The organism is Brevibacillus panacihumi, assembly GCF_003710985.1.
GTDB classification, from domain to species: Bacteria; Bacillota; Bacilli; order Brevibacillales; family Brevibacillaceae; genus Brevibacillus; species Brevibacillus panacihumi.
In genome coordinates, this window is the sequence record NZ_RHHT01000005.1 from 55961 (window position 1) to 111163 (window position 55203).

Annotated in this window: 60 protein-coding genes and 1 tRNA gene (1 of these 61 running past the window's edge); 57 read left to right on the plus strand and 4 right to left on the minus strand. The window is 51.6% G+C overall.

All coding sequences use genetic code 11. The annotated features are described in order from the left end of the window. Positions 1-61, plus strand: partial view of a GTP cyclohydrolase I FolE gene (gene folE / locus EDM58_RS04480; protein ID WP_122912289.1) — the end only. Its footprint begins 503 nt before the window's first position; 61 of the gene's 564 nt are visible here — the last part of the coding sequence; its start codon lies beyond the left edge, outside the window; the stop codon is at positions 59-61. A gap of 131 nt (positions 62-192) precedes the next feature. After that, on the plus strand, positions 193-1695 hold the full coding sequence (locus tag EDM58_RS04485) for a hypothetical protein (protein ID WP_122912290.1): 1503 nt from the start codon (positions 193-195) through the stop codon (positions 1693-1695). Between the two features lie 79 nt (positions 1696-1774). On the opposite strand, the gene EDM58_RS04490 is transcribed toward EDM58_RS04485, so the two are convergent. Further along, complete coding sequence (locus tag EDM58_RS04490; RefSeq protein WP_122912291.1) at positions 1775-2278, minus strand: hypothetical protein; 504 nt, start codon at positions 2276-2278, stop codon at positions 1775-1777. Between the two features lie 268 nt (positions 2279-2546). Here EDM58_RS04490 and EDM58_RS04495 point away from each other — a divergent pair. The 36 genes from EDM58_RS04495 to EDM58_RS04665 all read left to right on the plus strand — a co-directional run bounded on the left by EDM58_RS04495 (position 2547) and on the right by EDM58_RS04665 (position 32894). Continuing rightward, positions 2547-2623: transfer RNA gene (locus tag EDM58_RS04495), tRNA-Pro, on the plus strand. Positions 2624-2759: 136 nt separating this feature from the next. Then, positions 2760-3428 carry a lytic transglycosylase domain-containing protein gene (locus EDM58_RS04500; protein ID WP_122912341.1) on the plus strand — a complete coding sequence of 223 codons (669 nt, stop codon included), beginning with the start codon at positions 2760-2762 and terminating at the stop codon, positions 3426-3428. A gap of 28 nt (positions 3429-3456) precedes the next feature. Then, positions 3457-3687, plus strand: a complete 231-nt coding sequence (gene mtrB, locus EDM58_RS04505; RefSeq protein WP_122912292.1) for a trp RNA-binding attenuation protein MtrB — start codon at positions 3457-3459, stop codon at positions 3685-3687. A 70-nt stretch (positions 3688-3757) separates the two neighbouring features. Beyond that, positions 3758-4273, plus strand: a complete 516-nt coding sequence (locus EDM58_RS04510; RefSeq protein ID WP_122912293.1) for a hypothetical protein — start codon at positions 3758-3760, stop codon at positions 4271-4273. A gap of 115 nt (positions 4274-4388) precedes the next feature. Then, positions 4389-5225 carry a heptaprenyl diphosphate synthase component 1 gene (locus EDM58_RS04515; protein WP_122912294.1) on the plus strand — a complete coding sequence of 279 codons (837 nt, stop codon included), beginning with the start codon at positions 4389-4391 and terminating at the stop codon, positions 5223-5225. 18 nt (positions 5226-5243) lie between these two features. Beyond that, on the plus strand, positions 5244-5954 hold the full coding sequence (locus tag EDM58_RS04520; protein ID WP_183187419.1) for a demethylmenaquinone methyltransferase: 711 nt from the start codon (positions 5244-5246) through the stop codon (positions 5952-5954). 77 nt (positions 5955-6031) lie between these two features. Further along, positions 6032-6901: a UbiA-like polyprenyltransferase gene (locus EDM58_RS04525; protein ID WP_122912296.1), complete on the plus strand. Its 870-nt coding sequence runs from the start codon at positions 6032-6034 to the stop codon at positions 6899-6901. Beyond that, the gene (locus tag EDM58_RS04530) at positions 6898-7494 is read left to right on the plus strand and encodes a UbiX family flavin prenyltransferase (protein ID WP_122912297.1); all 597 of its coding nucleotides are present in this window, start codon (positions 6898-6900) and stop codon (positions 7492-7494) included. The genes EDM58_RS04525 and EDM58_RS04530 overlap by 4 nt, the downstream gene beginning before the upstream one ends. 129 nt (positions 7495-7623) lie before the next feature. Next, positions 7624-8589, plus strand: a complete 966-nt coding sequence (locus tag EDM58_RS04535) for a polyprenyl synthetase family protein (RefSeq protein WP_122912298.1) — start codon at positions 7624-7626, stop codon at positions 8587-8589. Between the two features lie 106 nt (positions 8590-8695). After that, complete coding sequence (gene ndk / locus EDM58_RS04540) at positions 8696-9139, plus strand: nucleoside-diphosphate kinase (protein ID WP_122912299.1); 444 nt, start codon at positions 8696-8698, stop codon at positions 9137-9139. 149 nt (positions 9140-9288) lie between these two features. Beyond that, positions 9289-10062, plus strand: a complete 774-nt coding sequence (locus EDM58_RS04545; RefSeq protein WP_122912342.1) for a CheR family methyltransferase — start codon at positions 9289-9291, stop codon at positions 10060-10062. Positions 10063-10137: 75 nt separating this feature from the next. After that, on the plus strand, positions 10138-10305 hold the full coding sequence (locus tag EDM58_RS25615) for a hypothetical protein (protein ID WP_183187420.1): 168 nt from the start codon (positions 10138-10140) through the stop codon (positions 10303-10305). 204 nt (positions 10306-10509) lie between these two features. Continuing rightward, positions 10510-11670 (plus strand): chorismate synthase, encoded by a 1161-nt coding sequence (aroC, locus tag EDM58_RS04550; RefSeq protein WP_122912300.1) that lies wholly within the window; start codon positions 10510-10512, stop codon positions 11668-11670. Next, on the plus strand, positions 11670-12773 hold the full coding sequence (gene aroB / locus EDM58_RS04555; RefSeq protein WP_122912301.1) for a 3-dehydroquinate synthase: 1104 nt from the start codon (positions 11670-11672) through the stop codon (positions 12771-12773). The genes aroC and aroB overlap by 1 nt, the downstream gene beginning before the upstream one ends. Beyond that, entirely contained in the window at positions 12773-13150 is a 378-nt protein-coding gene (aroH, locus tag EDM58_RS04560) for a chorismate mutase (protein ID WP_122912302.1), read from the plus strand. The genes aroB and aroH overlap by 1 nt, the downstream gene beginning before the upstream one ends. Before the next feature lie 383 nt (positions 13151-13533). Next, positions 13534-15048, plus strand: coding sequence for an anthranilate synthase component I (gene trpE, locus EDM58_RS04565; protein WP_122912303.1), 1515 nt, complete (start codon positions 13534-13536; stop codon positions 15046-15048). Beyond that, positions 15042-16067 (plus strand): anthranilate phosphoribosyltransferase, encoded by a 1026-nt coding sequence (trpD, locus tag EDM58_RS04570; RefSeq protein ID WP_122912304.1) that lies wholly within the window; start codon positions 15042-15044, stop codon positions 16065-16067. Before trpE ends, trpD begins: the two co-directional genes overlap by 7 nt. Continuing rightward, positions 16057-16866: an indole-3-glycerol phosphate synthase TrpC gene (gene trpC / locus EDM58_RS04575; protein WP_122912305.1), complete on the plus strand. Its 810-nt coding sequence runs from the start codon at positions 16057-16059 to the stop codon at positions 16864-16866. The genes trpD and trpC overlap by 11 nt, the downstream gene beginning before the upstream one ends. After that, a complete protein-coding gene (locus tag EDM58_RS04580) occupies positions 16863-17498 on the plus strand; it encodes a phosphoribosylanthranilate isomerase (RefSeq protein WP_122912306.1) in 636 nt (211 codons plus the stop codon). Before trpC ends, EDM58_RS04580 begins: the two co-directional genes overlap by 4 nt. Beyond that, a complete protein-coding gene (gene trpB, locus EDM58_RS04585; protein ID WP_122912307.1) occupies positions 17491-18726 on the plus strand; it encodes a tryptophan synthase subunit beta in 1236 nt (411 codons plus the stop codon). The genes EDM58_RS04580 and trpB overlap by 8 nt, the downstream gene beginning before the upstream one ends. Next, positions 18723-19544: a tryptophan synthase subunit alpha gene (gene trpA / locus EDM58_RS04590; protein ID WP_122912308.1), complete on the plus strand. Its 822-nt coding sequence runs from the start codon at positions 18723-18725 to the stop codon at positions 19542-19544. The genes trpB and trpA overlap by 4 nt, the downstream gene beginning before the upstream one ends. 30 nt (positions 19545-19574) lie before the next feature. Beyond that, positions 19575-20663: a histidinol-phosphate transaminase gene (gene hisC, locus EDM58_RS04595; protein WP_122912309.1), complete on the plus strand. Its 1089-nt coding sequence runs from the start codon at positions 19575-19577 to the stop codon at positions 20661-20663. Positions 20664-20735: 72 nt separating this feature from the next. Then, complete coding sequence (locus tag EDM58_RS04600; protein ID WP_122912310.1) at positions 20736-21836, plus strand: prephenate dehydrogenase; 1101 nt, start codon at positions 20736-20738, stop codon at positions 21834-21836. A 75-nt stretch (positions 21837-21911) separates the two neighbouring features. Further along, positions 21912-23192: a 3-phosphoshikimate 1-carboxyvinyltransferase gene (gene aroA / locus EDM58_RS04605; RefSeq protein WP_122912311.1), complete on the plus strand. Its 1281-nt coding sequence runs from the start codon at positions 21912-21914 to the stop codon at positions 23190-23192. A 321-nt stretch (positions 23193-23513) separates the two neighbouring features. Then, entirely contained in the window at positions 23514-24629 is a 1116-nt protein-coding gene (locus EDM58_RS04610; RefSeq protein ID WP_246000541.1) for an amidohydrolase family protein, read from the plus strand. Between the two features lie 149 nt (positions 24630-24778). Then, positions 24779-25369 (plus strand): RNA polymerase sigma factor, encoded by a 591-nt coding sequence (locus EDM58_RS04615; RefSeq protein WP_122912313.1) that lies wholly within the window; start codon positions 24779-24781, stop codon positions 25367-25369. Next, positions 25366-26019 (plus strand): zf-HC2 domain-containing protein, encoded by a 654-nt coding sequence (locus EDM58_RS04620; protein ID WP_122912314.1) that lies wholly within the window; start codon positions 25366-25368, stop codon positions 26017-26019. Before EDM58_RS04615 ends, EDM58_RS04620 begins: the two co-directional genes overlap by 4 nt. 83 nt (positions 26020-26102) lie before the next feature. Beyond that, positions 26103-27047: a tetratricopeptide repeat protein gene (locus tag EDM58_RS04625; protein ID WP_122912343.1), complete on the plus strand. Its 945-nt coding sequence runs from the start codon at positions 26103-26105 to the stop codon at positions 27045-27047. Positions 27048-27153: 106 nt separating this feature from the next. Continuing rightward, positions 27154-28287, plus strand: a complete 1134-nt coding sequence (locus EDM58_RS04630) for a hypothetical protein (protein WP_122912344.1) — start codon at positions 27154-27156, stop codon at positions 28285-28287. Positions 28288-28392: 105 nt separating this feature from the next. Continuing rightward, a complete protein-coding gene (locus EDM58_RS04635; RefSeq protein ID WP_023554405.1) occupies positions 28393-28608 on the plus strand; it encodes an IDEAL domain-containing protein in 216 nt (71 codons plus the stop codon). A 94-nt stretch (positions 28609-28702) separates the two neighbouring features. Next, entirely contained in the window at positions 28703-29125 is a 423-nt protein-coding gene (locus EDM58_RS04640; protein WP_122912315.1) for a DUF2487 family protein, read from the plus strand. 216 nt (positions 29126-29341) lie between these two features. Then, positions 29342-29860, plus strand: a complete 519-nt coding sequence (locus EDM58_RS04645; protein WP_122912316.1) for a QcrA and Rieske domain-containing protein — start codon at positions 29342-29344, stop codon at positions 29858-29860. A gap of 1 nt (position 29861) precedes the next feature. Further along, positions 29862-30533, plus strand: coding sequence for a menaquinol-cytochrome c reductase cytochrome b subunit (gene qcrB / locus EDM58_RS04650; protein WP_023554402.1), 672 nt, complete (start codon positions 29862-29864; stop codon positions 30531-30533). Positions 30534-30564: 31 nt separating this feature from the next. Next, the gene (locus EDM58_RS04655) at positions 30565-31356 is read left to right on the plus strand and encodes a menaquinol-cytochrome c reductase cytochrome b/c subunit (protein ID WP_122912317.1); all 792 of its coding nucleotides are present in this window, start codon (positions 30565-30567) and stop codon (positions 31354-31356) included. A gap of 72 nt (positions 31357-31428) precedes the next feature. After that, positions 31429-32028: a DUF1405 domain-containing protein gene (locus EDM58_RS04660; protein WP_122912318.1), complete on the plus strand. Its 600-nt coding sequence runs from the start codon at positions 31429-31431 to the stop codon at positions 32026-32028. 50 nt (positions 32029-32078) lie between these two features. Further along, on the plus strand, positions 32079-32894 hold the full coding sequence (locus EDM58_RS04665) for a sporulation protein YpjB (protein WP_122912319.1): 816 nt from the start codon (positions 32079-32081) through the stop codon (positions 32892-32894). 60 nt (positions 32895-32954) lie between these two features. Here EDM58_RS04665 and EDM58_RS04670 read toward each other — a convergent pair whose 3' ends face one another. Together EDM58_RS04670 and EDM58_RS04675 are read right to left on the minus strand one after the other, a co-directional pair. Then, positions 32955-33812: a YitT family protein gene (locus tag EDM58_RS04670; RefSeq protein WP_122912320.1), complete on the minus strand. Its 858-nt coding sequence runs from the start codon at positions 33810-33812 to the stop codon at positions 32955-32957. Positions 33813-33914: 102 nt separating this feature from the next. Continuing rightward, entirely contained in the window at positions 33915-35069 is a 1155-nt protein-coding gene (locus EDM58_RS04675; protein ID WP_122912321.1) for an MFS transporter, read from the minus strand. Positions 35070-35293: 224 nt separating this feature from the next. Here EDM58_RS04675 and EDM58_RS04680 point away from each other — a divergent pair, with 224 nt between their 5' ends. The 15 genes from EDM58_RS04680 (at position 35294) to EDM58_RS04750 (ending at position 50914) form a co-directional block, all read left to right on the plus strand. Next, positions 35294-35635: a nucleotide pyrophosphohydrolase gene (locus EDM58_RS04680; protein ID WP_122912322.1), complete on the plus strand. Its 342-nt coding sequence runs from the start codon at positions 35294-35296 to the stop codon at positions 35633-35635. Next, a complete protein-coding gene (dapB, locus tag EDM58_RS04685) occupies positions 35635-36387 on the plus strand; it encodes a 4-hydroxy-tetrahydrodipicolinate reductase (RefSeq protein WP_122912323.1) in 753 nt (250 codons plus the stop codon). Before EDM58_RS04680 ends, dapB begins: the two co-directional genes overlap by 1 nt. 47 nt (positions 36388-36434) lie before the next feature. Continuing rightward, positions 36435-36842 (plus strand): methylglyoxal synthase, encoded by a 408-nt coding sequence (locus EDM58_RS04690; RefSeq protein WP_122912324.1) that lies wholly within the window; start codon positions 36435-36437, stop codon positions 36840-36842. 7 nt (positions 36843-36849) lie between these two features. Then, complete coding sequence (bshB1, locus tag EDM58_RS04695; protein WP_122912325.1) at positions 36850-37545, plus strand: bacillithiol biosynthesis deacetylase BshB1; 696 nt, start codon at positions 36850-36852, stop codon at positions 37543-37545. 19 nt (positions 37546-37564) lie between these two features. Continuing rightward, positions 37565-38698, plus strand: a complete 1134-nt coding sequence (gene bshA / locus EDM58_RS04700) for an N-acetyl-alpha-D-glucosaminyl L-malate synthase BshA (protein WP_122912326.1) — start codon at positions 37565-37567, stop codon at positions 38696-38698. Positions 38699-38836: 138 nt separating this feature from the next. Beyond that, positions 38837-40060 (plus strand): CCA tRNA nucleotidyltransferase, encoded by a 1224-nt coding sequence (locus EDM58_RS04705; RefSeq protein WP_122912327.1) that lies wholly within the window; start codon positions 38837-38839, stop codon positions 40058-40060. Next, the gene (locus tag EDM58_RS04710) at positions 40050-41033 is read left to right on the plus strand and encodes a biotin--[acetyl-CoA-carboxylase] ligase (protein WP_122912328.1); all 984 of its coding nucleotides are present in this window, start codon (positions 40050-40052) and stop codon (positions 41031-41033) included. Before EDM58_RS04705 ends, EDM58_RS04710 begins: the two co-directional genes overlap by 11 nt. 295 nt (positions 41034-41328) lie before the next feature. After that, positions 41329-42192 carry a 3-methyl-2-oxobutanoate hydroxymethyltransferase gene (gene panB / locus EDM58_RS04715; protein WP_122912329.1) on the plus strand — a complete coding sequence of 288 codons (864 nt, stop codon included), beginning with the start codon at positions 41329-41331 and terminating at the stop codon, positions 42190-42192. Continuing rightward, positions 42189-43049: a pantoate--beta-alanine ligase gene (gene panC, locus EDM58_RS04720; protein WP_122912330.1), complete on the plus strand. Its 861-nt coding sequence runs from the start codon at positions 42189-42191 to the stop codon at positions 43047-43049. Before panB ends, panC begins: the two co-directional genes overlap by 4 nt. Before the next feature lie 36 nt (positions 43050-43085). After that, complete coding sequence (panD, locus tag EDM58_RS04725) at positions 43086-43469, plus strand: aspartate 1-decarboxylase (RefSeq protein WP_023554388.1); 384 nt, start codon at positions 43086-43088, stop codon at positions 43467-43469. Between the two features lie 89 nt (positions 43470-43558). Next, positions 43559-45010: a tetratricopeptide repeat protein gene (locus EDM58_RS04730; protein WP_122912331.1), complete on the plus strand. Its 1452-nt coding sequence runs from the start codon at positions 43559-43561 to the stop codon at positions 45008-45010. Between the two features lie 94 nt (positions 45011-45104). Further along, complete coding sequence (dinG, locus tag EDM58_RS04735) at positions 45105-48005, plus strand: ATP-dependent DNA helicase DinG (RefSeq protein WP_122912332.1); 2901 nt, start codon at positions 45105-45107, stop codon at positions 48003-48005. 41 nt (positions 48006-48046) lie between these two features. Continuing rightward, positions 48047-48955, plus strand: coding sequence for a ComEC/Rec2 family competence protein (locus EDM58_RS04740; protein WP_122912333.1), 909 nt, complete (start codon positions 48047-48049; stop codon positions 48953-48955). Between the two features lie 20 nt (positions 48956-48975). Next, positions 48976-49599: a redox-sensing transcriptional repressor Rex gene (locus tag EDM58_RS04745; RefSeq protein ID WP_122912334.1), complete on the plus strand. Its 624-nt coding sequence runs from the start codon at positions 48976-48978 to the stop codon at positions 49597-49599. A gap of 16 nt (positions 49600-49615) precedes the next feature. Then, complete coding sequence (locus tag EDM58_RS04750) at positions 49616-50914, plus strand: amidohydrolase (protein WP_122912335.1); 1299 nt, start codon at positions 49616-49618, stop codon at positions 50912-50914. An 88-nt stretch (positions 50915-51002) separates the two neighbouring features. Here EDM58_RS04750 and EDM58_RS25620 read toward each other — a convergent pair whose 3' ends face one another. After that, positions 51003-51164 (minus strand): hypothetical protein, encoded by a 162-nt coding sequence (locus tag EDM58_RS25620; RefSeq protein ID WP_171819346.1) that lies wholly within the window; start codon positions 51162-51164, stop codon positions 51003-51005. 136 nt (positions 51165-51300) lie between these two features. Between EDM58_RS25620 and EDM58_RS04755 the strand changes: the two genes are divergently transcribed. The 4 genes from EDM58_RS04755 to EDM58_RS04770 all read left to right on the plus strand — a co-directional run bounded on the left by EDM58_RS04755 (position 51301) and on the right by EDM58_RS04770 (position 54712). Continuing rightward, the gene (locus EDM58_RS04755) at positions 51301-51999 is read left to right on the plus strand and encodes a hypothetical protein (RefSeq protein WP_122912336.1); all 699 of its coding nucleotides are present in this window, start codon (positions 51301-51303) and stop codon (positions 51997-51999) included. 29 nt (positions 52000-52028) lie between these two features. Next, positions 52029-52508 carry a cell wall elongation regulator TseB-like domain-containing protein gene (locus EDM58_RS04760; RefSeq protein WP_122912337.1) on the plus strand — a complete coding sequence of 160 codons (480 nt, stop codon included), beginning with the start codon at positions 52029-52031 and terminating at the stop codon, positions 52506-52508. Positions 52509-52671: 163 nt separating this feature from the next. Continuing rightward, positions 52672-53199 (plus strand): hypothetical protein, encoded by a 528-nt coding sequence (locus tag EDM58_RS04765; RefSeq protein WP_122912338.1) that lies wholly within the window; start codon positions 52672-52674, stop codon positions 53197-53199. Next, on the plus strand, positions 53192-54712 hold the full coding sequence (locus EDM58_RS04770; protein WP_122912339.1) for an AAA family ATPase: 1521 nt from the start codon (positions 53192-53194) through the stop codon (positions 54710-54712). Before EDM58_RS04765 ends, EDM58_RS04770 begins: the two co-directional genes overlap by 8 nt. Positions 54713-55203 lie beyond the last annotated feature (491 nt).

Below are 55203 nucleotides of genomic sequence, written 5' to 3' on the forward strand. Positions count from 1 at the left end.
TGGAATCTTTGAAAAAGATGCGGCTGCCAGAGCAGAAGTATTCAGCCTGATGCGTGTATAATAAATGACAAGAATACCAGACACTCCTCATTTCGGGGAGTGTTTTTTATATTCTGGAAAATTTGGATTCTTTTCTTTGTTATGGTAAAATCAGGAATATGTGCTTGGATTAGAAAGAAAGGAGAGATGCACATGAAACGGGTACATCATTCATGGATCAAATGGGTCTGCACCGGGATTCTGCTTGCTGCTCCCCTTGCTCCTGTGTCAGTCGCACAAGCCAGCAGTCCCAAAGCCATGGAGAAGGAAGCTTTGGAACAGATAAAGCAGCTGCCCCCCAAAGCGAAGCGGATTGTAGAAGAGACGGCGGAATTCTTTTTCAGAAGTCAGCACAAGCTTGACGTTCAAATTCAAAAAAAGGGAGAGGACGCTTGGGATGTGCAATTGAGCCAGCATCCTGAGGAGATCGGACAAAAGCATCAACCGGGTTCGGTTGCATTGCGCCTTTCCAAAGGAGGAAAGCTGGAGCGGCTTGACGCTTTCTGGGATGCAAAGGAGAATAAGGGCTCGATTAGCCAGTGGACTGCTGTCAATGAGGCCGAAGGGTTCGTCAATCAGGTTCTCGGCAGCGATCTCAGGGCTGGGCTGCAGCCCTCCAGGATAGGGATCGATTGGTTTGCGATACCGCTCTATCCCGTCGTCAATAACATCACGGTCCAAAAAGAGGCAGCATCTGTCATCGTCGATGCAGCCGGAAATCTCCGCTCTTTCCAAACCAAAGAGATCGAGCTGCGAGAAGCTATGCTCCCGTCCCGCTCTGGCGTCATCGACAGCAAAGATGCCAAACGAGCGTTTGCAGATCTGCTTTCCGTAGAGCTGGTGTACGATGACGAACGGGGCAAGTTCGGCTACCAATCGTCGCCATTCAGCCGAATCGACGCCAAGACAGGCCAGAAGCTAACTGTTCCTTACGAAACGGTTGATGAAGAGTGGGCATTGGATCAAGACAAGAAGCCGGCACCTATGAGCATTGATAAGGCGAAAGCAATTGCCAGCTCATATGCAGGCTTGGATGCTGGCAAGCTGAATGTTCGTACCTCTCGTCAAAAACATCCGGATGAAGATGCCAAAACGATTTTTACCGTAACGGATGGAAATCGAATACTGATTCTTGAAACGGATGAGAATACGGGGACCCTGCTTACCATCCACATGGAGGATGCGGAAAAGACCACCGCTTCCAATGGCAAAAATGCGGATGAAGCAAAGCAAAAAGCACGCCATTTCATAGAATCGTATGCGAGCCTGGAAAAAGGGGATTACGTATTGAGAGAGAAGCGCTACGCGGATGGGGAAGCTGCGAGCGATTACCAGTTCGAATTGTACCCGATGCATGGCGACGTACGGGCAGCGAAGCCGATCTTGACACTGTCTTTCGATCGAGGCCAAAACACGCTTTCCGCCATGACCACTCGTTCGTTCCAACGGTATTCAGCAGCGACTCCTGCCGTGATTAACGTGGATCAGGCGAAGAGGGCCTGGCTGGACGCCATTTCTCTGGAGCTGCAGTATGTCTACCTGAATGCCAGCACGATGAAAGACGAGCAGGCAAAGCTGGCGTACGTTCCCTCTTTCTCTGCCGAGAGCCGTTTCCTGAATGCGGCGACGGGGCAGCTGGAGAAGGCGGCAGATTGAGAGAACGGATAAGAGACCATCCCAGAGTTTAGGGATGGTCTCGTGTTTATCTGCCTCAAGATGGCTCATCATATGGTTATTAAGCTGATTCAAAGAGGATTGGTTCTTCGTATACCCATCCTTTTATGTACTCATAATGGATTGGGAAGGATAAGGTTTCTCCGCTATCTCGAGAGAATGTGAAACTGCCTTGCTGTAAATCTTCGTCCAGCAGGATGATTGGAATATAATCGCCTATTTGTGAGTGTTTTCTCATTATGCTTGCTTGGACTCCGATAAAGGATTCAATAAACCCCCCATTGTAGTAGTTTTCCATGTCCTCTATGAATGCTGTTCTATCGGTATACTCAATATAAACCCATTTTTTTCCGTCCCCATCAGTAAAATAAGTCCGATCTTTTACTGATTGTGAAGACTTTATTGACTCAATATCTGTTTCGATTCCCAAAACTTGAAGGGTCCTTTGGATACTTACTTCGACAATCATGTCTGAGTCATTCTCACGAAGCTGAATCGTGAAGAAAAAGCTTGCGCAAGCAACAAGCAGCGCAAGGCTAGACACAACAAACCATTTCTTTTTCAAAGTTGCTTCCTCCTTTCCTTGTTCCATCTGTAAATTTTTGGATACCACTCACATTCTAGCAAATGGACAGGAACATGGATTACAAAATGGTTACAATATAGGAAAGAGTTCCGTAGTCCCAGGTGCAACTTGAATTTCGTATTCGTACAAATCTTTCAATAGGATGAAAAAAATATGGAAGATATTCGCTTTTCTCTCTTGCAACATTGAGCGCCTGTATTGTATAATCAAATACGTAATTACTTGATCTGAACGATCAGACCAACGTCGGGATGTGGCGCAGCCCGGTAGCGCGCACCCTTGGGGTGGGTGAGGTCCAGGGTTCGAATCCCTGCATTCCGACCATTGTATAACCGATGAAGAAGCCCGAAGATCCGGGCTTCTTTTTTTTTGGCCACTTTTTCCAATTCCCCTCTTGGATTCCCTCGCAATCTTTTCTATAATAGAGGGATGATAGAGGTAGGAAAGGTTGTTTGAGGTCATGAAGATACCCGCATCGGCGCAAGCAATGTACTATCAACTCCAAAATCTTGATACGGCCGCCGCTCAGAATTCCTATACTTCGGAAGATGCGCTTTTTGCTGATCTGTTGCAGGCTCAGGTGGATGCAGGCCAGCGCGTGATCCGCGCAGAAGAGATCGTATCCAAACTCGATGGCGCATCTGACTGGAGCTTCATGCACGAAGCTTCCGCAGCCGGGCCGTATAGCGGAACGCCTGTTGGGGCAGACCAGGTCAGCAATGTTTCGATACAGTCCATCCTGGATAAAATCAAAAAGACAGCTCGTTCCCATGGGGTAGACGAAGATTTGGTTCGCGAAGTGGTTCGTGCGGAGTCCAATTTTAATCCCTATGCGGTCTCGGGTGCAGGAGCGAAAGGATTGATGCAATTAATGGACAGGACCGCCCAGGCGATGCATGTCCGTAATGTGTACGATCCGGAGGAGAACCTCGCAGGGGGAACCAAATACCTCAAAAACCTGCTGGAGCGGTTCGATGGCAATATCGGAGTGGCCTTGGCTGCATACAACGCTGGTCCTACCCGCGTTAGCAGGCTCGGCATCACTACGGACGAAGAGCTGAAGGAGAAATACGCGTTGCTTCCTCAAGAGACGCAGCGCTATGTAGAGAAAATCTTGAGCCGCTTGTAGATCAGCTAGCCGAGAAGGAGGACAGAAGATGAGCCAGACACCCAACTTTCAACAAGATTACGTCATCGTGAAGGCGAAGGAAAATGGTGTACACGTAATCGGACTTACTCGCGGCTCCGATACGCGTTTTCACCATACCGAAAAGCTGGACAAGGGTGAGGTTATGATTTTGCAGTTTACCGAGCATACCTCCGCGATCAAGGTGAGAGGGAGCGCGTTTATTTATTCCAAGCACGGAACCATCGACACGACTGAATAGAGGAAGAATGGGAAAGCAGGCATAGCCTGCTTTTTTTGTTTGTACAATGGTGAGAGAGGAGGGATGTCGGATGCCAAGAAGACTATTTCTGGCGATCGCTGTATCTTCATTGCTTGCCTTGGTACTATCTTTGATTCCGATCGATCGGTGGAAACAGGCTGATATGGCTACTTTCCAGCCTTCTTCCCCGATCCGGCTAACCGAGCAAAATACGCTCGATTTGTTTACAACGGTTACAACACATTATAATATTAAGCGTATCAAATGGGATCATGCCTCGATTTACGTCGATCTCGTCGTAAAACCGGAACAGCATGTGGAGCTTCCGTTCGTATATCAAGATTTTTACAACGTAACGAATCAAATGTTTACATTTACTTGGAATGTGAACCAGGTTTATTTTCGCTTGCTCGAAGATCGGGATTATTTGAGAGGAAACCGCCTGTTGGTTGCGATTCAGTCGGATCGGCAGACGCACTCCCGGCATGCCAGGAATTTGAAAGGGACGGATGAGATAGCGGGTTTCGTAAAAGAAACCTTTTCTGTGCGTATTGACCCTTATTTTTACGAGAGAATTAGTCCCTGAGGAACGAAGTGTGATATGATGGTAAGGACGGCCTTTTGACCGGGCAGCTTGAAAAATGGACGTGTACGAACAAGCGAAAGACATCAGGTTGTGTACAGCTAGTGGAGGAGGACGCATGAGCAGAGAACAAACTCCAACTGTAGAAGAAGTTCGCAACATTATCGAACAAATCTACAAGCGAACCACCCAATCCTATGTAGAGAAATACGTGGATGTTCCCGCGCTTTCGGAGAGCAGACTCTCCTTGTTGTTTCATTTTCTTTTGGAACAGGGCATGAACAAGGAACGCGCCACCATACTCTGCACAGCGACTGGGCTCGTCCAACTGGGATTGGACATGCATGAACTTGTGACCAACACCTATGAAAAGACGGAAGCGGCAGAACGTAATCGACAATTAACGGTGCTGGCCGGAGATTATTACAGCAGCCGTTACTATCAATTGTTGGCCGAGGCAGGAGAGATAAAGGCGGTCGAAGTATTGTCTGGCGCTGTCCAGCGCGTGAACGAAGCCAAAATGAGGCTGTATATCGCAGGCAAAGACGGCAGGCTTTTCTCCGATGAAGAGTACTGGGAATTGCGCAATATGATCGATACGGGCCTTTATGTTGCGATTGTGCAGGAGTACGCTACACGAGAGGATACCCGGCAATTCTGGATTGATCTCTTTCGGGATACGGCTACGGTGGAGAGTGTCATCGGAGAGTGGGAGCATTTGAAGTGGCAGCAGCAACCACCTTTTGGCTTCTCCAGGCTGCTGTTGCAAAAACCAGGGGCTACGATCACGCAGGTTTTGTACAGCATTGAAACAAAAGCATTGGATATGATCGGCATGTGTGAACAGATGGCCCGGAATCTCCATCCCGTGGAAACGCGTAACATGCTGGCAGCCATTACGGCTCGTTATGCACATCGGGTGAACCGATTGAAACGGGTCATTGAGGAGTTGTAAGCTTTGGAGCAGACACACATGAAAGATAAGGCGCAGTTTGTTCACTCCGTCTTTGAAAGCATTGCGGACGATTACGACAAAATGAACAACGTCATCAGTTTCGGCAGCCATGTAGCCTGGCGAAACTATACCATGAAGCAAATGAATATTCAGCCTGGTCAAACAGCTTTGGATGTTGCTTGCGGCACATGCGACTGGACCATTGCGCTGGCACAGGCAGTAGGTCCGACAGGCCGGGTAGTGGGCCTGGACTTTAGCCAGAACATGCTGGATGTCGGAGCTTACAAGGTGTCAAAACACAAGCAGGACCAGGTCGTTTCGCTCGTAAATGCCGATGCGATGAATCTGCCTTACGAGGATAATACCTTTGACTTTGTGACGATTGGCTTTGCCCTTCGCAATGTGCCTGATGTGCAGACAGTGCTGAAGGAAATGACCAGAGTGGTCAAGCCAGGAGGGAAAGTGGTTTCACTCGAAGTTTCCAAACCTCCTTTCAAGCCCTATCGCCAGCTGTTCTACCTTTATTTTTACCACATATTGCCATTCGTCGCCAAATTGACTGTAAACAAGTACGAGCAGTACGCTTGGCTGCCGCAATCATTGACGAATTTTCCGGACAGTCGCGAACTGGCGGGAATGTTCCAAAAGGCAGGGCTCGACCCTGTTCAAATCAAGCTGTTCATGGGAGGCGTAGCAGCCTTGCATATGGGGACAAAACCAACACCTTGACCAAAGGGGATTTTGCCTGTCATGCAGCCAAGGCTCGGTATAGCCAAGTTTTCTAATGGGAATAGGAAGTGTATCGCATGGCTCTTCGCAAGTTGAAAATCATATTGGAAATGATAAAATTTGAACACTCGATCTTTGCATTGCCCTTCGCGTTTATGGGAGCGGTACTGGGCAGCATTGTAGTAGAAGGCACCTGGCCTACCTGGATGGAGATTTTTTGGGTGACGGTAGCCATGGTAGGGGCCCGCAGCGCAGCGATGTCGCTCAACCGGTTGATTGACCGTTTCATCGATGCCAAAAATCCGCGTACGGAGACACGTGCGATTCCAGCCGGATTGATTTCTGTGATAGAAGTTCTTGTCTTTATCGTCGTTTCTTTCCTGGTGTTGTTTATCGCAGCATTCCAGTTAAACGATTTGGCAGTGAAGCTTCTGCCATTGGCGGTATTTGTTCTCGTGCTGTACTCTTATACGAAGCGCTTTACCTGGCTTTGTCACTTTGTTCTCGGGGTCGCCATCGGCTTCGGTCCGTTGGGCGGCTGGGTGGCTACGACTGGTCAGGTTGATATAACAGGACTCTTGCTGTTTGCTTCCGTCATGTTCTGGACGGCTGGCTTTGATATTATCTACGCTTGCCAGGATGCGGATTTCGACCGCAAAGAAGGCTTGTACTCCATGCCTAGCCGCTTCGGGGTTGCCAATGCGCTGCTCGTGGCGAGAATGTGCCATGTCCTTACATTTGTCGGGCTGGTTTCACTTTATGCCATGGCGGATCTGTCGTTCTGGTTCCTGATTGGGGTGCTGATTTCCGGAGCGATTCTGATCTATGAGCACAGCTTGGTCAAGCCTACAGACCTCTCGAAAGTGGATGTTGCATTCTTCAATATGAATGGGATTTTGAGTGTTGTCATGTTTGTTTTTACCATGATTGATTTGGTGATCACATGACTCAACAAAAATGGGCTGTCGGAATTACAGGAGCAAGCGGCGCCATCTACGGCGTTCGTCTGGTTCAGGAGCTGCTGAGGGCAGGACATCTCGTTCATTTGATGATCACGGAAGCAGGCTGGCAGGTTTTTCGCGACGAATTGGACTGGGATACGCAGGATCGGGAGGCCCTGCTGCAGGAAAAGCTGCAGCAGGATTTTCCCGGTGTGCTTCAGTACTGGGGATTGCGTGATTTTCGATGTCCTGCCGCGAGCGGTTCCTACCGCTGTGACGGGATGATCGTGGTTCCCTGCTCGATGGGGACGGTATCTGGATTGGCACAAGGCGCCTCCGGCAATTTGCTGGAACGGGTCGCTGACGTGATGTTGAAGGAAGGGCGCCGACTTGTCATCGTGCCCCGCGAGACGCCGCTCAATGCCATTCACCTGGAGAATATGCTCAAGCTTTCTCGTCTGGGGGTAAAAATACTTCCAGCGATGCCCGGATATTATCAGAAGCCGCAAACGATGGATGATCTGATCAACTTTGTTGTGGGCAAAGCTTTGGATGCGCTGGATGTTCCCCATGCGCTGTTTCGCCGCTGGGGAGAGTAGGTCCGAAGCTTCTATACCAAGGAATACGCGCCACAGGGCATCCCCGTTACAGGGGAGCAGGACTTTCTAGAGAGCGGGACTCTGCAGGCGACACCGATCAATACTACGTCGATGAAATAGGTGGGACGGATGAACCTTGTCGAAATTTACTTCAAGATGAAAAAGGACGTCCAGTACATTGAGGATGAACTGGAAAAGTCCATCGACACCGAAGTGCGGGAGCTATACCAGTCCTCTACGCATTTGCTGAAGGCCGGAGGGAAGCGGATTCGTCCGGTTTTTGTTCTGCTCGGCGGCAAATGGGGAAATTACGATATCAAAAAGCTCAAGCACGTCGCAGTACCGCTAGAGTTGATTCACATGGCGACATTGGTTCACGACGATGTGATTGATGATGCGGACAAAAGACGCGGACGGGAAACAGTCCGCACCAAATGGGACAACAAGGTCGCCATGTATGCAGGGGATTATATACTCGCGCGTGCCTTGGCTATCGCAGCACAACTACCGATCCCTCAATTGCATCGAATTCTTGCACACGCCATGGTGGAGGTTTGCAAGGGCGAGATCGAGCAAGTGAAGGATTTGAACAACTGGAACCAGAATTTCCGCACCTATCTGCGCAGAATCAAGCGCAAAACAGCGCTCCTCATCGCGATCAGTTGCCAGATGGGGGCGATTGCGAGCGGAGCTGCAGATGAGATTGTCCGCAAAATGTACTGGTATGGCTACAATGTCGGGATGGCTTTTCAAATCACCGACGACATCCTTGACTTTACCGGTACGGAAAAACAGCTAGGGAAGCCGGCAGGCAGCGATCTGCTCAACGGAAACATCACTCTTCCAGCGCTCTATTCCGCGCATTACGGACGCTCACGCGAGCAATTCCAGACGTGGATCGCCGAGCAAACGTTTTGGGATCATGTCCATGAAGCGGTCCATATGGTTCGCAATGACGAAGGAATCGGCTTTTCGCAGAAACTGGCGGAGCGCTACATCGCTCGTGCGCGCGCAGTTTTGGCTGATTTGCCGGATAATCAGGCGAAAACTTCTCTTCTGGGAATCGCCGACTTTATCATTGAACGTAAATTTTAAACAAATTTCTTGGTCATGCTGTTGCTTGCGAACCACTGTTTTGATAAAATTTGCGGTGGTGTGATTACACTCACCAATACATAGCGGTAATGGAGGCATACTTACAATGGAAAAAACATTCCTTATGGTAAAACCTGATGGCGTACAACGTAACCTGGTCGGGGAGATCGTTTCCCGCTTCGAGAAAAAAGGATACCAACTGGTAGGAGCAAAATTGATGACAGTAAGCCGCGAGCTGGCTGAAAAACACTACGCTGAGCACAAAGAGCGTCCGTTCTTTGGCGAATTGGTAGATTTCATCACTTCCGGTCCTGTATTCGCGATGGTATGGCAAGGAAACAACGTCATCGCCAACGCTCGCTCCATGATGGGCAAAACAAACCCTGCTGACGCAGCTTCCGGTACAATCCGCGGCGATTTCGCAACTTCTGTCGGCATGAACATCATTCATGGTTCCGATTCCCCTGAAAGCGCAGAGCGTGAAATCGCATTGTGGTTCTCCAAAGATGAAGTGCTGGCGTATGACAAAACGATCCAAGCTTGGATCTAATCCGGAATCTTGGGATTCAGAAAAAGACCCGATGTTGGGGTCTTTTTCTATTTTTGTCACAATTCGCTACAAACTCGATAGGGTTTTGCCGATATTCTAGAGAATAGCATGAATGATATTGGAAAGAGGATGGATGGCGGATGGCTGATATGGAAGATAAGGACTTTCTACAATTTATCCTAAGTGTAAAAAAAATGACTGGTATAGACCTAGCCCTCTACAAGGAAGCGCAAATGAAGCGCCGTTTGACTTCTCTGCGGCTCAAACGCGGCTATTCTACGTTCGCGCAATACTTCGAGGCCATCTCCAAAGACAAAGAGCTATTCTATGAGTTTTTGGATCGAATGACAATCAATGTATCCGAGTTTTTCCGCAATCCGGGCAGGTGGGATGTGCTGGAGAACAAAATCCTGCCAAGATTGACCAAGCAGTCGAGTCGCATCAAATGCTGGAGCGCCGCCTGCTCGACAGGGGAGGAACCCTATACGCTTTCGCTCATCCTGCTGCGCAAAAAAGTAGATGCAACTTTGCTCGCAACAGACATCGATGAGGGGGCGCTGGCTAAAGCGAAGCAGGGAGTGTACACGGACCGTTCGCTGCAGGACTGCCCGCCAGACCTGGTCTCGAAGTACTTTGCCAAGGACACGCACAGTTACCGGATCTTGGACGAAGTGAAAAACAAGGTGACTTTCAAGAAGCACAATCTGTTGGCAGATCCTTTTGAATCACAATTTGATTTGATCATTTGCCGCAATGTCATGATCTATTTTACCGAAGAAGCCAAACATGAGCTCTATCAAAAGTTCAGCCGCGCACTAAAACCGGGCGGCGTCCTGTTCGTCGGCAGCACGGAGCAAATTTTTCAGCCGCATCAATATCAACTTGAAGCAGAAGATACGTTTTTTTATCGGAAAATGGGATGATTCAACCCTACTGGAGGTATAACCCTGCTCTTTTCTTCCAAGACTAGGAATACCTACTAGTATGGGAGGATGCAGATGGATAAGCAGAAAGTCATCGAAGCATATCGTCGGGGCCTGATTACGCTGCAAGAATGTGGGCAAATACTCGGTGCGGAGCAGACGCAACTAGATGATCTGATGCGAACTGAAAACCACCGACGTCCGCTTAGTCAAAATCCCTACATGATCGTGGATCACTTCTGAGTATGTGATAGACCGTTGCGCTTCTCCTTATTGGGAGGAGCGTTTTTCCGTAAAAGAAGGCGGATCCCATATGGATTGCCACTTTTATATTTTCACAGGATGGCAGGTATGATATTATAGCGCTTAAAAGTGATAAAGAAAGGCGTCCTGATGATAGGGCTTTGACGGTGTGCAGGAGCGCCAAAAGGATGGAGGAAGCAAGGGATGCGTTATTTGACAGCAGGTGAATCACACGGACCGCAATTAACGGCAATTATTGAAGGGGTTCCCAGCAATCTGCCGTTTTCTGTAGATGCGATTAACGAACAACTGGCCCGCCGTCAAAAAGGACATGGACGCGGCAGACGGATGCAAATCGAGAAAGATCAAGTGAAGGTCGTCTCTGGTGTGCGTCACGGCTATACGACGGGAGCGCCTATTACACTCGTAGTGGAAAACAGAGATTGGACCCACTGGCAAGGTATTATGAGTGTCGAGCCTGTAGAGGGCGCGGAGGAAAAGCGCCGGGTTTCCCGTCCGCGGCCAGGCCATGCGGATCTGAACGGAGCGATTAAATACCATCAGCGCGATATGCGAAATATTCTGGAACGTTCCAGTGCCCGTGAGACGACCATTCGCGTGGCGGTTGGCGCTGTGGCCCGGCAATTGCTGGCGGCATTCGGCATCCGCGTCGGCGGACAGGTTCTGCAAATCGGCGATGTCGTGGCAGAACGCCAGGATGTCAGCTTGGAAGAATTGATTGCGCGTACCGAGGAATCGCCGGTCCGTTGCTTGGATAAAGAGGCAGAGCCGAAAATGATGGCATTGATCGACAAGGCCAAGGAAGATGGAGATTCGCTTGGCGGCATCGTGGAAGTGATCGTAGATGGCGTGCCGATTGGACTGGGAAGCCACGTGCAATGGGATCGCAAGCTGGATGGGCGTCTGGCACAAGCGATCATGAGCATTCAGGCCTTCAAAGGTGTAGAGATCGGCATCGGTTTTGAAGCGGCCGGACGTCCCGGCTCTCAGGTGCATGACGAGATCTCCTGGAACGAACAGACCGGCTACAGCCGCAAATCCAATCGGGCAGGCGGACTGGAGGGAGGCATGACAACCGGTATGCCAATCGTTGTCCGCGGCGTGATGAAACCGATCCCGACCTTGTACAAACCATTGATGAGCGTCGATATCGATACGCATGAAGCGTTCTCTGCCAGTGTTGAGCGATCGGACAGCTGTGCGGTGCCTGCTGCAAGCGTCGTAGCCGAGGCTGTCGTGGCATGGGAAATCGCGCGGGCAATGTGCGAGAAGTTCCCGTCTGATTCCATGGACGACATGCTGGAGAACGTAAGCCAATATCGCGCCTACACGGAGAAATTCTGATGAGCATGCAAACATTGAAAGTAGAGTTGGGAGAACGATCCTATCCGATATTGATAGGGGAACATCTCTTGCAGCGTGCTTCAGCTTTGTTGCAAGAGGTAGGGATTATGTCCAAAAGCAAGCTGATGATCATTACCGATCAGCATGTAGCAGCACACTATCTCGCTTCGCTTCAAGCCGAGCTGGAGGCATCAGGGTATTCGGTCGTGGCCAAAGTGATCGAGCCCGGCGAACAATCCAAAAGCCTGGCTGTCTATGAAAACGTCATGACCGAGGCAATCAAAGCTGGGTTGGATCGCAAGTCTGCCATTCTGGCACTGGGCGGAGGCGTGGTCGGCGACTTGGCAGGGTTTGTGGCAGCGACTTACATGCGCGGAATTGATTTCGTGCAGCTCCCAACCTCTTTGCTGGCGCACGATAGCTCCGTCGGCGGAAAAGTGGCGATCAACCATTCCCTGGGCAAAAATCTGATCGGCGCTTTTCATCAGCCCAAAGCGGTGATTTATGATACAGCTACCTTGCAGACATTGCCCAAGCGGGAGATTGCGGCGGGTTTTGCCGAGGTCATCAAGCATGGATTGATTGCGGACGAAACCTTCGTGAGCTGGCTGGAGCAGGAAGCAGACCGATTGGGGGCATTGGAGGCAGATGCGATTGCAAAAGCGATCTACCAAGGCTGCCGGGTCAAGGCTGCCATCGTCTCCGAGGATGAGACGGAGCAGGGACAGCGCGCCTTGCTGAATCTGGGGCATACCTTTGGCCATGCCTTTGAAGCCTTGTCATCGTATTCCATCCTCAACCATGGGGAAGCGATCTCCATCGGAATGTGTGCGGCGGCGAGGCTGGCTGAACGCATCGGCTTTGCCAAGTCCGGTACCTATGCACGTACGGCGCGAGTGCTTGGCCTCTACCACCTGCCCACCACCTGGCCTGCGGGCATGTCGCCGGATGCTGTACTGGAAGCGATGAAACGCGATAAAAAGACTGTGGGAGGCAAGCTGGCGCTTATTTTGCCGCGTGCCATCGGCAGTGTCGAAGTCGTCAAAGAGATTGATGAAAATGACATCCTTAGTGTGATGAGAGAAGAAGCGGAGGCAAAATAATGGGAGTGCGAGCAATTCGAGGAGCCATTACTGTAGAGAAGGATACGCGAGAAGAAGTCATATCGGCAACCAAGCTTATGCTGGAGGAAATCATTGCGCGCAATGAACTGGCTGCAGAAGACATTGCAAGCATGCTGTTCACCACGACCGAGGACGTCAGCTCGGTATTTCCAGCGCAAGCAGCTCGTCTGTTGGAAGGGGAAGATTGGGCGTACGTGCCGTTGATGTGCATGCGCGAGATTCCTGTACCAGGCAGCTTGCCTATGTGCGTGCGTGTGATCATGCATGTGAACACGGACAAATCGGCCAAGGAGATTCAACACGTCTTTTTGCGCGATGCCGTCAAGCTGCGTCCTGATTTGACCAACCGGTCCTGACCGGATTTTCCCCATCGAAACGATTCATTTTTCACTACAGAGTTGACAAGAGCGGCGCTCTCTTTTACCATAGTAAAAACGAGAGCGCCTCGTTTTTCCACAAGATGAGTTTTGAGTAGCCTTAGCCGCTCACAGAGGAGCGGGAGGCAGATGAGACGTTTTACCCGGTATGAATAGCAGTATGCCGGCTGAGAGTAGAGAAGAGCAGAGTTGAGATGAGTTAGGTTGAGGAGAGAAGAGAAGAGCAGGCTGGGTATGAACACACACCCAATCCAGGTCTTTTCCTGGGTTTTTTTATTATTTTCTCCCCCTACCTCTCGCTCTAGAAGCGGGGCAGGAAAGAGATTTTCTTTTTCCGCTCCCCGAAAAGGAGATGAGAGCACATGTATTTTCCCTCCCTTGCCGAGGTGCAAACCCTCTCGGCGTCGTATTCCTTTATTCCTGTAAGCATGACCTTGCTGGCGGACCAGGAGACCCCAATCCGCTTGTATCAAAAAATTCGGACTCGCGATTCGTTCTTGCTCGAAAGTGTGGAAGGCGGAGCTCGCTGGGCGCGCTTTTCCTTTATCGGAAAGAATCCCTTTCAGATCGTGGAGGCAAAAGGCAACGAAATCAGCGTCCGTCGTCGGGATGGCTCGACAACCCGTTTGGAAGGAAATCCCATCAACTTCCTGCGAGCGGAGACAGAGCGCTATAAAAGTCCCAAGCTGCCAGGCTTGCCTCGCCTGAGTGGTGGAGCTGTCGGTTTTTTCGGCTACAATACCCTGCATTATTTTGAAAAGCTTCCTCCCCATTCCCAAGAAGCTTTGCGGGTTCCGGACATGCGCTTCCTGTTCGTCGATGAAATGATCGCATTCGACCACCTCAAGCAGGAGATTCGGTTAATTGTAAACCTGCATGTGGAAGAGAGCGATTCCGCAGCGGCCATTGCCGCAAAATACGCGCAAGTATGTGAACGGCTGGAAGAGCTTGCGAATCAGGTAAGCAGTCCGGCTGTATCTGACCAGCGGATTCCGGTCGCTGTAGAAAAGCCTCGTTCCTTGACAGTGGAAGCCAATATGACTCGCGAGCAATACGAGCAAATGGTTGTACAGGCGAAGGAATACATCGCTGCCGGGGATATTTTCCAAGTCGTACTCTCTCAGCGGTTTTCCGTAAAGACGCAGGTAGATCCTTTTGCTGTCTATCGAGTCCTGCGCACCTTGAATCCTTCTCCGTATATGTTTTACCTCGAATATGGCGATGAGACAGTCGTAGGGACCTCCCCGGAGCTGCTCGTGCGCGTCGAGGACGAGAAAGTGGAGATGCGACCGATCGCTGGAACCCGCAAGCGCGGGGCGACGCCACAAGAGGATGAGTCGTTGGCAGCGGACCTGCTGGCGGACGAAAAGGAACGGGCAGAACATTACATGCTGCTCGATCTCGGCCGCAACGATGTGGGGCGCGTCAGCACGTACGGCAGTGTAAAAGTCGAAGAAGCTCTCGTGATTGAACATTACTCCCACGTCATGCACATGGTCTCCCATGTGACCGGGGAACTTCGCGAAGGCTTGCATCCTTTTGACGCCCTGTTGTCGGCATTTCCGGCTGGCACCGTATCGGGTTCGCCTAAGCTGCGTGCGATGGAGATTATTGCAGAGCTGGAGACAGATGCGCGTCATCTCTACGCTGGCGCAATCGGCTATATCTCCTTCGACGGTTCGCTCGATAGCTGCATCACGATTCGCACACTGGTTTTCCAGGATGGTCAAGCCCATGTCCAGGCCGGTGCAGGGATTGTGGCTGACTCGGTTCCGGCACATGAGTACCAGGAGACACGAAATAAAGCGGCTGCGATGATTTCCGCGCTGGAAAAAGCGGAGCAGTTGTTTGCGCCCAAGGAGGAATTGACATGCTGACGAAAGCGCTGGAGCAAATTTTGCAAGGACAACATCTCAACCGACATGTAGCGGAGGAAGCCATGGGACAGATCATGGACGGGAAGGCGACCGCTGCGCAGATCGGGGCTTTCCTCGCCACACTGCGGTTAAAAGGAGAGCAGGTAGAAGAAATCATCGGATTTGCCAGAGCGATGAGAGCGCGTGCGATCCGCTTTCCGCTGGATATGCCAGGGCTGGTAGACACCTGCGGGACTGGTGGGGACGGAAGCCATACATTTAACATCTCGACAGCGAGTGCGATCGTCGCAGCCAGTGACGGCGTGCGAATCGCCAAGCATGGCAATCGGGCGGTATCGAGCAAGAGCGGCAGCGCCGATGTCCTGGAAGCATTGGGAATCCCGGTCAACCTGAGTCCGGCAGAAGCTGCTGATTGCTTGAGGGCGACGAACCTTTGCTTCTTGTTCGCCCCGACCTATCACCAGGCGATGAAGCATGCGGCGGGACCGCGCAAGGAGCTGGCGGTGCGCACGGTCTTCAATCTGTTGGGCCCCCTGACCAATCCTGCAGGAGCCAGCCATCAGTTGATGGGTGTATACGATGCGAAGCTGCTGCCGATCGTGGCGGAAGTGCTGCGTGAGTTGAACGTCCAGCGGGCCTTGGTCGTAGCAGGCGAAGATGGACTGGACGAATTGACGGTGACGGGAAAAAGCTATATCACCGAGTTGAGAGATGGAAGCATTCACTCGTATGAGGTAGAGCCGGAACAATTCGGTCTCAATCGGCATGAAAAAGATTCCCTTCGAGGCGGCGATGCGGCACAGAACGCGAAGATCATCGCCAATGTATTCGCAGGAGAGCGTGGCGCAGCCCGCGACGTGGTATTGCTCAATGCGGGGGCGATCCTATACCTTTCCAATCGGGCAAGAACGATTGAAGAAGGCGTCATTCGTGCGGCGGAATTGATCGATGAAGGCCACGTAGCGAGCAAGTTGGACCATATTCGCCAGATTGCAGGAGGGATGATTCATGCTTCGTAAAATTGTCGCGCAAAAAATAGAAGAAGTTAGCCGCTTGAAACAGGAGCACACGACAGCGTCATTACTGGCAGAAGCCAATCAGTCTCAGCCGCCACGGGGATTTCGCAGGGCCTTGGAGACAAGTGTTCGCCCCGTCAGCGTCATAGCAGAGGTCAAGAAAGCGTCCCCCTCCAAAGGATTGATTCGGGCCGATTTTTCCCCGGTAGAGATTGCCCTTGCCTATCAAAAGGCAGATGCCGAATGCTTATCGGTACTGACCGACGAAGTCTTTTTTCAGGGTCATCTCTCTTATCTGAAAGACATACGTGCAGCGGTAGATCATCCGCTTCTGCGCAAGGATTTTCTCATTGATGAGCTGCAGGTCATCGAGGCGCGAGCGGCAGGGGCGGACTGCGTCCTGCTGATTGCCGCGATATTGGAGGGAGCCCAGCTTCGAGCGTTGAATCAGGCTGCAGAAGATTTGGGCATGGACGTTCTGATCGAGGTCCATGACCGGGCAGAGTGCGACATGGTTTTCCGCTATACGACGCCCAAGCTGCTCGGCATCAACAATCGGGATCTGCGTACATTTCAGACTGATCTGAATGTCACGCGTGAGCTGATCAAGGAGCTGCCTCCTTCCTTGACAGTGGTGAGCGAAAGCGGCATCGGGACGCCGGAGGATGTGGAAAGTGTACGGAAAAGCGGTGCGCGGTCCGTTTTGGTCGGAGAGCATTTTATGAGACAGCCTGATGTGACAAAAGCCGTCTGCGACCTCGTCGGAAAGACTGCCGAGAAACCGTCGGGGGTGTCTACATGACGCTGGTCAAAATATGCGGCATCAAAAATGAACAAACGCTTGGGCTACTGTCTGAATGCGGAGTTGATTACGCCGGATTTGTCTTTGCTCCAAGCAAGCGCCAAGTAACGGCTGCTGCAGCAGGGGAAATGCTGCGGGCTGTTCCGGAGCATCCGCCGGCGGTGGGCGTTTTCGTCAATCCGACGATAGGCGAATTGACGCAAGTGCTGGCAGAAGCGCCGCTTGCGGTCATTCAGCTGCATGGACAAGAGACACCGGCATTTTGCCAAGAAGTCAAGGAACGGTTTTCTTTGCCGGTCTGGAAGGCGATGGCGGTTGGAAAAGAAGACACGGCTGATCGGTTGGCAGCTTATGCGAACTCAGTAGACGCCTTTTTATTCGATACCTACGATCCTGCACAGGCAGGTGGGACGGGAAAACGGTTTACCTGGGAGGACATTCCGGGGCTTCGGGAAGCCTGCCAGGGGATCACAGAGGTCATCGCTGGGGGAATCCATGCGGGCAATGTGACAGAACTGATCGAGCGCTATCAACCTGCGGTCATTGATCTGTCCAGCGGTGTGGAGACAGACGGAGAAAAAGATTCACAGAAAATAAGAGAACTGATGGAGAGGGTGAAGGGACATGGCTGATGCACAAAAAACAGCAGCAAGAGTCGTTCCAGATGAGAGGGGACGGTTTGGAGAATACGGGGGAAAATTCGTTCCGGAGACGCTGATGAATGCGTTGATGGAGCTGGAACAAGCCTTTGAGGAAGCGAGGCGTGACCCATCCTTTCGAGAAGAGCTGTATGGCTTGCTCACGGAATATGCGGGAAGACCGACGCCGCTTACGTATGCGGAACGGCTGACGGAGGAATTGGGCGGGGCGCGCATCTACCTGAAGCGCGAGGACCTCAACCACACCGGCGCCCACAAGCTGAACAACGCGCTTGGGCAAGGCTTGCTCGCAAAGCGCATGGGGAAAAAGTCGATCATTGCAGAAACGGGAGCGGGCCAGCATGGTGTAGCGAGTGCTACGGTTGCAGCCAAGCTGGGACTGTCCTGCCAGGTGTTCATGGGCGAAGAAGATATTCGACGCCAGTCCCTGAATGTTTTTCGCATGAAACTGCTCGGATCCGAAGTGATTCCGGCTGTTTCAGGCTCCCGCACCCTCAAGGATGCGACGAATGAAGCGATCCGCCACTGGGTATCGCATGTGGATGAAACCTTCTACGTCATCGGCTCCGTCGTAGGACCTCATCCATATCCGTACATGGTGCGCGAATTTCAGAAAATCATCGGGGAGGAGACGCGCAGCCAAATTCTCGACATGCTGGGCAAACTGCCGGATGAAGTGATCGCTTGTGTCGGTGGCGGCAGCAATGCGATCGGGATGTTTTATCCTTTTATCCAGGATGAGTCTGTCGCCTTGCGAGGCGTGGAGGCAGCAGGGCTGGGTGTCGATACGGACAAACACGCAGCTACTTTGACCAAGGGACGTCCCGGCGTGATTCACGGCTCCTTGACCTACCTGTTGCAGGATGAACACGGCCAGGTGCAGGAGGCGCACTCCATCTCCGCAGGCCTGGACTATCCGGGCATTGGACCGGAGCACTCCTACCTCAAGGATACCGGCAGGGTCACGTATGCAGCGATTACAGATGCAGAAGCACTCGAAGCGGTTCAGCTCCTCTGTCGTACAGAAGGGATTATCCCGGCATTGGAGAGCGCCCACGCAGTAGCCGAAGCGATGAAGCGCGCGCCGCAGATGAGCAAGGATCAAGTTCTGGTGATTTGTCTGTCAGGCAGAGGAGACAAAGACGTTTTGACGATCCAGGATGCTTTGGCACCGAAACAGGAAGGGGATAATCAGGCATGACGACTACTCCAGCAAATCGCATTGACCGTTTGTTTGCAGACCGCAGCCGCAAGCGTTTTATACCGTTTATTACCGTGGGAGACCCTACGCTTGAAGCGACTTACCAAGTGATTCAAGGCTTGGCGGAGGCAGGGGCAGACCTGTTCGAGCTGGGAATTCCCTACTCCGACCCGCTCGCGGACGGACCTACGATTCAACGGGCTTCCCAACGAGCTCTCAAGAATGGGGTCTCGATCAAAGACGCTCTGCAGCTGGTCGTCCGCCTGCGGGATAGCGGCATGGAAGCAGGGCTGGTCCTGTTCACCTACGTCAATCCTGTCTTCCAATACGGGATCGAGCGATTCTTCGCGGATCTCGCAGCGAGCGGCGCGGATGGAGTCGTCATTCCCGACCTGCCAGTGGAAGAGAGCGGTCCTGCCGTGGCAGCGGCACAAAAGCACGGCGTTCACGTCATCTCGCTCGTAGCTCCAACCTCGGATGCGCGAATCAAAATGATCGGGGAGCAGGCGACCGGTTTTCTCTATTGTGTGTCCTCTCTTGGCGTGACGGGTGCGCGTTCGGAGCTGCGCAGCGACCTGACAGACTTTTTGGCGCGTGTCAGAGAAAGTACGAATGCGCCAACTGCGGTCGGTTTTGGCATCTCGACCCCGGAACAGGTCCGCACACTCGCGCCCCATGCGGATGCGGTGATCGTGGGGAGTGCGATTGTACGGGAAATCGAGCGGTATGAATCAGAATTGAGGGACCCTGCAACGACAGGAGAGGCTGTCGGAAAAATAAAAAACTTTGTACATCAGCTGACGAGTGCGCTACAATAATGTGAAAAAGAATGCAGGAGTGAGACGTGCATGCAACCGAAGCAACGAATCCTCAATGCCCCGGTCTACCAACCTGGGAAACCGATTGAAGATGTGAAACGCGAATATGGTTTGACGGAAGTGATCAAGCTTGCTTCCAATGAAAATCCGTATGGCTGTTCTCCCAAAGCCAAGGAAGCGATTGTCTCGCAACTGGACAACCTGGCGATTTACCCGGACGGCGCCAGCTTGCAATTGCGTTGGGACTTGGCTGAATTCCTCGGCGTAAAGCCTGAGCAGCTGATCTTTGGCAACGGTTCGGACGAGAATCTCCTCATGATTGCACGCGCCTTCCTTAGCGAAGGTACCAATACAGTGATGGCGAAGCCTACCTTTTCCCAATATCGCTCCAATGCCATCATCGAAGGGGCGGAGCTGATCGAGGTGCCGTTGAAAGACGGCGTGCACGATCTGGAAGCCATGGCTGCTGCCGTCAACGAGCAGACACGCGTTGTCTGGGTATGCAATCCAAATAACCCTTCCGGAACAATCGTCACGACAGCAGAGCTGGAAGCCTTTTTGAAAAAGGTTCCGAAAGAAGTACTGGTCGTTCTGGACGAAGCCTACTACGAGTACGTGGTGGACCCGGAATATCCGCAGACTGTTCCAATGCTTGCTGACTACCCCAATCTGATCATCTTGCGCACCTTTTCCAAAATCTACGGGCTCGCGACGATGCGCGTAGGCTACGGAATCGCTTCCGAAGAAATCGTCTCGGCGCTCGAGCATGTGCGTGAGCCGTTCAACACGGGAACTCTGGGACAGGCAGCAGCCCGTGCAGCCTTGCATGACCAGGAATTCGTCGTTTCCTGCCGGGAGAAGAACAGAGCAGGCATGAAACAGTTGACGGACCGCTTCGACGAATGGGGATTGCAGTACTATCCTTCACAGACGAATTTTGTCCTTGTCAACTTGAACCAGGATTCCAATGAGGTCTTTAAAAAACTGCTGAGTCGTGGTATTATCGTTCGATCCGGTAGTGCACTGGGGCATCCAGGCTATCAGCGAATCACGATTGGGACTGCGGAGCAGAATGAGAAACTGCTGCGCGCCCTCGAAGAGATCGTAAAAGGTGCCTAAATTCAAGCTTGAGATGCCGGGACTTTCCCGGCATTTTTCGCTACACGCGCAAAGGAAGGATCGAAACTGGAGATGAAGAGAACAACCATAGCTGTGATCGGCGTCGGATTAATCGGCGGATCGATCGCTTTATCCTTAAAAAGGGATCCCGACATTCGGATCGTCGGCTTCGATGTCCGTCAGGATTTTTTGGATAAAGCATTGAATACAGGGGCCATCCATGCGGGAACGACCGATTTGCAGACAGCAGTAAGAGAAGCAAACGTTATTTTCCTAGCAGCTCCTGTGGAACAGATCTACGCGATTCTCGAATCGCTTCGCAATCTGGATTTGCAGCCCGGCGTTATCGTCACGGACGCTGGAAGCATCAAAACAGGCATCGTAAACCATGCGATTCGCGTCATTCCCGACCATGTTACCTTTATTGGCGGCCATCCGATGGCAGGCTCTCATAAATCAGGAGTCGAGGCAGCCTCCGATCGTTTGTTTGAAAACGCCTATTACGTGTTGACGCCTGCGCCCGGCACTCCAGAAGACAAGGTGGAGTATTTGAGCGAGCTGCTTCAGCTGACGCGGGCAAAGATCGTGCGCATGGATGCTGACACGCATGACCAAGTCGTCGGAGCAGTCAGCCATTTTCCACATATTCTGGCTTCAGCTCTGGTGAATCTGGTAGCGGGCTATGATGATGAAAACGCCTGGCATGCCCGTCTGGCTGCAGGCGGCTTCCGAGACATTACCCGCATCGCATCCAGCAATCCGCGCATGTGGCGCGACATCCTCCTGCACAACCGCGAGCATCTGCTCCAGATCGGACGCGATTGGTCAAAAGCGCTGGAGGATGTGATGAAGCTGGTCGAAGAAGGGAATCCCGACGGCATTGAACAGTTTTTTCAATCTGCTCGCGATTTCCGCGATGGACTGCCCGAGAGAAAAACGGGTGCACTGCCTCCGCTCTACGATCTGTACATTGACATTCCTGACCATCCGGGTGAGATCGGTCGGATTACGACCTTGCTCGGGGCCAAGCAGATCAACATTACCAATCTGCAAATCAGGGAGACGCGGGAGGACATCTACGGCGCATTGCGGATTACGTTCCAATCCCAGTACGAGATGGAAAAAGGGGAAGAGCTGCTGCTCTATTTCGAGTACAATGTGTACAGACGATAGTTTTTCATGCGAAGGTACTTTACAACGAAGACGCTTCACAGCATGACTGGCTAGATGAAGAAGGGGAGTGTACGTGTGCTACGCATCAAACCAACCAATCAAATCAAAGGAACGATCCGTGTTCCAGGAGATAAATCAATTTCCCATCGCGCGGTCATGTTCGGAGCGCTTGCCAAGGGAACGACGCGCATCGAGGGCTTTCTCCCAGGTGCAGATTGCTTGAGCACGATTCAATGCTTCAAGCAAATGGGGATTGAGATTGAGCAAGATGGGGACCGCGTCACCGTCCAGGGGAAAGGCTGGTACGGCCTGCAAGAGCCTTCCTCTCGTCTGGATGTCGGCAACTCCGGCACCACCATTCGCCTGATGGCAGGCATTATGGCAACCCAGCCCTTCCATGTCGTCATGGAAGGAGACGAATCGATCGCCAAGCGGCCCATGCGCCGCGTGATTGGTCCATTGCGCCAGATGGGGGCCAAAATTGACGGGCGCAAAGAGGGAGAATTCACCCCATTGTCCATCCGCGGCGGAGGATTAACAGGGATCTCCTATGACTCTCCGGTAGCGAGCGCGCAGGTGAAGTCGGCTATTTTGCTCGCAGGATTGCAGGCACAAGGCGAAACCTCCGTGACAGAACCCCATCTGTCGCGCGACCACACAGAGAGAATGCTCCAAGCGTTTGGCGTGCAGGTCGAGCGTGACGGCTTGACCGTTCGTGTCAAAGGCGGTCAAGAGCTGCAAGGACGCGACATCCAGGTCCCTGGGGACATCTCTTCAGCCGCTTTTCTGATTGCAGCTGTGATGATGGTGCCGGGCAGCTCCCTGCTGATTGAAAATGTGGGGATCAACCCGAGCCGCACTGGTATCATCGACGTCGTACGCCAGATGGGCGGCGGTCTTGAACTGCTCAATGAACGAGTAGTCAATGAAGAACCGGTCGCGGATCTTCTGGTGACGTACGCGCCGTTGCACGGCATTGAAATCGCAGGAGATATCATTCCGCGACTGATCGACGAGATTCCGGTGATCGCGGTCATGGCGACGCAGGCGGCCGGCCAAACGGTCATTCGTGACGCGCAGGAATTGAAAGTAAAAGAGACAGACCGCATCGCATCAGTTGTAAGCCAGCTCAGCAAGTTTGGGGCCGACTTGGAACCGACAGATGACGGAATGATTATCACCGGCAGCTCCAAGCTGAAAGGCGCTGTCATCGACAGCATGGGCGATCACCGTATCGGCATGGCGATGGCGATTGCCGGACTGGCTGCAGAAGGGGAGACACAGATCGAGAACGACGAAGCGATCGCCGTATCGTTCCCTGGATTTGCCGAGTTGCTAAGCAGGATTAGTCTATAGAAGAAAGGCAAAAAACCCACATGATGGTGTGTGGGTTTTTTGCATGACCGGCTGTACTGATAAAAAAATTGCCCAGTAAAATAATATTGATTTTATTCCCGAATTTTAGCAAAAATGATTTGACAAGCGCTTACATTCCGTTTATTATAAAAATACAGTATGGTTTCTCTCCACTCCTATCCAATATATAAAGCACATATCGTGCTACCGTCTATTGAATGCGTTTTCAAAAGACGGTCTTTTTTTTTGTATTTTTCCTGCCTCCCTCTCATAAGCATGTATAAGATAACGTGCGGTTTCGGGATGGGGAGGGGACAAGCATTGCAGCAGGAGACAGTGATTCGCGGCGGCACGATTGTGACAGCGCAAGGGCTGTTGGAGACGGATGTCTGGGTCGTCGACGGAAAGATAGCCCGTTGGGGGAAGGACACGCTGCAGGCCAAAAAGCAGGTGTCGAGGCCGAAGGAAATTGATGCAACCGGGATGTACCTTTTGCCCGGTTTTTTAGCAATGGCTCCTCCGCATCTTCAGCGGTTGAAGGGGAGGGACTACCTGGAAGAGGTCAGGGCGATGATCCGGACAGGCTGTACGACGCTCGTGGATGTGCTTTTGCCTGAGCGCTGGATGGATCGCACCCAGGTAGCCTATCTGAAGACGAGCCATTACAACAGCCCCATTGATTACGTCTGGCATGTCGGCCTGGAAGTCCCTCGTTTTACGGCCAAGGAAGTCCTCGAATGGTGCCGGCAGGGATTCCGGACGATTCGATTGCACCTCCGGCATTTGGGCGATATTTCCACCCTGGAATGGGAAACTATTTCGCAAATCCTTACGTCATATAGAACGATGCTTCATCTTCACCTGCCGCCAAGGTCGTCGCTTGGCAAGGCGGATCGCGAAGAACTCCAGCGCCGCTGGATGGAGGTCACCCGTTTCTGGAATATTCGTATCGTCGTAGAACAGATGCTTCCTCCCTTTGAGGAAGATGACTTCGAGAAGTATTATCATCTGTACTGGCTCGATGCCGAACATACGGAACGCGGTCTTCGGGCTATGCAACGTCAATGGTATGGTTCTTGTCCGATTGCTTCCTCGATCAAGGAAATCCGCTTCGATTACCGGAGAAAGTGGTGTTCGGAGGAGGAGCTTTTGTCCCTTCTGGTACGGCTGGCGTCGAGAAACGTCGCCAAGGCTGTCGGATTGTATCCACGAAAAGGGTCGCTTGCTCCAGGGGCGGATGCCGATATCCTTTTCCTGAAAAAGGAATACTGGTTGACAAAGATGGATTCTTCCACTATTCTCAATTTTAGTGAAATCGAGCTTCCAACATCTGTTATGTCGAATGGTATTTGGATATATCGAGATTTGCAGTTTCTCCCCGTCTTGGGACTTGGCAGGTGCCTTCGAGACACCAGGCCCTATTCCTATGTCATCTAGTCCTTGCGCATGGGGATATTTTCATAAAGGGTTTTTTGCAGACAGACGAGAAAAAAGATCTGATAACAGCGCAACTTTTTAGCTCTCCGGCGGTCTAATTAGGCAAAAGGTCGCTGGGGAGTCGGAATCGCAAGGAGGTAATCCTGAACATGACCGATTCCCAGCTTATCCGAGAGATTAAAGAAGGTAATCTGGAATGCTATGCTGAGCTGATTCGTCGATATGAGAAAAAGATCCTCGCTTTTGTCACACATCTTTTGCGTCAGGCACATCTGGAGCACATTGCAGAGGATATCTGTCAGGAGACGTTTTACAAGGCGTATAAAAGCATTCATTCTTTCCGAGATGTAGAAGCTACGTTCTCCACTTGGCTTTATACGATTGCCCGCAACTCCGTCTTGAGCGAACTGCGCAAAAGTCGAAATTCAGATGTCTATCTGGAGGACACGCTACAGGTGCCGACAGCTTCTTCGGAACGTCTGCCTGAGCAAGTCCTGTTGCGCAATGAAAGGGAACAGATGGTCAGACTGGCTATCAACAACTTGCCGGAAAAACAACGTTCTGCCCTGATCCTGCGCGAGTACGAACAGTTGGATTACAACGAGATTGCCACCATTCTCGATTTGACCGTAAGCTCGGTCAAGTCCCTGTTGTTCCGCGCTCGGCAAAGTATAAAAGGACAATTGGAAGCCTATATCCTGGACCCTCATTTGGATGAAGCTGAAGGGATGAATCGATGATGAGATGTGAAGAAGTTCAGGAGCTCCTGCCTGATTACGCCGAGAATCTGTTGTCCGAGGTAACACAAAGACGCGTAGACCATCATATGGCGAGTTGTTACGCCTGTCGCTCGGATTATGAGCTGTGGTCAGACAGCGGAGAGTGGATGAAGGAGGACATGGAGCAGTACCATTCCGTGACCCCGTCCCGTTCGATTGTAGACGCTGTGATGGCCAGGATCCTCTCGGAGGAAAAATGGGCGATTCCGATCGGTCGGAAAATCTTTACCGTAACGGCGAAAATGAGAAGAATGGGCGCGAGTGCCGCAGCCGTTTTGCTCATGGTCTTTACGTTTACGCTCTATTTGAATACCAGTTCTACGGAGCATGCCAATGCTTTGATGATCGATGGAGAGTTGATGGCAATGGAGACATCCAAGGCCCAGGTCATCTCTTCTTCAATGCAGACGGATGACGGCACCTATGTGGTAGAGACGCCGCCATTGTCTGCCCAGCATGATGATGCATTGCAGTACGCGACTGCGTCGATCATACCGCTGGACGGAAAACCGGTCAGCAACGATTATGCCAAGCCTAACTACAGCATTGTCCTCAGTGTTTTTGGTATTTTAATTACAGTCTTAACAATGAGTTGGCTTACACGGGTATAATGGTATATGATCAAATGAAACAGCAAAAGACCGTCCTCGGACGGTCTTTTGCCACTGTTGATCCTACATATGAGGTGAACGGAATGCCGAAAAAATGGCTCTACGTCATAGACGAGGCGATCAAACGGATTGAAAATGATGAGGTAGAGCTGGGTTTGACAGCTCTGCAAAAAGTACAGGAGCATGGAAGGGATCTACCCGAAGTCATGATGTATCTGGCGGAGGTTTGGTATCGCTTGGGCCACCTGGAGGAAGCCTCCTCGCTGCTGTCAGAAATTCTTCAGAAGAATCCCGGTATGGAGCCTTCGCTGCGTCGGGAATGCCAAATGCTGCTCGCAGAGATTGCGCTGGATTCCGGAGATTTTGAGACGGCTCAGCACTTGCTGTACGAGTGCAAGGAATCCGGTGTGGAGAGCATTCAGCTTGATTTGCTGATGGCGGACCTGTACGCGTTGCAGGATTTGGATGAAGTTGCAGTAAAATATCTGGAGCAAGCTCGTCAGAAAGAACCGGACAACCAGGATATTTTGGCTGCCTTGGGTAATCTGTATTTCCGGATCGGCAATGACGAGGAAGCGTTGAGGCTGCTGGAACAGGCAGGAGAAGAGAGCCTGGAGCTGTTGCTCAGCAAAGGGCGTTCGCTAGCGCAGAACGGTCACTTCGAGCAGGCCTATCAGGTATTTCGGCAGGCATTGGTCTTGGACCAGTCTACAGAGGTTTTGTACGGATGCAGCCTGATGGCGTTCCACATCGGCCGCTTGGATGATGCGGTGGAGCTGGTAAACAGACTGCTTGCGCTCGATGAGGAATACGTGGCTGCCTATCCGCTTGCTGCGGATATCTACCTGTCTCTCGGCAAAACGGAGAAAGCTATTGAGGCGCTGCAGCAATACGTGGAATTGTCAGGATTTGACCTGGATCATATCAAACGCCTCGTCGCATTGTTGACCCAAGCAGGAAGGTACGAGGAAGCGAAGGAATACCAACATCTTCTCAATCAGTGGGACGATCAATCGAACGAAGAATAGCAGGGCACAAAAACAGGAAGTCACATCGGTGGCTTCCTGTTTATTTTTCCGCATTCTGGCAAGAATGGAGCATAAACGTAAGCCAACGCAAAGAAGGGATGCGCAGATGAACTTGGCTGAGATCTTGGTTTACACCGATATCCGGCAGCTCCATCAGATTGCCAACCATTATGGATGCGAATGCAACCCTCATTCCAAAAATGATCTGATCACGTCACTGCTGTCCAGTTTGCGGCATCGGTTGACAATCTCTCAGGAAGTTACGAATTTAAGCAAGGATGAGACTCACTTCATGCTGCTGCTCTTTCTCGACAAGCGAACGGTGATGTCGCTCGAAGACCTGCTGGCCAAGGCGGGGATTGCACTGGACGGAGCCAAGGAGCAAAAGCAGGCGGAAGCACGCCGCTTTGTAACACAGGCGATGAAGAGGGGCTGGATTTACCCGATCAGGAGCAAAGCAGTGGGACAGTACCAGATTCCGCTCGACATTCGCGAGCCTTATTTGCAGGCTTGGCTTGAAAAATGGCGGCAGGAGCACCACATACTGGAGCTGCAAAGCATTGATGCGTATCGGGATGAAGGAACGGCCCTGTGTGACGATATCATGCAATTTTTACAATTTCTTCAGCAGGAGCCAGTTCCCCTGACTGCTGAGGGAGGCATGTACAAGCGGCATCAACAACAGCTTTTTCAATTTTTGTTTGTAAAAGAAGAGCCGCTGCTGCCGCAAAAATGGCGGTTTGGCTACGGGCTTCACTTTGATCTATACCCGGACCGTTTTTCGCTGTTGTATGATTTCTGCTATTACAACAAGTGGATCGAGGAGTCGGGCGGCAAGGTCGGACTTTCGGAGGCAGGCAGGGAAAGGCTGGAGCAGCAGTACGAGGACAGCCTGTACCATGATCTGATACGCTTTTGGATCAGACTCTACAAAAAACCGATTCCGAATTTGCCGATGCTTGTGCAGTTGATTCCCATGCTGGTGTCCGGCGGATGGGTTCAACAATCCACTTTGACACAGACGTTGTTGGATTGGGTAAAGGAGTTTTATTACGACGACTCTTTTCAGGTACTGACAAATCGGGTATGCAAGATGATGGTTCATCTCGGTTTGTTGCGTGTCGGACAAGATCAGGAAGGAAACTGGTTGTATTCAGCCACGTACGCAAGTCAGACGTGGCTGCGCAAATACAACGGCTTTGCGGAGACAACCATTCTGTTGGGCGACAGGAACGGTTAGGCCCTGCGACGGTGCAAGTCATAACGGTGGTTGCATGTAGATTGCTTGGCTGCTGCGGCTTGGCCACAGACGGCCGAATCCAGTTAGGAAAAGTGAGGGATGGGTATGGAGTGGCTGAATTTCTATTCCAATGCGTATGGTACGAACAATCAAATGGTTTCGGGCTTGTTGTCCGAGATCGTGATCGACGAACAGATGCGCAGCTATCGGAAACGGGAGCTTTATAAAGAGATTGACGAAGCACTGGCAAAAAAGGACAAGGAAGTTTTTTTGCAACTTACCGGAGAGTTGAAAAAAATCATGGCCTACGAGCAGAAGTGATGTTGCTGGAAAGAATGGCCAAGGCGGATTGCCAGTCTCGACAGATTCATGGTACGCTAACTTCCGTAAATCTACGAGAAGAGGAGCTAGAGCCATGCAGTGGAATACGAATGAACTGGAGAATTGGGAGCAGCTGCGGAGCGATGTAGATACCGCGCTACTCCCTCTTTATTTGTATCGATCTGGCGCTCAGGTGCCCGACCACGTCCTGCGGATGAATTATTTATTGAACGTAGCGGCTGGAATCGAACGAAAGCTGAGGGGAAGAGTCTTATTGTTTCCGATGGTCTATCAGTTTTCAGATGAGCAGATGACGCCACGGCTTCCGGAAGGTTTTGCACATGCTGTCATTCTTCATTTTAGTGGCGACGCCATGAAGAAGACAGAAGAAAATGCGGACGCCCTCATGCTAGCGGTAGGGGATCAGGAGCTGGATTCCGCGTTGCGCTTTGAAGTCACAGTAGATGTCTTGTACCGAGAAGTGATTCGACATTGGCAGCGAAATAGCGAGCATTAGAGAAAGACTTCGGGTCATACTAGTTTTTAGCAAGAGGAATAGGGCTATTTTTGACAAAATGGTAACAATATCTTTATTATCAGGGGATTGAATCGGTCCTGTCCATTGGACATTCTTGACATCTGAATAGGCGTTAGCTATGATTGGGATTGACCTAGTGTATATGTATGAAAACGCCATCGTTGCGCTATTTTACAGGATAAGGAGGGAAAAGATATGGGCGATAAACGCGAAATTTCCAGACGTACATTTCTAAACTACGCACTGATGGGAACTGGCGGGTTTCTTGCTGCAGGAATGATCACCCCAATGCTTCGCTTTGCGGTTGACCCCCTGCTCCAAGGACATACCGGAGGAGATATGGTAGCGGTCGGAAGTCCTGATGACTTCGGGCCAGACCCTAAGCGTGTTGAGTTTAAGGTACATACCAAGGACGGTTGGTATGAATCAGAGACCACACTGTCTGCTTGGATTCGTAAGCTTGAAGATGGCACGATCCTGGCTTTGTCCCCGATTTGCAAACACTTAGGCTGTACAGTTGACTGGAACACAAGCCCTGATTTTCCAAACGAGTACTTTTGTCCATGCCACATGGGCCGCTATGCAATCAACGGTGAACACATCCTGGGTACGCCGCCTACTGCATCTCTTGACGAATACGAGACTGAGATCAAAGACGGCAAATTGTATCTGGGCGCTGTGAAAGCGAATCCTCGTGCGGGGGTGAGTGGTTAAGATGATGCAAAAAATGTACGATTGGGTTGATGAACGACTCAATATCACTCCGATGTGGCGTGATTTGGCCGACCACGAGGTACCTGAGCACGTGAACCCGGCACATCATTTCTCTGCTTTTGTTTACTGCTTTGGTGGTCTTACGTTCTTTATTACCGTTATTCAAATCTTGTCTGGCATGTTCTTGACCATGTATTACGTACCAGACATCATCAATGCGTATGAATCGGTGAAATACCTGCAAAACGAGGTTGCTTTCGGATCGATCGTTCGTGCGATGCACCACTGGGGTGCCAGCTTGGTTATCGTCATGATGTTCCTGCACACCTTGCGCGTATTCTTCACCGGGGCTTACAAAAAACCGCGTGAGCTGAACTGGGTAGTCGGCGTACTGATTTTCTTCGTCATGCTCGGACTTGGCTTCACCGGATATCTGCTCCCGTGGGATAACACAGCATACTTCGCAACCAAGGTAGGTCTGCAAATTGCTGACTCCGTACCGTTTATTGGTCCGTATGCAAAAATGCTGCTTACGGGTGGCGAAATCGTTGGGGCCCAAACCCTGACACGTTTCTTTGCAATTCACGTATTCTTCCTGCCTGCTGGTCTGTTTGCCCTGTTGGCAGCTCACTTTGTAATGATTCGTTCGCAAGGGATCTCGGGTCCACTATAAAATAGTCTTCATAACATAAGGAGGAATTAGCATGGCAAAACAGGATAAAGATGCTACCTTCGTTGGAGACTCCCGAGTATCGGCGAAGCGTATCCCTAATATTTCCCCATCCTACTCTGACTTTCCGGGAAAAACCGAGCCTTTCTGGCCGAACTTCCTGTTGAAAGAGTGGATGGTTGCGGCCGTTTGCTTGGTCGGTTTCTTGATTTTGACGGTATCCCATCCGTCGCCACTGACTGACAAAGCAAACCCGAATGACACCTCTTTCCTCCCGTTGCCAGACTGGTACTTCTTGTTCCTGTATCAGTTGCTCAAGTATCCTTGGGCTGCCGGAGACTGGGTCGTCATCGGTATTATTGGTATCCCGGGTATTGCCTTTGGCGCCCTGATGTTGGCTCCTTGGCTGGATACCGGTAAAGAACGCCGTCCATCCAAACGTCCAGTAGCAACTGGTCTGATGCTGACAGCGTTGGTCGCTATCTTCTACCTGACCTGGACTGCAAACGATCAAGCGAACCACTTGAAACACAAGAGTGGTGGCGAGGGCGGTGGCGGCACGCCTCCAGCTGCTGCGGCACCAGCTCCTGCAGATTCCAGTTTTAAAGCAGATGCAGTCTGGAAAGCGCAAGCAAGCTGCATGGGTTGCCATGGCGGCAACATGGAAGGCGGAATGGGACCTAACCTGCAAAAAATCGGCAGCGAACTGGATGCTACCCAAATTGCCGACATCATCAAGAACGGTAAAGGTCAAATGCCACCTGGTTTGATCAAGGATGATGCAGAAATCCAAAAACTTGCTGAGTACTTGGCAAGCCTGAAATAAGCTCATAGAGAAAAAGCTGGCTGACGTTCGGTCAGCTTTTTCTTTCAGCGTAAACAGCGGGAGACGATGATCATGATCTGGATATGGGAGTGGTTTAGGCAATCCTTGACGAAAAGATGGTTTCTTTGGACGCTCTTGGTCGTGAACCTGCTGGGAACCATATACGGATTTATCTGGTATGGCAATCAACTGGCAGCAACCCCTGCATTCTTGCGTCCTTTCGTCCCGGATAGCCCGACCGGTAGCGGATTGTTTACGCTCGTCCTGCTTACTTATTTGTTGGGTCGCCACGTTCCTGTTCTGGAAGCATTGGCTGGCATTACCAATTTTAAATATGGCGTGTGGGCTGTATGCATCATCGTGGCAGGGTGGGTCATGGGAAATGAACTGCGCTGGACCGATATTATGCTCATGGTCTCACATGCAGGCATGGCGATTGAATCAGTCCTGTATGCAAGGTTTTTCAAATTAAGCATCCTGCCAGTTGGGATTGCAGCACTGTGGACGTTGAATAATGATTTTCTGGATTATGTCATGAAAATTCATCCATGGCTGCCCTCTGTTCTGGAACCTTATGACGGAATAGTCGGCCTGTTCACGGTTATGCTGAGCTTACTTTCAATAGGGGTCATTTGGTTTACCAACCAGATGTTCACGAGAAACAAGGTCTAATCTTGTCCTCCTTTCCATAGTCTGTACAAGGGAAAGGAGGGTTTTTTGCGTTGAGGAAAAACTTACGCTATCTTTCGGTCTTCCTGTTGATTGGCATTTTTCTGTCTTGGCCGATTCACAGCTTGTACATGAGATTGGACCAACCACGGGAAGAGAAGCAATTGGCTGATCTGGACCAGATCGCACAGGAACTGCTGACGAACGTAAAAAAAGGAGATTTGGAGGGGGCAAAAGAGCGCATCGAGCGGCTGGCTGTACGCTTCCCGAATCAGCACCTGCCAATCCAGATTCGCATCGAGACATTGAATGCTGTTACACAGTCTATCCTGGCAGCCAAGCAAAGCATTCATTCCCCGAACGTGAACGAAGAACAGATACTTTGGCATGCAACCCGCGTTCGTGTCGCTATTGATGCTTTGAGAGAAAATCATCAACCCATGTGGCGCAGCTATTATCCCTCTTTTATGACGCAGGTGCAAAATTTGCAGCTATCTGCAGTGGAGCGGGATTTCGAGACGTTTCGTGTGCAGTTTGAGGAGAATCAACGCTTGTTTTTGGCGCTCAAACCTGCGATGAGCATCCATCTTGCTGAAGCCCAGATGCAGACCATATCCTCTGCCTACGAGCAGATTCTCAAGGAAATGCGCAAGGGCGAGAAGGACTGGCAGATCGTACGCGAATCCTTGCGAGTTTTGAACAGCGAATTGCAGGATGCTTTTGTTGGAGGAGAAAAAAGCGCGTTTACACGTTTGATGATGCGGCCCGATTCCCCGCTGGTTATCACGACCAGCATATCTGTAGCTGTCATCATCGCACTCGCGTATGTAGCCTACCGCAAATACGAAGCTGAATTTCACTCCACGTAAACACGACGAATGTAAAAAAACCTTGCTCTTTGGCGGCAAGGTTTTTTTGCATTCAGATGTTCAGTCATGGAGCGGCTTTTTGTTCTCATCGAGGGTGAAGCCTTCCCCAAGGACTTCATGCACGTCATTGACGATCAGAAAAGCATGAGGGTCTATCTCCTGGATGAAATTTTTATAGCGCATCACTTCATTGCGGCTGACGACGACGTAGACAATCTGCTTCTCGGCGCCGGAGAAGGCCCCTTTTCCGGAGAGAAGCGTAACGCCCCGGCCAAGCTCGAGAATCTGCTTGGAAATCTCTTCTGCGCGGTCGGAGATGATGGTCAATGCTTTGCCGGCGTAAGCGCCGTCCTGGAAGAAATCAATGACCCGAGCGGCAATGAAGACGGCGACCAATGTGTACATCGCGCTTTCGAGATTGAGGTAAATGAGAGATGCACAGATAACCAGGATATCGCTGAAAAAAAGGGTTCTTCCCATGCTGACACCCCAGTATTTTTGCAGCATGCGGGCGATAATGTCGACGCCCCCAGTGGTTCCCCCATAGAGAAAGATAATGCCTAGCCCAATACCTACAGCAACCCCTGCATACAACGATGCGAGCAGTCGATCATCCATGGGCAAGGGGAGGACGCTGTCAAACACGGACAGGAAGACCGACAGGGAAACAGTCCCTAGAATCGTATAGATAAACGAGGTGCGGCCAAGGATTTTCCACCCGAGAATGAACAGGGGAATGTTGAGGGCAAAGAATACGATCCCCTGGTCCACCGCCGGAAAAAGCAATTTGATCAAAATGCTAATGCCCGTAATGCCGCCTTCCGCTAAATGATTGGGGATGTTAAAGGAGTTAATGCCAAATCCCATAATGGCAGTACCGACAATAATGGCAATAATGCTGTCCAAACGTAATTTCATCTTGTCCTCCTGTTGACCCGTCGAGACGGGCGCGGGCAATGTTCATTCGAGTGTCATTATATGACAATAGCGGAGGAAAATAAAGTTATGAACGGGTGAGACTCAAGCTTCTTGCGCTGACTCCTGCTTTTGATTCATTTGCTTTGCGGTCAGGAGGTAAATCGCCAGTGAGACGGCGCCGAAAACAGCTGCAACGAGGAAGAGAGCAGAGTAGCCACTCCATTCAGAAATCCAGCCGAGAGTGATCGAGCCTATGCCGAGTCCAAGATCGAATGCAGTCGTAAAGGAGGCATTCGCCATTCCTTTTTGATCGGGACGGACCAGTCTCAGAGCTACCGCCTGCAAGACAGGATGGGCTGAACCAAAGCCAAAACCGAAAAGAATAGCACCTGCGACGACACCGGTTAGTCCAGCGGTAGAAGCAAGGGTAATCATTGCGGCGACGGTTACAAGCAGACCGGGAATAAGCACATACGCTTCTCCATAGCGGTCTGCGATACGGCCGGAAAAAAACCGGACGAACGTAAGAGCTATGGCATAGACGAGAAAAAACAAACCGGGATTGACCTGAACCGATGTAGAGAAAAGGGGAATGAAGGTGACAATTCCCCCGTAGACAAAAGCAAGGAAAAAGACAGTGAAGGTAATCGGGAGCAGCGCTTTCTCAAAAAGTCTCATTCGCCCGGTATACGAACTTTTCTGAAAAGGCATTTTTACCATCGAGCTCCCGACCAAGGCGATCAATACAAGCAGCGTAGCCACAAGAAAAGTGCCTGCAAATGACTGCTCTGTGATCAACCACACTCCCAAGAGGGGCCCGATCGCCATTGCGAGTGTCCCAGACAGACCGAACCACCCCATGCCTTCACCGCGTCGCTGTTCAGGAATGGTGTCTGTAACCGCAGTTGCAATGGCAGTTGAGGCAAAAGCCCAGCTAATGCCGTGAAGCACCCGAAATATCAGTAACAAGAGAATGCTGCTGGCCCAAGTGTACGAGTACATCGTAATGGCAAACAGAGAGAGTCCCCATATAATGAAAGATTTTCGGCCGATTTGGTCAAGCAAGCTTCCGACGATCGGTCTGATGATTACCGCTGCAATCGTGAAAAGGCCAATAACCAGTCCAACCTGTGACTCGTTGCCGCCAAGTTCCTTGATGTAGAGGGGCATCGTCGGCAAAAGGAAATAAAACCCTGTAGATAAAAAGAACATTGAGAGCGTCAAACTGACAAAAGACTTCGTGAAAAGCGGTTTCATTCATGCTCACACTCCCATTAACTATATATTAAAAACAAAAATGTATAAAAATTACCGCAACTTATTTAAGCATGGAGAGCAAGCCTTGTCAAGATTTTCCTATCTATTTTATCGATGCAGCGACATGCGCTTTTATGCACCGCATCGCGATTTCAAATTTGGCAAACCAGGGCTTTTCAGTTACGATAAGTGAAAGGATGTTTCTGATAGAAGAGGAGTGGCCTATGGAACAGAAAAAGAAAACGTTGCAGGAGATTCAACAGGAAGTGGATCAATACATATCGCAGTTTAAGGAAGGCTATTTTTCTCCCTTGGCCATGATGGCTCGCATGTCGGAAGAGGTCGGCGAATTGGCGAGAGAAATCAATCACCATTACGGGGAAAAACCGAAGAAATCGGATGAAGGCGAGAAAACCGTGGAAGAGGAGCTGGGCGATGTGTTTTTTATCGTCCTGTGCTTCGCCAATTCCCTGGGAATCGACTTGCAGGAGGCCTTCGACCGCATCATGCACAAATTTAATACAAGAGATAAAGATCGCTGGACGAAAATAGAGGAGACAGAGTAATGGAACAACAAATTCGAGTAGCAGTAGCAGGTGCAAACGGACGTATGGGACAGGAAGTTGTCACCATGCTGGGACAGGACAAGCAATTGTTGTACGTAGGAGCCTTGGATACGAGAGGCGAAGATGAGGTCATCCGAGCCAGGATTGAAGAGATGAAGCCGGATGTGTTGGTCGACTTCACGACTCCCCATAGCGTATACCGCCACTTGGAAATTTGTTTGCAGCACGGGATTCGTCCTGTCGTGGGAACTACCGGACTTAGCCAGGATGAGATCCAGGAGATGACCAGACGATTTGGCGAAGCAGGATTGGGCTGTATTGTCGCGCCGAACTTTGCGATCGGGGCGATTTTGTGCATGAAGTTTGCAGCGATGGCGGCCAAGTACATGCCGCATGTCGAAATCATCGAGCTTCACCATGACCGAAAGCTGGATGCGCCGAGCGGGACCGCTTTGAAAACAGCCGAGATGATTGCGGCTGTGCGCGAAGAGATCAAACAAGGCCACCCGGAGGAAAAAGAGACGATTCCAGGAGCTCGCGGAGCCGAATACGACGGTTTCCGCATCCACAGCGTGCGCTTGCCGGGGATGGTCGCCCATCAGGAAGTACTGTTCGGCGCCACCGGTCAGACTCTTTCTATCCGTCACGATTCAATCAATCGCGAGTCTTTCATGCCAGGGGTCAATATGGCAATTAAAGCCGTGATGAATATGAACGGATTCCTGTATGGATTGGAGCATCTTATCGATTAAACAATTGTTTAACGGAAATTTTGTCAGGAGAAAAGGGAGAGGGTAGTGTGAAAATTGCTTTAATCGCCCATGACCGCATGAAAGAAGAGATCGTCCAGCTCGCTCTTGCCTATGAAGCCATTTTATCCGAGCATGAATTGTTTGCGACGGGCACGACCGGCAAGCGGATCATGGAGGCCACCTCCTTGTCGATCACGCGATGTCTCTCCGGCCCCTTGGGAGGAGACCAGCAGATCGGTGCGAAAATCGCCCAGAACGAGATGGATCTGATCATTTTTCTGCGCGATCCGTTGACCGCTCAACCGCATGAACCGGATATTATTGCACTGCTGCGGCTTTGTGATGTGCACAAGATTCCATTCGCCACCAATCTGGGGACGGCAGAGATCTTGCTGCGTGCATTGGAGCGAGGGGAACTGAACTGGCGGGAAATCATTCATGAGGAGAAGGAATGAACAGACAATGAGTTCATTGGATATATTGGCAATTGGTGCTCATCCCGACGATGTGGAGATCGGGGCGGCTGGCAGTCTCTTGCTGGCCGCCAAGCAAGGGAAGCGGGTAGGCATCCTGGATTTGACATACGCAGAGCTGTCGTCGAATGGCGATGTGGAGCGCAGACAGCAGGAGGCAGCAGCAGCAGACCGCCTGCTGGGAGTGGCGGCGCGTTACAATTTCGGATTTCCCGACAGAGGACTGGAGCCGGTACGGGAGCAGGCAATCAGCCGCATCGTCGAGCTGATCCGGCAGACGCGCCCCCGCGTCGTCCTGGCACCGTATTTCCAGGATCGCCATCCAGACCACGAAAGTGTCAGCCGGATCGTTCGCGAAGCTGTTTTTTCCAGCGGCATCCGCAAGTACCAGCCGGACGACAGGCATCCTGCGTATCGGCCTGCGCAATTGCATTATTACTTCATTAATTCGACAGTAACACCGCAGATCGTGGTAGACATCACGGCAGTCTATGAAGAGAAAATGGAAGTGCTTCGCTGTTACAAAAGTCAATTTGAAATGGAGGAAGGCAGTGTCGCGACACCGCTGACCAATGGATATCTCGAATCAGTGGAGTACCGGGAACGGCTGTTTGGACAACAAGCAGGGGTGCGCTACGCGGAGGGATTTATGTGTGCGACGCCATTTGTAGTGGCGAACCTGTAAGAAGGAGTGACATCCTGGTATGAAGATCGGGATTACCTGTTATCCGTCATTGGGCGGTTCTGGGGTAGTGGCTACCGAATTGGGCAAGCTCTTGGCTGAACGCGGACACCAGGTCCATTTTATTACGTCTGGCATGCCGTTTCGGTTGGGAGCCTTCCACCCCAATATTTTTTATCATGAAGTAGATGTGAACAATTATGATGTATTTAAATATCCACCGTATGATTTGACGTTGGCGAACCGGATGGCGCAGGTGGCCAAAAATGAGAATCTGGATTTGCTCCATGTTCACTATGCTGTACCGCATGCTTTGTGTGCTTTTCTCGCCAAGCAAATGGTCGGGGATCATCTGAAGATCGTCACGACCCTGCATGGCACGGATATTACAGTCCTGGGCTACGATTCCAATCTCAGCGACATGATTCGCTTCGGCATTGAACGAAGCGATCTCGTCACGGCAGTATCCAGCGATCTGATCCGCCAGACAAAACAGCTTTTGCACGTGGAAAAAGAGATTGTGCCCGTCTATAACTTCGTCGACAAGCGGCGTTACTATCCCAAAGAAGTGAGTGCGCTGAAAAAGAAGTTTGCGCCAAATGGCGAAAAAATTCTTATGCATATCTCCAATTTTCGCCCAGTCAAACGCGTCCCGGATGTGATCCGGATTTTTGCCAAGGTGCGCAAGGAAGTGGCGTCCCGACTGATCCTGATCGGGGAAGGGCCTGAGATGGGGCTCGTCCGCAACATGATAGCCGAGCAGGATTTGACTCAAGATGTGTGCTTTCTGGGAAAACAGGATGACGTAGCAGAAGTTCTCTCTCTCGCCGATGTGATGCTTCTGCCATCCGCGAAAGAAAGCTTCGGACTGGTCGCACTGGAAGCAATGGCGTGCGGGGTGCCCGCTGTCACCTCTGATGCAGGGGGATTGCCCGAGGTGGTCCTGGATGGCGTGTGCGGGTTTTTACGGCCGATCGGGGATGTCGACGGGATGGCAGAGGCAGCAATCCGGCTTTTGAAGGATGAGGAATTGTATCAGATGCACTCGCGCAACGGTATCGAACGATCGAATGATACGTTTTGCCATGAAAAAATCGCCTCGCAGTATGAGGCTTTGTACGAACAGCTTCTCGGAATCAGCCAGCTGCATAATTAGGGACGCTGCCAGGCTTCTTTGGCGTATTGATGAAGCTTGGAAATCAGGATAAACAGGCCATACAACATTCTCATGCAAGATGCCTCCTTTTCGTAATGAGGATCGGGAATGTCATGCAAAAACGGGAGGAAATCCACAGTGGTGTACGAGATAGCGTTACGAATCCTGCAGACGCTTGAAAAGAACGGATACGAAGCGTATTTTGTCGGGGGTTGCGTCCGCGACTGGCTCTTGCATCGCACCGTGCATGATATAGATATATGTACGAATGCCCATCCTGGCGACGTCATGGCCATATTTCCCGATCATGTCTTGACGGGTCTCAAGCACGGGACCGTCAGTGTCAGGCTGGAAGGTATGTTCTTTGAAGTGACGACGTATCGGACAGAGGGCAAGTACGAGGATTATCGCAGGCCGAGCACCGTCCAGTTTGTCTCGGAGCTGCGGCTGGATCTTCAGCGGCGTGATTTTACGATCAATGCGATGGCGATGGACCGCCACCGCAGGCTGCACGATCCCTTTCACGGTCAAGAGGATTTGAAAAAGAAGCAAATCCGTGCCGTCGGAGTGGCTGTCGAACGCTTCCGGGAAGACGCGCTTCGTTTGCTTCGTGCGGTCCGGTTTGCAGCCCAGCTTTCTTTTGAGATAGAAGGCAAGACGATGGCAGCGATGCAACAAACGGCTCCTCTGCTGGCTCATATTGCTGTAGAGAGAGTGCGTGAGGAAGTGAACAAGATGCTGGCCAGTGCTGCACCGCAATGGGGGTGTCAGCTTCTTTGCGAGGCAGGTCTCTTTGTTTCCTCACCGCTGTTGGAGAGGCTTTTTCAGCTTGGGTCCAAACAAGCGTGGAGGCTTCCTCTTGTACAGGAACTGGTGCAAAAATGGGCGCTTCTCTTTTACGCGGCAGAGTATACGCTATCCGAGGTGAAGCAGGTTGCGACCCAGTTGAAAATGTCCAAGCGAGAGAGCGAGGGTTTGCTGACCCTGTTGGGATGGCTTGAGAAAATTCGTCCCGAGTGGGATGTCCCCAAAGACATCGAGTGGCGTACGCTCATACTGGATGCAGGTTTGGAGATAAGTCAGGAGGTAAACAGCTTGTTGCTTGCCATCTGGTGGCAGCGGCGCGAGCAGGTAGACACGGAGGCGCTTCGGCGGGTATTCGACAGCCTGCCTGTCAAAAGCACCAAGGAGCTGGCAGTGACGGGCTATGATCTTCAGGTGGCATTGAAAAAGCATAAAGGTGAGTGGATTGGTCGGGTTCTGGTAAGCCTTTTGCATCAAACAGCATTTGAGGGTTTGCCAAACACGCCTGAGGCACTGATCGCAGCGGCAAAAAATGAGGTGGCACGCAATGAATATTAAACAGGTCATACTGCAGGCCTTTCACGATCAGCCAGATCGTTTCATATCGGGAGAGGAATTGAGCCAGATGTGCGGTTGTTCTCGTACTGCGGTGTGGAAGCATATGGAGGAGCTTCGCCGCGACGGTTATGAGGTAGAAGCCGTCCGCAAATCCGGGTATCGGCTGGTGGCAGCTCCAGATCGCTTGTCTGCCGCTGAAGTGACGGCGGGCTTGGGTACCCAGCGAATCGGACAGCAGGTCTTCGCCTATGACGAGGTTATCTCGACACAACCGCTCGCGCATGATGCTGCGACTAAAGGCGCTCCGGAAGGCACTTTGGTGCTGGCAGAGCTGCAAACGGGGGGAAAAGGGCGTTTGGGCCGCCCCTGGCATTCGCCAAAGGGGTCCGGGATCTGGATGAGTTTGATCGTAAGACCTGTGATCCCGCTGCCCAAGACACCGCAGATGACTCTTTTGACAGCTGTCTGTGTAGCGCAGAGCATACGCGAAGAGACTGGACTGCCGGTCAAGATCAAATGGCCCAATGATATTTTCATCGGGGACAAAAAGGTATGCGGCATCCTGACAGAGCTTCATGCCGAGTCGGACCGGGTCCATTATCTGGTGATCGGGATCGGAATCAATGTAAACAGCGTCAGCACCGACTTTCCGGAGGAATTGGCACAGATCGCCACATCGCTGAGGATCGAGGCCGGGCAGCCTGTTAACCGCATTCGTCTGATCCAGCGGTTCTGCCGCATATTTGAATCTTGGTACGACCATTTCCTGCAGGATGGCTTTCAGCAGATCAAGGAAAACTGGGAGGCCCATTCCTATACCATCGGTCGGGACGTCAGCGTACAAACTGTTTCCCAAAAACTGGATGGGAAAGCGATAGGCCTGGATGAAGCCGGAGTGCTGCTGGTGCGGGACGAGTCCGGACACGTACACAAAGTCTATTCGGCAGACGTCAATTATCGTGCAAATCATTAAATTTTCTGTTATACTCCAAAAAGTGGAGGCTGTATCATACTGAACGGCACTCCGAATGAAAGACTTGCTCGAGGGAAAATTCTTTTCGAGTAAAGAACTTGTTGATTGAGAATAGTGATACTTACAAGCTTATGGACTAAGATCTGCTCAGAGCCTGTGTGGACCGAGACAGAAGGAATCCTTTCAGACGCAAGATGTCTCTTATGTATGGACAACCTTCTCCCGTATTCGGCGTGAGAAGGTTTTTTACGTTCCAGGACAGCCCAGGCTTTTGGCACGTACAGAGGTGAAAGAAATGGCAGAGAGCACGAAACCGGTAACGACAGCTTTTATCCGTAAAAAGAAAGAGACAGGGATACCGGTCACCATGATTACAGCATATGACTACCCAACCGCCAAGTTAGTAGAAGAAGCAGGGGTAGACATGATTTTAGTGGGAGATTCACTTGGGATGGTTGTACTCGGATACGACTCGACAGTCCCGGTGACGATGGAAGACATGATTCATCACACAAAAGCTGTGACCAGGGCGGCAAAACGTGCACTGGTCGTCGCGGATCTCCCTTTTCTCAGCTATCACGGAACCGTTGAGGAAGCCGTGAAAAATGCCGGAAGATTGATGCAGGAAGGCTTGGCCAAAGCGGTAAAAATGGAAGGCGGCAATGAAATCGTGCCGATTGTCATTCGCTGCGTGCAAGCTGGCATCCCCGTCGTCGGCCATATCGGCTTGACGCCGCAGGCCGTTCATCAGCTTGGCGGCTACAAAGTGCAGGGACGGGATCTGCAGGCGGCAAAGCGCTTGTTGTCGGACGCGTTTGCCTTGCAGGAGGCGGGCGTCTTTGCGCTCGTTCTGGAAGCAGTTCCGGAAGAAGTGGCAGCCCAGATCGCCAGCAAATTGAGCATTCCTGTCATCGGCATTGGAGCAGGGGTTCACTGTGACGGACAAGTCCTCGTCTTCCACGATTTGGTGGGGTACGCTTCACAACTTACTCCCCGATTTGTGAAACGTTATACAGACATCGGGGAACAAATTCGAGCCGCTGTCGCTTCCTATGTCCAAGAGGTGGAAGCGCGTGCTTTTCCTGCGCCGGAGCATGTATTTCATGCGACGGAGGAGACGATACAACAGTTGTACGGCGAAGGAGTGTCAAAGCCATGATTAAGACGCTGCAACAGATAAACACCGTCGCAGAAATGCGAGATCAAATACAAGCGGCGAGAATGCAAGGAAAGCGCATCGGCATTGTTCCAACCATGGGCTACTTGCATGAAGGCCATCTCAGCCTGGTGAAGGCGGCCAGGGAAACATGCGATGTAGTCGTCATGAGCATTTTCGTCAATCCCTTGCAATTCGGTCCCAACGAGGACTTTGACCGGTATCCGCGCGATTTGGAGCGGGACCGCGCACTGGCGGATCAAGCGGGGGTAGACATGCTGTTTACACCGGAAGTCAGTGAGATGTATCCGCGCAAGATCCTGACCAATATTTCCGTATCGAATGTGACGAATCCCCTGTGCGGGAGATCGCGTCCAGGCCATTTTGACGGAGTAGCTACAGTCGTGATGAAGCTGTTCCAGATCGTACAGCCCGATTACGCTTTTTTTGGTCAAAAGGACGCGCAACAGGTGGCAGTGGTCACACAGATGGTCCAAGACCTCAATGTTCCGGTCCAAATCGTGCCATGCCCGATCATTCGCGAGGCAGACGGGTTGGCAATGAGCTCTCGCAATGTTTATTTGACGCCCGAGGAGCGCGAGCAGGCGATTGTCTTGTCCCATTCGCTTACGCTGGCGGAAAAATGGCTCCGTGAAGGAGTGTCGATCGGGGAAGTCCGTGGGCGCGTCATGGACATCATCAGCGAAAAGCCCTTGGCTGCCATCGAATATGTCGAGATTTTGAGCTACCCTGAGCTGGAGCCGCTTGATCATGCGGTCCCTGGCACTACGCTGATTCTGGCGCTGGCGGTGCGCTTCGGCAAAACCCGCCTGATCGACAACTGGATCGGGACCCTGTAAGAACAAGAGTGGATCCATGACTTGAGGAGGAAAAACATGTTTCGCACCATGATGAAAGCCAAAATTCACCGCGCTACCGTCACAGAAGCCAATCTGAACTATGTCGGAAGCATTACGATTGATAAAGATTTGCTGGATGCTCTGGATATACTCCCGAACGAAAAGGTGCAAATTGTCAACAACAACAATGGCGCAAGATTGGAGACCTATGTGATAGAGGGAGCTCCCGGGAGTGGCGTCATCTGCCTGAACGGCGCAGCAGCCCGCCTTGTCCAGGAAGGGGATATCGTCATCATCATCGCCTATGCCATGATGACAGATGAAGAAGCCCGTACCTACACTCCGCGGGTCGCCATTATGGACGAGAACAACAAAATCAAGCAACTGATCGCCGAAGAGGTGCATGCGACGGTCCTGTAACGGATCCTGCGCATCCAGGCTGTCTGCATAGAGCCCACCGCCTTGTGAGACAATGAGAGTACTTACGCCTCACAGGGGGTGGCTTTTGCATGAAGATCGAGGATTGGTTTCAAGGTTTGCGCAATAGAGCGGAAACCATCGAACAAAAATGGCCGAAAGCGACAGAGCAGGAACGCTTGGAGCTGGCGGATCAATTGTTTTACCTGCGCCAGGTCAGCGACAGAGTCGTAGATTTATGGCTGCAATTCGAAGAAAGGCTTTCCCATACGATTCGTCACGTGAAGCAATGGGAGGGACAAGGCTCATCTGATCAAGGAGAGCAGGGGGCGGAGCTGAAGGAATTGCAGCAAGAATTGAAAAAGGAAGCAAAGGAAGCGGAGCACGACAACAACGGGACGGAAGAACATGTGCACGCTTACGAGCATTTGTTTCGACGCGGAGAAGGATTTTATCATCTGCGGATGTACCCTGACGCGAAGCGATGCTTTTCTGAATTGGTAGCTGCAGCGCCGGACTGGGAGACGGGCCGCCTCTACTATGCGTACAGCCTCTTGTTTTGCGATGACAAGGGAGAGGCAATGCGTGAATTTCGGCTCTTATGCAAGTCTGCCAGCTCGCCCAACGTCGTGTCGATCAGTTATAATGCTCTAGGATGCATGCTGGCAGAGGAAGAGCAATGGCTGGAAGCGGCACAGGCATTTAAAGCGGCATTGGAAGCCAAACCAGACCAGCCGGACGCCCGCTTCAATCTCGCCCTGTGCTATTACCGTGATGGAGATGCGCAGGAAGCAATCGACGAGAGCGTCAAGTATCTGGATGCGCATGAACATGACTGGGAAGCGCAGATGCTTTGGCTGCGCGCGGCAAAACAACTACAGGAAATGGACGAAACGGCGGAACTGGAACCCCCGGCCTCCCTGCGTTTGCCTACCCGGGATCTGGATAGTGAGACGCTGCAGGAAATGGCTGCGCTGTACGAAGCGGTCGGGAATCATCACCGGGCGCAAATCTGCTATCATTTTTTGACCGAGCGCTTCCCGAAAGAAGGCTGGGCTTGGCATGGGCTTGCCTGGCATACGTGGTTGATTACCGGTACCAGACGAGCGGCAACCTTGATGAAAAAGGCGATCTCTCTTGCACCGGATCAGGTTGACTTGTTGTTCAGCCTTGGTTGGATGCGTTTGTTCGACGGGGACATTGAGGCTTCAGTGAAAGCTTTTCGCCGTATACTGGAAAAGGAAAGGACAAACCGGCTTGCCCAATCCGGGATGATTTCGGCGTACGAAAAAAGCGGAGATATTCAGGCTGCGAAGCAGTTGGCGAAGTCCTTTATAACGGATGAGCGGCCTTATATCCAATCCCTTGGCTATTTTCATTTGGGCAGATTGGCGATGGGGGAAGAAGAGTGGCTCTTGGCTGAGCAATACCTGAAACGGGCTGAGCCAAACAGCGGATGGCTTCAGGAGATCCCCCTCTATCTGCAGCTTTGTGCCAGCAAACAGGGAAAAGCAACCCAGTTTAACGAGCTTTTGAATTCATAGAAGGCTTTTCGGCAGGAAGTTTCCCCGTCGTTGCCGAATGTGAGGAGAGCTGTTTTTCTTAAGCTCTGCTTTAGGTTACGAGGTGACTAATGTTTTGAATCGATTACTCGTTGTAGATTTTGAAACCACGGGAAGCAACCCGCGCCAGGGTGATCAAATCATCCAAATCGGCGCTGTCGCGATTGAGGATGGCGCGATTGTGGACAGCTTTTCCAGCCTGATCAATCCGGAAATGGAAATCCCGCCTTTCATCACGCAGTTGACCGGGATTACGGATGAGATGGTGAAAGATGCTCCCACCCTGGAGGAAGTGTTTCCCCGTTTTTTGCGCATGCTGGAGGGACGTGCCTTCGTCGCCCACAATGCCTATTTTGATCTCCAATTTTTACAAGAAGCCCTGCTGAGTCAGGGCTATTATACGTTTGACGGCTATGTGCTTGATACAGTCGAGCTGGCCCGCCTGCTGCTGCCGATGCAGAACAGCTACAGGCTGGGAGAGCTTACCGTTGATCTCGGAATTGTCCACGAACGTCCTCACCAGGCGGACAGTGACGCTGAAGCGACAGCCAAGCTGTATCTGCATCTGGTCGAGGTTCTGCGGGCTTTGCCGCTGGTGACGATCCAAAGATTGCACATGCTGGTCTCATCCTTTCGCTCCGACATTCATGTTTTGCTTCGTCATCTGGAAATGGAGAAGCTGGCTGCATTACCTGAGCTTGAGGAACAGGGCGCAGGAAAAGACGAGCAGATGTGGGATGTGTACCGCCAATTGGCGTTGTACAAGCGGGAAGAGAAGCTGGAGGCCTCGTTGAAACCAACGGACCGCAAGCAGACAGTGGAGGAGAGCTTCGAGGAGCTGCTGGAAAACACTATCGGGGAACAGGGCAGATTGCTTCACAATATTCCGTCCTATCAGCGCCGGGATGCACAGGAAGCGATGATGCATGCTGTCTTTTCGGCGATATCCGAAGGGGTTCATCTCTTGGTGGAAGCGGGTACCGGAACTGGGAAATCTCTGGGGTATCTCTTGCCAGGAGTGATTTGGGCGAAGCAGAACCAGCAGCAGCTTGTTGTAAGCACGAACACCATTCAACTGCAGGAACAGCTGTTTCACAAGGAAATGGCCGCCTTGCAGGAAGCGCTGCCTTTCCCGGTCACGGCCGCTACGCTCAAGGGGAGAGGCAATTACCTCTGTTTGCGAAAATTTGAACAAGCGCTTGAGGAGCCGATTGAGGGAAGCAGTCAGGAGCTCCGCTTGGTCAAAGGACAAATGCTCACCTGGCTGACGCAAACCGGGACCGGTGATGTGGAAGAATTGAGCTTGCCGGCGGCAGGCCAGCTTTTTTGGCAGCAAGTGAAAAGCGACACGGGATCTTGCCTGAATCGGGCCTGTCCGTGGTTTAGCCGCTGTTATTATTTCCAGGCAAAGGAACGCGCAAGGGAAGTAGATGTCATCATCGTCAACCACGCCCTGCTGATCAGCGACATGCAGGCGGAAAATCGCATCCTGCCGCCCTATGAGGTGGCGATCATTGACGAGGCACATCACCTGGAGGAAGCTGCGACACAGCATCTTGGCAAGCATTTGTCGACCACGGAGCTTTTATTTTTACTGGACCGCGCCGCTGTGGATTCGGGCAGCTTGCTGCATCGTTACGTGGAAGAATTGGCTGTATCCTTTCCTGAGACCAAGGAGATGGGAGAGAACTTGCTTGCAGAGATGGGCAAGGAAATCTCCCCGCTGCGAGAACGCGTGCAGAAGTGGACGACGTATGTGTATGATTGGGCGTCCAGACGGGCAGAAGAAACCACAGATGCAGGCCGGGAAACAGTTCGTTACCGGAGTGAGATGTTTACCGGGAAAAGCGAACGGATCAAAAGGGAAACCCGCAAGATCATCGACGAGATGGGAGCGGTTGCCAAATTATGGGACCAACTTTGGCGCCTGTTGAACAAAGAGGAGAAGCCCTCTTTCTCCCTGCGCAGCCTGCGGACCGATCTGAATGGTCTGATGCAGGAATGGCAGCAGGGCATGGAAGGACTGCACTTCTTCCTGTTGGAGCAAGATCCGCAATACGTCTACTGGATGGAAGTAGAGTCCCGGATGGCGCGAAAGCAGGTGCACTTCTCAGCAGCGCTGCTCCGGGTTTCCGAGGCGTTGGCGGAGCCTTTTTTCGCCGAGAAACGAAGCGTGATCCTGACTTCAGCCACCTTGACCGTGAAGAACAGCTTCTCCTACTGCCTGAGTCGTTTTGGCTTGGATTTGCTGCCGGAGGAGCGCGTTCGCACTCTGGTTCTGCCCTCGCCGTTTCACTATGAGGAGCAAGGAATGCTGTTGATCCCATCGGATTTTCCACTGCCGGGAAAAGAAAACGAGCAGGGGTATCTGGATGCGATCGTACAAGGCTGTCTGGACGTCGTTTTGGCAGCGCAGGGAAGGACGATGCTGCTGTTTACCTCCCATTCGATGCTTCGTTACGTGTACCAGGCAATGAAAGAACGGTTGGCTGACGAAGAAGTCCCTTATTTGCTGCATGGACAGGGGATTGACAGCAATAATCGCAGCAAGCTGATCCACCTTTTTCAGACGATGGAGCGCAGCGTTCTCTTCGGAACCAGCAGCTTCTGGGAAGGTGTGGATATACCGGGAGAAGCCTTGAGCTGTCTGGTGATCGTACGGTTGCCTTTTACTCCGCCTCACCATCCGGTTTACCAGGGCAGGGCTGAATTGCTGAAGGCTGAGGGAAAAAATGCCTTCATGTCGATCGCCCTCCCCCAAGCCGTTATACAGTTCAAACAAGGTGTCGGGAGATTGATTCGTCATCATCTCGATCGCGGAGTTGTGGTGGTATTTGATACACGCATTGTCGAGTCCCGCTACGGCCGCACTTTTTTACAATCCTTGCCGCCTTTTCAAATCGAAAGCGGACCTTGGCCGACGCTTCGCCAGCAGATTCCCGCCTTTTTGGGCATGCTACCCTTGTCAGACTCATAAAATGAATCGATAGTCTCGCAAGGATTTAGGTGATAAAATACATGGTAGGGAAAACGGGATGGACGTGCTTGTCCCTTGTTCTAAGCGTGATGCTGATGTCCAGCTGTGCGTCGATTGACAGCCATCTGTTTCAGCAAGAGGTCATCAAAATCGATGATCCGTTCGCGATTGAAGACGAGCGGGATTTTACCGGCATGGTGGTTACTTACTTCGCCCTTCCGCATGGGGAGAGCACGTTGGTTCGCTTGCCGCAGCCGGATGCCAAGACCGTCCTGATCGATACCGGCAGCGAGGAAGACTGGCCGGTATTGCAGGAGAAATTGCTCGAACGCAAACTGACGCGATTGGATTACGTCATTCTCACCAGCGACCAGCCGGAACAATCAGGCGGTTATCCGCTACTCGCCAATAACTTGCAAGTGGATATGCTGGTCTTGCCGAAGCTGATCGAGAACGTGATTCGTCACGCCACTTCCCTTCGTCCGGACCAGAAGCGGCTGGCATTGGCAGAAAGTGAAGTTCTTTCGCTTGATGAGACTGTTTCCATGAAGGCATTATCGCCCAATGAACCGTTGTTTTTGTCGCCCCAAAACAATTCACTTGTTTTTTCGCTGCAGCAAGACCAATTGCGTTTTTTGTTTACAAGCGGAATCAATGAGCAGGCAGAAGAACGGCTTCTGGAGCGCCATCCGGAAGATTTGCAGGCTGCTGTTCTGAAAGTGGGAGACCAAGGGAGCAATCAGGGTTCCTCTCACCCTTTTTTGACAAAGGTGGATCCCCAGATTGCGATCATCCAGACAGGAAAATCGCGTGACCAGATGAAAGACTCTCAGACAGAAGTGCTGGAGAGGCTTGGCGAGTCATGGGCGGAGACCTATGTGACCGGCCAGGACGGCACGATCACCATCTTGTCGAATGGCAAGGAGTATCGTGTCTTGAAGCAGCAGTAAAGAAGGGGGATAGACCGTACGTGGCAAAACATGAAAAGATTTCGGAAGCGGTCGTACGTCGCTTGCCGATCTATCTTCGGTACCTCTCCTATTTGCAGCAAGTGAATGTTACGACCGTATCCTCCCAGCAAATGGGGATGAATTTGGACGTAAATCCGGCGCAAATACGAAAAGACTTGGCCGCGTTCGGAGATTTCGGCAAAAAAGGGATCGGCTATGATGTCAATTATCTGGTGGAGAACATTCGCCAAATTTTGAAGCTCACCGAAGAAGTCCGAGTGGTGCTCGTCGGAGCGGGCCACCTGGGACATGCTATCAGCAATTACAACGCGTATATGAAAGACAATATGAGGATCGCCGCCATCTTCGACAACGATCCGCAGAAATGGGGCAAGGAAGTCGCAGGGCTCCTGATCCAACCGATGGAAGAGATGGCCAAGACGATACAAGCCCAGAACATCAAGCTGGCGATCATGACCATCCCGGCGACTGCTGCCCAAGCGGTATGCGATCAATTGATCCAGGCGGGGATCAAGGGTATCCTGAATTTTGCCCCGACTACCATTCGCGTCCCCAAAGATGTGCGGGTCCATTATGCAGATGTGACGTCCAACCTGCAGAGCTTGGCCTATTACCTGACATAGAGAACGGAGTGTACGTATGAAAAAGACAATTTTGGTTCACGCGACGGTTATCACAGTGAATGAGAACAATGAAGTCATTCTGGATGGCGCGGTTGCGTTTGAAGACGGAAAAATCACGTATGTCGGCCCGACGCCAGAGGATTTGTCAGGCTATGATGAGGTATTGGACCAAAAGGGAGATTACGTCCTGCCAGGCTTGATCAATACCCACGGACACGCTGGCATGTCTTTGCTTCGCGGGTATGCGGATGATCTGCCCCTGCAGCAATGGCTGGAAGAAAAAATGTGGCCGCTCGAAGCCCAGTTTACGGCAGACCATGTCAAATGGGGGACACATCTTTCCCTGATTGAGATGATCCGTACAGGGACTACCACTTTTGTCGATATGTACGATCACATGGATGAGGTGGCAAAAGCCGTTGACGCTGCCGGCATGCGGGCCAGACTGTGCCGCGGCATGATCGGGCTGTGCTCGGAAGAAGAGCGCCAGATCAAGCTGAAGGATGCCACAAGATTTGCAAAAGACTGGAACAACCAGGCAGATGGACGCATCACGACCATGATGGCTCCTCATGCACCATATACCTGCTCGCCAGAATTTATCACACAAATTATAGAAAAAGCGGACGAGCTTTCGGTGCCGCTCCATATCCATATGTCAGAAACTGCATTTGAAGTCGCGCAAAATGAACGGGATTACGGCCTGCGCCCTGTGGCGCATCTGGAAAAGCTGGGGATGTTTTCTCGTCCGACCTTGTTGGCTCATGCGGTTCATTTGACGGATGAAGAGATCGATGTCTTGGCAAAATACCAAGTAAAAGTCTCGCACAATGTGATCAGCAATCTGAAGCTGGCAAGCGGTGTCGCACCCGTTCCGAAAATGCTTGCAAAAGGCGTCAGCGTCTCCCTGGGGACTGACAGCTCGGCGAGCAACAACAACCTGAACTTGTTTGAGGAGTTGAGGCTTGCGGCGATTCTGCACAAGGGAGTAAACAACGATCCTGTCGCTGTGCCTGCGGATACAGCCTTGCGCATGGCAACGATTCTAGGTGCGGACGGTGTTTTCCAAGCGGATTCGCTTGGTTCCATCGAGGTTGGAAAGCAAGCCGATTTAATCGTCCTTGACAGTCATCAAGCGCATTTCCATCCGGCTCATGAACCAGTCTCCCACGTCGTGTACGCCGCAAATGGCCGTGATGTGAAGGACACCATTGTTGCGGGCACGTTCCTGATGCGCAACCGCGAGCTGCTGACCATCGATGAGGAAAAAGCCATCTTTGAAGCCAACCGCTTGTTCCAGCAGTTGAAGCGATAATGAGAAAGAATACTCCTGCCAGGTGTGGGGCAGGAGTGCCAATAAGTAGGTGTAGGTAGGGGAATTTGTTGAAGCTGTAATACCGTGCTCACTTTCGCCACAGTTCTGTCAGGGACCGGTGGCGAAAATGCAGTGTGGGTGTGTGAGTCAGGTTGCGCAGCGGCGAGGATAAAGCTGCCCAGGAGACGCGGTATTCCTGTAACAGAAACCCTAATACATCAGGAGATGTGGTTCGTTGCGACCATTTCACGCGCTCACCTCCTTCGGGTGTAAACCTAGTATGACCGTCGCCCCTCATGCTATGAGTAGCAAGATTTCCGTCCCGTTCTAAAACCTTCCCGTATAGCATAGGCTTACACAAAAAACGGGACAGGGGGGAAGGGGATATGTACATCCGACCCAAACTGTTGTGGTGGTGTTTGCCCGCCTTTTTGATCCTTTTCCTTGTCGGCATGGCGCTGGGGGCTGCAGGAAACCGGCAAGAGGTCGAGATAGCGCCCGAAATCCAGAAGCCTGCTGAAAAGGGCTACACGGAGCAGATTGCTTTGAAGGCACTGCTGGATCAATTGACAGATGCGAAAGAACGTTCGTTTATTGTGTACATGAAGGAGAGCGCTTTGAATGGCCGCTACGAGCAGGAACGCTTTCAGTTGACAGGTGAAATCGGGGGGCATAAGCTGGAGATCTCACGTGATCTAAACCAGCCTGTTACAGTCCAGATCGATGGAGAAAAGCAAGATGATGCTGCACTGCCTTATGCGCTTTTCACCCCGCATGAGCATGCAGAGCTTTTAAAAGGCGTACTGTCGTCCGTCAAGGCTGCACCGGTATCCGACCCCAGCGGAGAAGGCTGGAAGGGGTATCGAATTACCGTGCCGTCCCAGGAAGTCACCAGTCTTCTGGACTTATGGCTGGGACCATCCTTTCCCGTCAAGGACCTTTCACCAGAGCTGGCAAACCAGATTGCGGTCGAGTATCAGCTCTGGTACGATGAGCAGTCCGGACTCGTGCGTCAGTTGGAGATCGATCTGCAGCTTCAAACTCCAGCAGGAGAAAAGCGGGACCAGCTTCGTTTTCGATTGTAGCGGTATTTCAGTAAAGGAGTTTATGGCTTGTGGTAGTTCGATGGATAATAGGTATCATCGCCGCTCTTCTTGTCTTCGTTGTCGGATGGGCATATCATTTGGCATCCTCAGTGATTCAGGAGAGGAATGATTTTGAATCGCAGGTTCGCCAGTGGGTTTCAAAACGGACCACCATTCAGGAGATTGAGGAAATCGATGAATACCGCGGCAAACAGAGCTATGCTGTCGTGACAGGCAAAAACCAGGCGGGAACTCCGGTCATCGCATGGCTGACGGAAGAACATGCCGTCATGGATCGGCTCGACCTGGCCGTTCCCAAGAAAAGCGTTGAGGAAGCGGTGAAAAAAAGCTACCCTCAGTCCCAGATCACCCGCATCGTCCCGGGGATGGATGGGGAGCAGCGTTTTTGGGAGGTCACGATGGAGGATCAGGACGGACGCTTTCACTATTTGCATTTCAATCTTTATACTGGCGAACTGTTGACGAGCTATGTCCTTTCGCCAGCCTGAATGAAGAAAACAACGGCACAGAGCAGTCGAGCAGGGTTGAATCCTGTACGGCTGCTCTTTTTCTTTGGCATGCTATCCAACATCTACATGGAAAAATGGATATGCTTGTGTGATATACTTGTAAGCGTTACTAAGAGAGATGAATCGTAGGGGGGAGAAAGCTTTGCAATGGCGGAAATCGACAATAGGTTTATCTTTGCTGGCGACGCTGACTCTTCTTTTTGGGGCATGGTTTCTGTATCAAAAACTCGAAGTGGAGTCGCCGCTCCGTGGGGAAATCGGCCAGTTGCAATCTGCAACACTGAACAACCTGGAAATTGGCAGAGATAAAATCCAAATAGATCTTACCGTTACAAAACCCGATGTATTCCCGCAAGAATATCGGGAATTGATGGATACAGCCAGCAAATTGGCAGGAGAAAAGCAAGTGGTGATTCGGGTCGGCAACAAATCCGAGTCGATGGAAGACATCTGGCAAAGCGGCCAGTTTGTTTTTACAGAAGCGATGGATCTGCATCAGTACAGCCGCATTCCGCAACTGGTGAATGAGTGGAAGAACAGTCATCAGTTGGACGAGGTTTCTGCATTGATGGATGATGCGAACATTTATATTTATATGAAAAAAGGGACGGAGGATTTTTATGCGATCGTCCCCCGCTCCGAGGAAAAAGAGGTGACGGCACATGCATAAGGAATGGGCGATAGGTGTCATTGCGGGTATCCTGATCTTCCTGTTGTTCCTTGGTATCAATGTCACCCCGTTCTTGCTCTTGGCGATCGTGCTAGGGGTTATCTTTTTCATGCTTCAACGCCATCAGGGCGGAAAGGGCGGCAACGTGGCTCTTGGCGGCAAAGGCAAGCAGAAAAAGCATGTGATTCCCCGATCAAACGTGCAGTTTGCCGACATTGGCGGACAAGAGCGGGCCAAAAAGGAATTGAAGGAAGCACTCGACTTTCTGGTATACAAGGACAAGATTGAGCAATACGGCATTCGTCCGCTAAAGGGTGTACTCCTCACAGGCCCTCCGGGTACCGGAAAAACCCTGATGGCGAAAGCGGCGGCCAATTACACGAATTCCGCTTTCGTTGCGGCTTCCGGCTCCCAATTCGTCGAGATGTACGTTGGTGTCGGTGCTCAGCGTGTACGTGAGCTGTTTCGAGATGTCAAAGCGATGGCGGAGAAAAACGGCCAGGACAGCGCGATTATTTTCATCGATGAGATTGACGTCATCGGGGGAAAAAGGGACGGTCAGCAGCAGCGCGAGTACGATCAGACTCTCAACCAGTTGTTGACCGAGATGGACGGGGTAGCTACCAGTGACAAGCCGCGTGTACTTGTCATGGCTGCGACCAACCGAAAGGACATGCTGGATGCAGCCCTGCTCAGACCGGGACGTTTCGACCGTCACATCAGTGTGGACTTGCCGGACAAGCCCGCCCGCGAACAGATTTTGACGATTCATACGGCGAACAAGCCGCTCGGTTCGGACGTGGTCCTGGAGAAAATCGCGCAGGAAACGTTTGGCTTTTCCGGTGCTCAACTGGAGAGTGTCGCCAACGAAGCCGCCATCTACGCCATGCGCGAAGGCAATGAGATGATCGCGGCCCGCCACTTCGGCTATGCCGTGGACAAGGTGATGATGGGGGAAAAAGTGGACCGGGAAGCATCACTCGAAGAGAAAAAACGGGTCGCACTTCATGAGTTGGGTCATGCCATCGTAAGTGAAATCGTACGCCCGGGTTCGGTTTCCCAGGTCACGCTGAGTCCGCGCGGAAAGGCGTTGGGATACGTACGGCAGAATCCCATGGAAGATCGGTATCTGTACACCAAGGATGCGATGGAAAAACAGATCATGGTATGTTTAGGCGGCGCCGTCGCCGAGGAAATCTACTATGGTGGCCGCAGTACAGGCTCCAAGAACGACTTTGAACAAGCCCTGAACATGGCACAGGAGATCGTACAGAGCGGGATGTCCCGCTTGGGCATCGTACATCTTCAATACGTCGATAAAAATCGGGTGCATGAAGAAGTCGAGCATCTCTTGGAAACACTGCTCGGCAAAACTCGCGAGGTATTGGGCCAGTATGATCCGGTCTTCATCAACAGCTTGCAGACTTTGATGGACTCAGAAGTTCTGCAGGGAGACGAATTTCGGGCCTTGCTTGCGCAGTATGCTCCTGAACGCAAACATGTTGCGGTCTAAACGCCGCATGAGGAAACTGCTTTCCAGCATAGATGCTGGTTAAGCAGTTTTTTTGTATGGAGCGTGCCCAGCAAGCCGTTAATTGCTAGTTGGTGAAAGTCCAACCGAGGCAGGAGCCAAGTCACCTCGTAGCTGACAGGCAACTGGTGGAGAAATCCTAAGGTTGAAGCCCTGTGACAAAGTAACTCGAAAGAGTGCGAGCAAATCAGCAGGCCGTAACATAAAGTGAATCCTGCAGCCTCGTTAAGAAAGACCACCGAGAGGTGGACAAAGGGAAGCCGAGCTTGTTTCATATGGGCGAAGGCCAAGGACGGTGTGGAGAACTTGGAATACAGCACCTATGAATCCCTCGGGGTATGGGGAGCGGTATGTTGAGAAAGTAGTTAACGGAACTGGGGAGTCCCTACTCTGCACGCCCCGTCAGGAGCGTAAAACGGAAACCTATAACCGTAAGGGAAGTGGTGGATGGCAGAGAGGGAGTCGGAGGGGTT

What these genes read in the sequence shown, in the direction of transcription:
- EDM58_RS04770 (WP_122912339.1), top strand. Translation starts at nt 53,192, where the DNA reads ATGCATAAGGAATGGGCGATAGGTGTCATTGCGGGTATCCTGATCTTC.
- EDM58_RS04670 (WP_122912320.1), bottom strand. Translation starts at nt 33,812, where the DNA reads ATGAAATTACGTTTGGACAGCATTATTGCCATTATTGTCGGTACTGCC.
- EDM58_RS04750 (WP_122912335.1), top strand. Translation starts at nt 49,616, where the DNA reads ATGAAAAAGACAATTTTGGTTCACGCGACGGTTATCACAGTGAATGAG.
- EDM58_RS04645 (WP_122912316.1), top strand. Translation starts at nt 29,342, where the DNA reads ATGGGCGATAAACGCGAAATTTCCAGACGTACATTTCTAAACTACGCA.
- dapB (WP_122912323.1), top strand. Translation starts at nt 35,635, where the DNA reads ATGGAACAACAAATTCGAGTAGCAGTAGCAGGTGCAAACGGACGTATG.
- bshA (WP_122912326.1), top strand. Translation starts at nt 37,565, where the DNA reads ATGAAGATCGGGATTACCTGTTATCCGTCATTGGGCGGTTCTGGGGTA.
- EDM58_RS04485 (WP_122912290.1), top strand. Translation starts at nt 193, where the DNA reads ATGAAACGGGTACATCATTCATGGATCAAATGGGTCTGCACCGGGATT.
- EDM58_RS04660 (WP_122912318.1), top strand. Translation starts at nt 31,429, where the DNA reads ATGATCTGGATATGGGAGTGGTTTAGGCAATCCTTGACGAAAAGATGG.
- EDM58_RS04630 (WP_122912344.1), top strand. Translation starts at nt 27,154, where the DNA reads ATGAACTTGGCTGAGATCTTGGTTTACACCGATATCCGGCAGCTCCAT.
- EDM58_RS04625 (WP_122912343.1), top strand. Translation starts at nt 26,103, where the DNA reads ATGCCGAAAAAATGGCTCTACGTCATAGACGAGGCGATCAAACGGATT.
- bshB1 (WP_122912325.1), top strand. Translation starts at nt 36,850, where the DNA reads ATGAGTTCATTGGATATATTGGCAATTGGTGCTCATCCCGACGATGTG.
- EDM58_RS04500 (WP_122912341.1), top strand. Translation starts at nt 2,760, where the DNA reads ATGAAGATACCCGCATCGGCGCAAGCAATGTACTATCAACTCCAAAAT.
- panC (WP_122912330.1), top strand. Translation starts at nt 42,189, where the DNA reads ATGATTAAGACGCTGCAACAGATAAACACCGTCGCAGAAATGCGAGAT.
- ndk (WP_122912299.1), top strand. Translation starts at nt 8,696, where the DNA reads ATGGAAAAAACATTCCTTATGGTAAAACCTGATGGCGTACAACGTAAC.
- trpC (WP_122912305.1), top strand. Translation starts at nt 16,057, where the DNA reads ATGCTTCGTAAAATTGTCGCGCAAAAAATAGAAGAAGTTAGCCGCTTG.
- trpE (WP_122912303.1), top strand. Translation starts at nt 13,534, where the DNA reads ATGTATTTTCCCTCCCTTGCCGAGGTGCAAACCCTCTCGGCGTCGTAT.
- EDM58_RS04755 (WP_122912336.1), top strand. Translation starts at nt 51,301, where the DNA reads ATGTACATCCGACCCAAACTGTTGTGGTGGTGTTTGCCCGCCTTTTTG.
- EDM58_RS04525 (WP_122912296.1), top strand. Translation starts at nt 6,032, where the DNA reads ATGGCTCTTCGCAAGTTGAAAATCATATTGGAAATGATAAAATTTGAA.
- panD (WP_023554388.1), top strand. Translation starts at nt 43,086, where the DNA reads ATGTTTCGCACCATGATGAAAGCCAAAATTCACCGCGCTACCGTCACA.
- EDM58_RS04615 (WP_122912313.1), top strand. Translation starts at nt 24,779, where the DNA reads ATGACCGATTCCCAGCTTATCCGAGAGATTAAAGAAGGTAATCTGGAA.
- EDM58_RS04600 (WP_122912310.1), top strand. Translation starts at nt 20,736, where the DNA reads ATGAAGAGAACAACCATAGCTGTGATCGGCGTCGGATTAATCGGCGGA.
- mtrB (WP_122912292.1), top strand. Translation starts at nt 3,457, where the DNA reads ATGAGCCAGACACCCAACTTTCAACAAGATTACGTCATCGTGAAGGCG.
- EDM58_RS04535 (WP_122912298.1), top strand. Translation starts at nt 7,624, where the DNA reads ATGAACCTTGTCGAAATTTACTTCAAGATGAAAAAGGACGTCCAGTAC.
- EDM58_RS04530 (WP_122912297.1), top strand. Translation starts at nt 6,898, where the DNA reads ATGACTCAACAAAAATGGGCTGTCGGAATTACAGGAGCAAGCGGCGCC.
- EDM58_RS04620 (WP_122912314.1), top strand. Translation starts at nt 25,366, where the DNA reads ATGATGAGATGTGAAGAAGTTCAGGAGCTCCTGCCTGATTACGCCGAG.
- EDM58_RS04640 (WP_122912315.1), top strand. Translation starts at nt 28,703, where the DNA reads ATGCAGTGGAATACGAATGAACTGGAGAATTGGGAGCAGCTGCGGAGC.
- trpD (WP_122912304.1), top strand. Translation starts at nt 15,042, where the DNA reads ATGCTGACGAAAGCGCTGGAGCAAATTTTGCAAGGACAACATCTCAAC.
- qcrB (WP_023554402.1), top strand. Translation starts at nt 29,862, where the DNA reads ATGATGCAAAAAATGTACGATTGGGTTGATGAACGACTCAATATCACT.
- aroC (WP_122912300.1), top strand. Translation starts at nt 10,510, where the DNA reads ATGCGTTATTTGACAGCAGGTGAATCACACGGACCGCAATTAACGGCA.
- aroH (WP_122912302.1), top strand. Translation starts at nt 12,773, where the DNA reads ATGGGAGTGCGAGCAATTCGAGGAGCCATTACTGTAGAGAAGGATACG.
- EDM58_RS04510 (WP_122912293.1), top strand. Translation starts at nt 3,758, where the DNA reads ATGCCAAGAAGACTATTTCTGGCGATCGCTGTATCTTCATTGCTTGCC.
- EDM58_RS04520 (WP_183187419.1), top strand. Translation starts at nt 5,244, where the DNA reads ATGAAAGATAAGGCGCAGTTTGTTCACTCCGTCTTTGAAAGCATTGCG.
- aroB (WP_122912301.1), top strand. Translation starts at nt 11,670, where the DNA reads ATGAGCATGCAAACATTGAAAGTAGAGTTGGGAGAACGATCCTATCCG.
- EDM58_RS04515 (WP_122912294.1), top strand. Translation starts at nt 4,389, where the DNA reads ATGAGCAGAGAACAAACTCCAACTGTAGAAGAAGTTCGCAACATTATC.
- panB (WP_122912329.1), top strand. Translation starts at nt 41,329, where the DNA reads ATGGCAGAGAGCACGAAACCGGTAACGACAGCTTTTATCCGTAAAAAG.
- trpB (WP_122912307.1), top strand. Translation starts at nt 17,491, where the DNA reads ATGGCTGATGCACAAAAAACAGCAGCAAGAGTCGTTCCAGATGAGAGG.
- EDM58_RS04545 (WP_122912342.1), top strand. Translation starts at nt 9,289, where the DNA reads ATGGAAGATAAGGACTTTCTACAATTTATCCTAAGTGTAAAAAAAATG.
- hisC (WP_122912309.1), top strand. Translation starts at nt 19,575, where the DNA reads ATGCAACCGAAGCAACGAATCCTCAATGCCCCGGTCTACCAACCTGGG.
- EDM58_RS04675 (WP_122912321.1), bottom strand. Translation starts at nt 35,069, where the DNA reads ATGAAACCGCTTTTCACGAAGTCTTTTGTCAGTTTGACGCTCTCAATG.
- EDM58_RS04740 (WP_122912333.1), top strand. Translation starts at nt 48,047, where the DNA reads ATGGTAGGGAAAACGGGATGGACGTGCTTGTCCCTTGTTCTAAGCGTG.
- EDM58_RS04655 (WP_122912317.1), top strand. Translation starts at nt 30,565, where the DNA reads ATGGCAAAACAGGATAAAGATGCTACCTTCGTTGGAGACTCCCGAGTA.
- EDM58_RS04710 (WP_122912328.1), top strand. Translation starts at nt 40,050, where the DNA reads ATGAATATTAAACAGGTCATACTGCAGGCCTTTCACGATCAGCCAGAT.
- EDM58_RS25615 (WP_183187420.1), top strand. Translation starts at nt 10,138, where the DNA reads ATGGATAAGCAGAAAGTCATCGAAGCATATCGTCGGGGCCTGATTACG.
- trpA (WP_122912308.1), top strand. Translation starts at nt 18,723, where the DNA reads ATGACGACTACTCCAGCAAATCGCATTGACCGTTTGTTTGCAGACCGC.
- EDM58_RS04730 (WP_122912331.1), top strand. Translation starts at nt 43,559, where the DNA reads ATGAAGATCGAGGATTGGTTTCAAGGTTTGCGCAATAGAGCGGAAACC.
- EDM58_RS04680 (WP_122912322.1), top strand. Translation starts at nt 35,294, where the DNA reads ATGGAACAGAAAAAGAAAACGTTGCAGGAGATTCAACAGGAAGTGGAT.
- EDM58_RS04580 (WP_122912306.1), top strand. Translation starts at nt 16,863, where the DNA reads ATGACGCTGGTCAAAATATGCGGCATCAAAAATGAACAAACGCTTGGG.
- EDM58_RS04635 (WP_023554405.1), top strand. Translation starts at nt 28,393, where the DNA reads ATGGAGTGGCTGAATTTCTATTCCAATGCGTATGGTACGAACAATCAA.